The following is a 56,002-nucleotide window of genomic DNA, read 5'->3' as shown; positions in this document are numbered from 1 at the left end:
AGCTGGACCTACGGGCCTTCAGCGGCGCACACCCCGTCGAACTCATCGGCGGAGTCCGCTTCCCAGCCATCGGCGAACTCCCCTACCTCCTCACCCTCGCAGGCCACGGCTTCTACTGGTTCCGGCTGCGGAAGGACGCGCAGGACGCCGGGTAGATAGCCGGGTAGATAATGGTCTTACCTGGATGTACACGGTCGTACGTGCCGAACCCCGGCGGGCCGGTTTCTCCCGTCCCGCCCGGGGCACGCAACAGTCACACCCCGCCCCTGGGGAAAGGACGCGATGCCATGTCGGAAGCCATCACCCGCTCCGCCACGACGGGTCCCGACCTCCTCACGTCCCTGGACCCGCTGCTGCGCGAATGGCTGCCGAGACAGCGCTGGTTCGCCGGAAAGGGACGTCCGGTCACCGACTTCTCCCTGGTGGCGGCCACCGAACTACTGCCGGTCACCACCCAGCTCGGCCTGTACCACCTCCTCGTACGCGCCCATCAGCCCGCGCTGCAGGGCCTCGGAGACTGCTACCAGCTCCTCATAGGCACGCGTGAGGCGCTGCCGCCCCGGCTGGCGCCCGCGCTGATCGGACACGTGGACCGGGGCCCGCTGACCGGACTGACGGTGTATGACGCCCTGTACGACGCCCGGCCGGCCGAAGTGCTGCTTGAGGCCATGCGGACCCGGGCCCGGATCGGCGCGCTGCGCTTCGACCGCCACGGGGACGCGGACGACAAGGGCGAGGGCGGGCACGACGGCGAGAGCGAGATACCGGCGGGGCTGGTGGCCCGGGTGGTGACCGCGGAGCAGTCCAACTCGTCGATCATCTACGGCGATACGTTCATCCTGAAGCTGCTCCGCCGGGTCGTACCGGGCGTCAACCCCGACCTGGAACTGCCGCTGGCGCTGGCCCGCGAGGGCTGCCCCCGGGTACCGGCCCCGGTGGCGTGGATACACACCGACGCCACCGGGACCACCGATCCCGACGCGGAGCTGAACCCTGAGGACAGTTACGTACTCGGCGTCCTCCAGCCCTTCGTGCGGGGTGCCGCCGACGGCTGGGAGCTCGCGTTGCGCGAGCTGGCCAAGGGTGAGGACTTCAGCGCGGAGGCGCGAGCGCTCGGGCGGGCCACCGCCGAGGTGCACATGGCGCTCGCCCGTGCCCTGCCCACCGTGACGCTGGGCCACGCGCAACTTCGTCCGCTGGTCGACGGCATGATCGACCGCCTGGACGCGGCGGTCCAGGCGGTACCGGCCCTCCACCCGTACGCGTCCGGCCTGCGCTCGGCGTACGAGGCGCTGGCCGATCTCGCCGCCGAGGGCCAGACCTGGACGGCCCAGCGCATCCACGGCGATCTGCACCTCGGGCAGTGCCTGCGTTCGCCGTCCGGGGAGTGGTCGCTGATCGACTTCGAGGGCGAGCCGTCCAAGCCGCTCGCGGAACGGCGGCTGCCGCAGCCGCCGGCCCGGGACATCGCGGGCATGCTCCGCTCCTTCGACTACGCGGCCCACTCGCTCCACCCCCGGCCGCCCGGCTGGGCGGCGCTGTGCCGGGCCGCGTACTGCGCCGGATACGCGGAGACCGCCGGCCAGGACCCGCGTACCGATCCCGTACTGCTGCGGGCGTACGAGACGGACAAGGCGGTGTACGAGGTGGTGTACGAGGCCCGGCACCGCCCGGACTGGCTTCCGGTACCGATGTCGGCGGTACAGCGCCTGGCCGCACCCGGCTGACCTCACGCGTCACCCCGCCCCCTCCCATCTCCCTCGCTCTGCCTCAGCTCCGAAAGGCCACCGCCCGTGACCCCGCACTTCCCGTCCAGCGGCTCGAAGAACCCGAAGAAGAAGACGTCCGCGAAGAAGGATCCTGGGAAGAAAGCGGCAAAGCAGGCGGCGAAGGCGGCAGCGAAGGAGTTGGAGAAGGCGTTGGAGGAGAAGCCGGGGAAGAAGCGGGACAAGAAGTTGAAGCCCAGGCCGGAGACAACGCCAGAAACCACGCAGGAGAGGAAGCCCGTGACGGAGCCGGAACCCGTACCGAAGCCGCCGGCGGTGCCGGAGCCCATGCCGGAGCCGGCGTCGGTGCCGGAGTCGGAGTCAGTGCCGGTCCCGGTGGCGGAGTCGGTTGCGGAGCCGCTGTCGGTCCCGGAGTCGATGGCGGAGCCGGAGTCGGTCCCGGAGCCGGTGACGGTGGCGGAGTCGGAGTCGATGGCGGAGTCGATGGCGGAGCCGGTGACGGTCCCGGAGCCGGTGACGGTGGCGGTGGCGGAGCCGGTGACGGTGGCGGTGGCGGAGCCGCTGGCGGAGCCGGTGACGGTCCCGGAGCCGGTGACGGTGGCGGAGCCAGTGCAGGAGAAGTCCGCCCCGGAGCCGGTCGAGGTCGCTCCGCAGGAGACCGTTCTGCTTCCCTCCCCCGCGCTGGACGCAGCCGACCGCGGGCGGCTGCTGGCCGGCACGCACCACGACCCGCACTCCGTCCTGGGCGCGCACGTACTGCCGGGCGGGGTCGCTTTCCGGGTGCTGCGGCCGTACGCCCGGTCGGTGACCGTCGTAGCCGGGGATCTGCGGGCCGAGCTGCACGACGACGGCGACGGGTTCTTCTCGGGTGCGCTGCCGCTGCGGGGCGTCCCGGAATACCGGCTGGTCATCGCGTACGAGGACCAGGTGCGGGAGACCGAGGACGCGTACCGGCTGCTGCCCGCGCTGGGCGATCTGGACCTGCATCTCATCGGCGAGGGCCGGCACGAGGAGCTGTGGAAGGCGCTGGGCGCCGAGCCGATGACCCACCAGGGCGTCACCGGCACCCGCTTCGCCGTCTGGGCACCGAACGCGCGCGGCGTACGGGTGACCGGGGGCTTCAACTTCTGGGACGGTACGGCGTATCCGATGCGGTCGCTGGGCGGCACCGGGGTGTGGGAACTGTTCGTGCCGGGCGTCGGCGAGGGCGAGCTGTACAAGTTCGAGATCACGCGCCCGGACGGCTCGAAGACACAACGCGCCGACCCGATGGCCCGCCGGACCGAGATCCCGCCCAACACGTCGTCCATCGTGCACAGTTCCCACTACGAGTGGGAGGACGCGGAGTGGCTGGCGCGGCGGGCGGAGGCCCCGGCGCACGAGGCCCCGATGTCGATCTACGAGCTCCATCTGGCTTCCTGGCGACCGGGCCTGACGTACCGTCAACTCGCCGACCAACTCCCCGCCTACGTACGGGATCTGGGCTTCACGCACGTGGAGCTGATGCCCGTGGCGGAGCACCCCTTCGGTGGTTCGTGGGGCTACCAGGTCACCGGGTTCTACGCGCCCACGGCCCGGCTGGGCACTCCGGACGACTTCAAGTACCTGGTGGACGCGCTGCACCGCGCCGGCATCGGCGTACTGATGGACTGGGTCCCTGCCCACTTCCCGCGCGACGACTGGGCGTTGGCCGAGTTCGACGGCCACCCGCTGTACGAGCACGAGGATCCGCTGCGGTCCGCCCACCCCGACTGGGGCACCCTGGAGTTCGACTACGGCAGGCGGGAGGTGCGCAACTTCCTGGTGGCGAACGCCGTTTACTGGTGCGAGGAGTTCCACATAGACGGCCTGCGGGTCGACGCGGTCGCCTCGATGCTCTACCTCGACTACTCGCGTGAGCCCGGCCAGTGGGTGCCGAACGAGCACGGGGGCCGGGAGAACCTGGACGCGGTCGCCTTCCTCCAGGAGATGAACGCGACGGTGTACCGGCGGGTCCCCGGGGTCGTGACGATCGCCGAGGAGTCGACGGCGTGGGACGGCGTCACCCGGGCCACGCACCACACGGGCCCCGGCGGTTTCGGCGGGCTGGGCTTCGGGCTGAAGTGGAACATGGGCTGGATGCACGACTCGCTCGGCTACGTACAGCACGACCCGGTCCATCGCAAACACCACCACCACGAGATGACGTTCTCCATGGTGTACGCGTACAGCGAGAACTACGTCCTCCCCATCTCCCACGACGAAGTCGTCCACGGCAAGGGCTCGCTGGTGTCGAAGATGCCGGGCGACTGGTGGCAGCAACGGGCCACCGAGCGGGCGTACCTGGCGTTCATGTGGTCACACCCCGGCAAGCAACTCCTCTTCATGGGCCAGGAGTTCGCGCAGGGCGCGGAGTGGTCGGAGGCTCATGGCCCCGACTGGTGGCTGCTCGACCCCGCCTACGGGGCCGAGGCCGACCACAGGGGCGTACGGGACCTGGTCCGCGACCTGAACACGGTGTACCGGGACACCCCGGCCCTCTGGCAGCTGGACACGAACCCGTCGGGCTTCGAGTGGCTGGTCGGGGACGCGGCGGAGGACAACGTCTTCGCCTTCGTCCGCTACGACGCGGAGGGCGCCCCTCTTCTGTCGATCAGCAACTTCTCCCCGGTCGTCCGCAACGAATACCGCATCGGCGTCCCGGACACGGTCCCGGCCTGGCACGAGACCCTGAACACGGACGCGTCCCGCTACGGCGGCGCCGACATCCACAACCCGGCCCCCCTGAAACCGGACCCCCAGCCCTGGCACGGCCGCGCGGCCAGCATCCGCGTAACCCTGCCACCACTGGCAACGGTCTGGCTGCGCCCGGCGTAAGCGGCTTTTCCAGCCCGTCCGGCGTTTGAGGACAAGGCCCGTTCAGGGCCGTAGGGGGGTCTGGGGCGGCAGCCCCAGGGATGGGACGGGTAGGGGCGGCGGGGGCGAGACAACCCGCCGCCCGACCCCGTCTCACCGCCCCCCGAACATCAACCTCCGCAACGCCCCCAACAGCCCCTTCATCTGCCCGTCCCCACCAGACTCCTCCGCCGCCTCCCCGGCACTCGCATCTCCCCGCCATTCCCCGGCACCCGTGCCGACACCGCCGCCCACCCCACGCCCGCTCAACTCGTACCGAACCGGCAGCAACCGCAACCCCCGCACCACCGGCCCCGACCGCCACGGCAACTGGTCCGCCGGCAACGTCAGTTCGGCCTTTTCCAGATGGTCGAAGATCCGCCCCACCGCCGTACTCACGATCATCCCGCCCAACTCCCGCGCCGCACTGGGACACTGGTGCGGCCCGGCCCCCCACCCCAGATGCGCCCGCGTACTCACCGTCGCCCCGACCAGATGAGACGACCCGATCGCCATCAGGTCCCCGTGCGCCGCCGCGGCCGACGGCGAGACGATGTCCCCGCCCCGGATCCAGAAGTTCCCCAGCGCCACATCCCGCGCCGCGAACCGGAAGCACATGTTGGCCACCGGCGGATTCACCAGCGCCGCCCGGTTCACGGTCTCCCCGAGCTGCCCGGCCGACAGACTGCGCCGCACCGTCGCGTTCCCGCGCAACACCTCCAGCAGCGTGTTCAGCACCATGTTCCCGGTGATGTCGTTCAGGTACACCGCGTTCATGAACAGCTCACGCCCCAACTGCTCGTCCGACAGCTCCGGGTCGGCCAGCAGCATGTACGACGTCAGGTCGTCCCCGGGCCGCGCCCGCCGGTGCGCGGCCAGCCGCGTCATCGCGGCCAGCGCCCGCCCCGTCGCCGGCCCCGCGTCCGGCCCGCCGTCCAGCATCCGCCACAGGTCCATGACCAGCTCGTCCCCGAGCTCGACAGGGCACCCGAACAGCTTCGTGGTGACCATCAGCAGCAACGGCCGCGTGTACTGCGCGCCCAGGTCGGCGAACCCCGCCGTGCCCGACTCGGCCGCCAGCATCCCGATCAGCTCGTCGGCGTACCGCGCGACCGTCGCCCGCAACTCCCAGCCCTGCGGGGTCTGTCCGTCCTGGAACGGCCGCAGCGCCGCATAATGGGTGTGCCGGGCGGCGAGATGCTCCTCGTCGTCCATGAACATCGTCTGCCGCACCTCGTAGCCCGCGAGCAGCGGCCAGTCCGGTGGCAGCCGGCCCTGCGCCCGGGCCCGCCAGTAGCGCACGTCCCGCCGCCAGACACTCTCGTTCCGCAGTACCTCCAGCACCTCGCGGTAGTCGAGAACCAGCCACACCGGTACGCCCATCAGCCCCACCGGCGCGACGGGTCCGTAGGTGCGCCGAAGTCGCGCGTACACCGCGCCCGGGTCGGCGTCGAACTCCGACGTCAACAGTGGTTCCACGGGCAACGACTCGAGTGCCGGGCTGTCGGCCGGTGCGGTCGCGAACGGATGGGCTTCCATACGCACACGCATACCGCACCAGCCGCACACGTGCAGTGACCATGGCGCGAACTGTTACGTCTTGGTGACTCTTGGTGCACGCGTTACGCGTTCGGGCCGGGTGTACCGGGCCCTGCACCGGCCCCCCTCAGGTCCCGAGAGCGGACAACGCCACCGGCAACTCCCCCTGGTGCAGCACGCCCACGCGCTGAGTGGCCCGGGTCAGTGCGACGTACAGGTCGCTCGTGCCGAAGGCTCCCGGTTCCACCAGCAGCACGGAGTCGAATTCCAGCCCCTTGGCCTGCCGGGGATCGAGCAGTACGACATCCCGCGTCAGGTCGGGCTCCGCCCCCGCCTCCACGCCGTCCAGCCGTGCCGCCAACTCCCCGTGCAGCTCGCGCGGTGCGATCACGGCGAGCCGTCCCTCGACGGGCGCCAGCTCACCGACGGCCTTCTCCACGGCCCCCGCGAGATCCGCGAGATCACCGTCGACGGCCCGCACCCACGGCCGTACCCCGGTCGACCGTACGGACCTCGGCGGCTCGAAGTCCGACCGCTCCGCCCGCACCACGGCCGCCGCCACGTCCATGATCTCCGCCGGCGTACGGTAGTTGACGCCCAGCCGGGCATGCTCCCAGCGGCCCTGGACGTAGGGTGCGAGGATGTCCTCCCAGGCCCCGACGCCACCCGGCTCGGCGGTCTGCGCGGGATCGCCGACCAGGGTCATCGACCGGGTCGGGCTGCGCCGCATGAGGAGCCGCCACGCCATCGGCGACAACTCCTGTGCCTCGTCGACAATGATGTGCCCGAACGCCCAGGTCCGGTCGGCCGCCGCACGGTCGGCGGCGCTGCGCAGGTCGTCCTCCTCGTGCCGCTCCGCGAACCGCTCCGCGTCGATGATGTCGTGCGCGGACAGGATCTCGGAGTCCTCCGCGTCCAGGTCCTCGAACTCGTACGTACGGGAGGCATACGAAACGTCCAGCACGCCTTGCGCGTAGGCGACTTGGCTGCTGCGCTCGCGCTCCGCCCGCGCCCGGGCCACCCGGTCGTCCTCGCCGAGCAGCTCCGCCGCCTCGTCGAGCAGCGGTACGTCGGCTGTCGTCCAGGCCCGGGTGACGGGCCGCCGAATGGCCTCGGCGTCGGCCTCCGACACGTACCCCTCGGGTGCTGCCAGGAAGTCCGCGACCAGTCGCCGCGGGGTGACGCGGGGCCACAACTGGTCGATGGCGGCCCAGACTTCACGGTTCTCGGCGAGGTCGTCGCGGATCTGGGTGATGTCGCTGGGGTCGAGGAGATTGCTGCCGTCGTAGGGGTCGGTGCCGATCCGCTCCGCGAGCATCTCCGTCAGCGTGTTGAGGATGTGCCCCTCGAAGTGTTCGCGCGCGACGTTGTGCGGCAGCTTCGCCTCGCGTGTGCGCTCCCGCGCCATCCTCACAAGTCCGGCGTCGAGCATGAGGACGTCCCGGTCGTGCTCGATGGCGATGACGGGGTCGGGCAGCCCCTGCCGGTCGCGTACGACGGCTGCCAGCACGTCGGCCATCCCGGACCGCCCCTTGACCGTGGCGGCCTCGGCCGTGTCGGCGGCGGTGGCCTTCACGCCCGGGAAGAGCTCGCCGACGGTCGCCAGCAGTACACCGGTCTCACCGAGCGAGGGCAGCACCTCGCCGATGTAGCCGAGGAAGGCGGGGTTGGGCCCGACGATCAACACGGCCCGCTTGGCGAGGAGTTCGCGGTGTTCGTAGAGCAGGTAGGCGGCCCGGTGGAGCGCGACGGCGGTCTTGCCGGTGCCGGGCCCGCCCTCCACCACGAGCACACCCCGGTGCGGGGCGCGGATGATCTCGTCCTGTTCGGCCTGGATGGTCTGCACGATGTCGTTCATCCGGCCGGTGCGGGCGGAGTCGAGCGCGGCGAGCAGCACAGCGTCGCCGGAGGGGTCCTCGTAGCCGGTGCGCGTCGGGTCCCCGAGGTCGAGGATCTCGTCGTGCAGTCCGGTGACGTGCCGCCCGTCCGTACTGATGTGCCGACGCCGGCGCAGCCCCATCGTGGTGTGCCCGGTGGCGAGATAGAAGGGCCGGGCGACCTCGGCCCGCCAGTCGATGAGCATCGGGGTGCGCTCGGCGTCGTCGGCGCGCAGTCCGATACGGCCGATGTGGTGGGTGACACCGGAGGTGAGATCGATCCGCCCGAAGCAGAGCGACCCGTCGACGGCGTTCAGCGCGGCGAGCAGCCCGGACCGCTCGGCGACGAGCACGTCCCGTTCGAGCCGGGCCTGCATCGGCGTACTGCCCTGCGCGAGCGCATCCGTGACGGAGTGCTCGGTGTCGCCGCGCAGGGCGTCGACGCGGGTGTAGAGCCCGTCGACGAATTCCTGCTCACTCCGCAATTCATCGCGAGTTGATTCCGTGTTTGCGCCCCTGTTTGACAATTCCGCTCCCGCTCGGATATACTCTGCTCATTGAACTTGTCGCGACCCAATTTCAGCAAGTCGCGAACCATTGAATATACGCAAAGAAATCCCCCGAGCACAATCGCTCGGGGGATTTCTTTGTTCGTCTGCGGCTCGGAGTGCGTCAGAGTACGTCGGACAGCTCCTCCAGCAACCGCCTTTTCGGCCGGGCCCCCACCATCGACCGCACCGGCTCTCCGCCCCGGAACACCATGAACGTCGGCATGGACAGCACCCGGTAAGCGTTGGTCGTCAAGGGGTTGGTGTCCACGTTCAGCTGGACCACCTTCAGACGGTCGGACTCCTCCGCCGCGAGGGTGCTCAGTACCGGGGCCATCTGGCGGCACGGTGGGCACCAGTCGGCCGTGAACTCCACCAGGACCGGCAACTCCGCCCCGATCACCTCCGCCTCGAAGTCCGCGTCCGTCACCTCGGCCACGCCCGCTGCCCTGATCATCTCGCTCGTCCTCCCCATTCGCATGCCGGTTCCGGACCGCCCGGAACCGTCGCCTCGGCCGCCAGCTCGTCGCGCGCCCGCTCGGCCCGCGTCAGCTGTTCACCGACCTTCGCCCGTACCGACTGCAACTCGCCGATCAGCTCGTCGAGTTCGCCCAGCTTGCGGCGGTAGACGGCGAGTGACGCGGGGCAGGAGTCGCCCTCCGGATGGCCCGCCCGCAGGCAGTCCACGAAGGGCCGCGTCTCCTCCAGGTCGAACCCGAAGTCCTGGAGCGTCCGGATCTGCCGGAGCAGCTTCAGGTCGTCCTCGTCGTAGGCGCGGTAGCCGTTGTCCGTGCGCCGCGCGGGCAGCAGCCCCCGCGACTCGTAGTACCGCAGGGTCCGTGTGGTCGTCCCTACCCGCGCCGCAAGCTCGCCGATTCGCATGCCGATTCGCATACGTACGAACGTAGTCCTTGACGCCGACGTCAAGGCAAGCCAACCGCAGGCCGAGCGGCTCACCCCGGGGGAAGCAGCGGCTTCCCCTCAACCGGGGACGACAGGAGGATCGACGTCGTCGTCCTGCCCAGCGCCGACGCCTGTTCGAGGATGTCCTCCAGGTGGACCGTGTTCTCCACGGCCACCTTGAGGATCCAGCAGTCCTCGCCGACCACGTGGTGCGCCTCGGTGATCTCGGGGCGGGCGAGCAGTTCCAGGGTCCTGGGGTGCTTGAGGGTGTAGCCACCGTGCGGATTGACCCGGATGAAGGCCTGGATGCCGTAGCCGAGGCGCGAGGGGGCGACACGGGCGCCGTATCCGGTGATCGCACCCGCCGACTCCAGCCGGCGTACGCGCTCCGTTACCGCCGCCGGGCTCAGCCGCACCCGTCTGCCCAGCTCGCTCAGTTTGATCCGGCCGTCGGTCTGGAGGAGCTCGAGGATCCGCCGGTCCAGCGCGTCGAGGGCCGCCGACGTTTCGTTGGCGGCGACTCGCGACTGCCGTGGTTCTTTCGGTATCCCGGCCGGATGTCCCATGACTCCCCCTTCAGAACTCAACTGTGCGCCAGGAGAATTATGATCACAAGGTCCACAACGGGGAGGGGACGTCGTGCGTGACGTATTGGTCATCGGCGGTAATCGCTATTTCGGAAAACGGCTCATCGGCCGACTGATCGCCGCCGGAGACCGGGTCACCGTTCTCAACCGGGGTTCCGCTTCACCACCCGCCGGGACAATTCACCTCGTCGCCGACCGCGACGACGAGGCCACCCTGAATTCCGCTCTCGGTGGCCGTGCCTTCGACGTCGTCGTCGACCAGGTCTGCTACACGCCCCGCCAGGCGGCGATCGCCCGGCGCGTCTTCGCCCGCGGCCGTACCCAGCGCTATGTGCTGACGTCCACGGTCGAGGTGTACGAGTACGAGGACTCCCTCGTCTACGAGGACACCGTCCTCCCCGTGCGCGAGGACACCGTCGACGCTCGTACCGTCTCTGTCCGGCTCGAACTCCCCTGGCACAAGCCGGAGTTCCGCGAGACGCACTACGGGGAGGGCAAACGCCAGGCCGAGGCGGTCTTCGCGTCCGCCGACGCCGGTGACGATGCCGATGTCACCGACGGCTCCGGCGACACCGCGGCCGACGGTACGGAGTTTCCGTACACCGCCGTACGTGTGGCCCATGTCCTGGGCGGGGACGACGACTTCACCGGCCGGCTCGACCACTACGCCGAGCGCATCCGTACCGGCGCACCGATAGCCGTACCGACCGAGAACCGGCCCGCGACCTACATCCACGTCGAGGAGATCGCCGACTTCCTGCTCTGGGCGGTGGGCGAGAACTTCACCGGGCCGGTCAACGCCGCCTCCCACGGCCTGCTGACCACCGAGGAGTTGTGCGCGGCCGTGGCCCGGCACATCCCGAACGGCCGGACCGTCTTCCAGAACGTCGACGTCGGCAAGGTCTCCCCGTTCTCCTTCTCGCGCTCGTACGGCATGGACAACTCCCGGGCCACCGGGCTCGGGTTCACCTTCGGCCATGTTCAGGAGTGGCTGCCCCGAGCCGTCGCCGAGACGCTCGGGGCGGAGGCGGGGAAAGGGTGGCGGGGGAAATGACATGCGGTACGGAGCGTAATCGGCGTGCCGGGAAAGGGAGCCACCCCCTACCGTGACCCCATGACAACCCCCGAGCAGCCGCCTCACAGTCAGCCCGCGAGCCCTCCGACGCCCGAGGGTCTTCCCAGGGCCGAGTTCGCCTTTCCCGGTCCGCTGCGCGACCAGCTCGTCGCCGCGATTCTCGACGGTTCGAAGACGTCCACGACCGGGCTCGTCGTGGACTACGAGCACGAGGGCGAGGCTCTGCCGGAGGTCGGGAGCCGTTCGGTGGTCGTCGACTCCGAGGACCGGCCGGTCGGGATCATCGAGGTCACGGGCGTGCGGGTCGTTCCGCTGGCCGAGGTGGATCTCGCCCACGCGCTCGACGAGGGCGAGGGCCATCCGGACGTGGCCGCGTGGCGGGCCGGTCACGAGCGGTTCTGGCACAGCGCGGAGATGCGGGCGGCGCTGGGGGACCCCGGGTTCACCGTGGACGACTCGACGGTGGCGGTACTGGAGCGGTTCCGCCTTGTGGCCGACCTCAGGCCCTGAGCGCCTTGAGGTTCTCGCCCCCACCGCCGCCCTGAAACGCCGGACGGGCTGGGGGTGGCTGGGCCTGGGCCGGACAGCGCAGCAAGCGGGTGGGTGGTCGGGAAACAAGACCTGGGCTGCGGCGAGCGGCAGCGCAGCTCATCGGCCCGTACGTGTGAGCTCGGGCAAGTCGGCCGGGTCCGCGGGCATTTCGGTACCCCCCGTCTCCTCCACGCGCCCCTTCCCCGGCAGCAGAACAGCGACCAGTACCGTCCCCACCCCCAGGATCACCGCCCCGATCAGGCTGGTGTGGGCCACCGCGTCCGAGAAGGACGAGCCGACCGCGTCCGCCATCTGACGTGCCCCCTGGGCGAGTTGGGTCGCCTGCGCCTTCAACTCGGCCGCCTGCCCGGTCTTCCCCGCGCTCGCCGCCTGCGACGCCTGTGCCGCGAGTTGCTGGGCCTGTGCGCCGATCGCCTGGGCCACCTGGTAGCCCGCGCCAACCGAGTCCTGGGCCGAACTCAGCGCGCCCGCAGGCAGCTTGCTGCCGTTCGTCGCGTCGGTGAGGTGGGAGGCGTACGACGTGGAGAGCAGCGAGCCGAGGATCGCGATGCCGAGCGAGCCGCCCAGTTCCAGCGAGGTGTCGTTCACCGCGCCGCCGACGCCCAGCTCGGCCTCGGGGAACGCCCCCATGATCGCGTCCGTGCACGGGGAGAGCGCGAGGCCGATCGCGAGGCCGAGGACCACGAGAGGGGCGACGAAGGTCCCGTATGACGAACCGGAGTCCACCTGCGAGAGCAGCGCGAGGGCCGCCGTACCGCCGACCATGCCCGCCGTGACCGTGACCTTCATGCCGACGCGCGGGGTGAAGTAGCCGGTGAGCGCCGAGCCGACGAAGACCGCGCCGGCGAGAGGCAGCATGCGCAGGCCGGTGTCCAGGGCGTCGTAGCCGAGCACGAACTGGAGGTGCTGGGTCAGGTAGTAGAACGCACCGAAGACCGCCAGGAAGAACAGGGCGACCGCGAGGTTCGAGCCCGCGAACCTGCGCTGCGTGAAGCGGCGTACGTCGAGGACCGGGCGCGGGTGGCGCAGTTCCCATACGACGAAGAGGACGAGGCCGAGGCCCGCGGCGACCGCCGCCGTGACCGCCTTGACGCCCCAGCCGAAGTGCGGCCCTTCGATGATCATGTAGACCAGCGCGCCGATCCACACCACGGACAGCAGCCCGCCGACGTAGTCGATCCGGTCGTGGTGGCCCGCCCTGGAGGGCGGCACGAGGGCGAAGGCGCCGATGATGGCGAGCGCGGCGATCGGCACGTTGATCAGGAACGTCGAGGCCCAGCCGTGGCTCTCCAGCAGCGCGCCCGCGACCAGCGGGCCGGCCGCGATGGCGAGGCCGGCGGTGGCGGTCCACAGGGTGATCGCCTTGGCGCGTTCGGCGCGCGGGAAGGTCGCGGCGAGGAGGGAGAGCGTGGCGGGCATGATCAGCGCCGCGCCCACACCCATGACGGCACGGGCCGCGATGACCCCGGTGGCCGAGCCGACCAGCGAGCCCGCGACCGACCCGGTACCGAAGACGACCAGACCGAGGACGAGCGCTCCGCGCCGACTGTACTTGTCGCCGATCGCGCCGAGCAGCAGCATCAGCGCCGCGTACGGGACGGTGTAGCCGTCTATGACCCACTGGAGATCGGCGCTGGACAGGCCCAGGTCCTGGGTCATGTCGGGGGCGGCGACCGTGAGGGCGGTGTTGGCCATCACGATGATCAACAGGCTCAGGCAGAGCACGAGGAGCGCCCACCAGCGCCGGGCGTAGGGGCGGGTCATCCCCTCGACGGGTTCCGTCCTGACAAGTCGCATGGCCACGGGGTCGCCTTTCTTACCGGCTGGTGATCACTGACTGATACTTGATCATTTTGCACAGTGGCGTGCAGTTGCACAATAATGTGCAACATACCCCGATGCACAGTGGTGTGCAAACAGAAGGAACGGAAGGCACAATGTCAGCCATGACCACGGGTACAACCAGCCGCGCCGACGTGAATCGCCGCCGCATACTCGATGTCGCGCTCGCCGAACTGCTGCGCGACCCCGACGCCTCGATGGACCAGATCGCGCGCGCCGCAGGTGTCGTACGACGGACTGTGTACGGGCATTTCCCCAGCCGGGAGGCGCTGATCAGCACGCTGCTCGACGGCGCCGTCGAGGCGGTCGCCGCCGCACACGCCGAGGGGATCGAGGGTGCCCCCGAGGATGCAGCGGAGCGCGTGGCCCGGTCCACGCTCGCGGTCTGGCAGGTCGCCGACCGCTACCGCATCCTCGTCGGGCTCGCCCAGCGCAGCGTCACCGTGCAGGGCATCCGCGACCGGTTCACTCCGGTCCGCGAGGCGTGTGTCGAGGTGCTGCGGCGGGGCCTGGAGGAAGGCGTGTTCACCTCCCCCCTGCCCGCGCCGGCACTGGCGTACGTGCACGAGCAGATGCTGTTCGCGCTGATGGAGGCGGTGAACGACGGGCTCCTCGCAGCAGAGGAGGCGGGCCGCTCGGCCGCGGTCACCCTGCTGGCCGCGGCGGGTGTCCCGGTCTCCCGGGCCACCGCGCTGGTGGCCGAGTTGACCGACGTGTCGGCCGAGCGGCGCGTCGGCTGACCGCCGTACCGGTGAACTGCCCTACGGGTGAACTGTCGTACCGGCGAACTGTCGTACCGGGCAAGGAAACAGCCGAGCGGCCAGGCTTCAGGGGAGTGCCTGGCCGCTCGGCGTTTTTGAGGTCCTGGAGCTCCGGCGGACCTGCCGGGGTGCCCCGGGCCGGGTGGCTGGACCACTCGCCCACCTGCAACCGAAAAGCCCGTTCCGCGGGATAAAGAAGGATTGCGCAGGATTCACCGCCCTCCATGAAATCCACCCCCTACCAAAACCCTCTCTTGGTTAATTGTTGATTGCTCTCCCATGTCACCGCTGATAGCGTTCCCATCGCTCTGACCAAGCATTTTGGAACGTATGGGGGATTGAACTTCGTGAGCATACGAAGCAAGGGTATTTCCACTCTGATCGCCTTCACCATGACCGGCACGATGTGCGGCATTGGTGCGCAGACGGCATTTGCCGCTCCGGCGGAAGGCAAAGGTAAAGCCGCACAGGCGGCGACAGCAGGGCAACCTCGCGCCGGAGCTGATGAACTCTGCGCGGTCGTGGGGATAGGCAGCGGCGCGGCAGGCCTTACCAAGGCGCTGGCCAAGGGTGCGTCGTGGGTAGGCATCGGCGCCAGCATCGGGTGCTACCTGTACACGAAGGCCAAGGAGGCCACGCCTGCGGAGCGACGAGCAGCCATGATCGCGTCGTACAACAGCTACCAGGCGAAGAGTGACCTCAAGAAGCTCGAAGCCCTCGGTTGGGACTGCCGGAAAGCAAGCGGTGGCGGCGGTGGCGGCGGCGATGTCGCTCCTGCCAACACGAAGCCGAGGGTGGGGTTCCGGGACATCAAGATGAAGGGCGTCACATATAAGTGCAGCGCTATCGGGGACTGATGGGGCGCCGCGACCCCAGCTATGGAGAGCGATTCGCGCTGTCCATAGCGCTGATTGTGGTCAGCCTGCTGTGGATAACACAGGAAACAGCCCCATGGGCGACCGTTCTGTGTGGGGTCGGTGCAGCTGGAGGAGCGCTAGGGGTGCTCTACTTCGGATGGCGCTGCATTTCCTTGCGCCGGGACTCGAATTGAGTTTTTCTCGGCGAATCACTCTTCATGAAGCGGGACAAGGCCGTGTACCGGGCGGCCTGAAGAAATGAGAGGCGGGTACGCCCGCCGCGGTCGGAACCGCGGCGGGCGTACCCGCCTTCGTGGGTCTTCGAACTTGACGGAAACAGCCGAGCGGCCAGGCTTCGGGGGAGTGCCTGGCCGCTCGGCGTTTTTCGAGGTCCTGGGGCTCCGGCGGACCTGCCGGGGTGCCCCAGGCCGAGTGGCTGGACTACCGGGGAGTGTCCGGGCCACCCGGGGTTTCCGGGGTCTGACTGCTGTTCCGCGCCGCCAGGGGTGTGTGCCCGGGCGGCTGAGGGACGGGGGAGCACCTCAGCCGCCCGGAGTCGGCGGGTTCGGGCCGGCTCGGATCCAGCCGGCCCGAACCGAACCGGGCCGAACCGGGCCGGGCCTGGGATCAGGCCTTGGCGAGTTCCTTCTCGCCGCCCTGCTCGGGGACGTCCGCGGCGTCGGAGTCCGGGTGGAAGCCGTCGTTCTCGTCGATGAGCGTCTTCTCGTCGAACGGGTGCTGACCGGCGAGGACCTCCGCGACGCGCGTCTTGTCGATCTCGTTGGTCCAGGTGCCGATCAGGACCGTGGCGACCGCGTTGCCCGCGAAGTTCGTCAGGGCGCGGGCCTCGCTCATGAAGCGGTCGATGCCGACGATCAGGCCGAGGCCGTCCACCAGCGCGGGCTTGTGCGAGGAGAGACCGCCGGCCAGGGTCGCGAGACCGGCGCCGGTGACACCCGCCGCGCCCTTCGAGGCGACGAGCAGGAAGAGGAGCAGGGGGATCTGCTCACTGACCGACATCGGCGTACCCATGGCGTCGGCGATGAACAGGGACGCCATGGTCATGTAGATCATGGTGCCGTCGAGGTTGAACGAGTAGCCGGTCGGGACGGTGATGCCGACCACGGGCTTGCTGACGCCCAGGTGCTCCATCTTCGCGATGAGGCGCGGCAGCGCGGACTCGGAGGAGGAGGTCGAGAGGATCAGCAGGAACTCACGGCCCAGGTACTTGAAGAGCGAGAAGACGTTGAGGCCCGTGAAGATCTTCAGCAGCGTACCGAGCACGATGAAGACGAAGAGGAAACAGGTGAGGTAGAAGGACAGCATCAGGATGGCGAGCTGCTTGAGCGCGTCGACGCCGGCGGACCCCGTCACCGCGGCCATGGCACCGAACGCACCGACGGGCGCGGCCCACATGACCATGCCGAGGATACGGAAGACGAGGCGCTGGATGTGCTCGACGCCGCGCAGGATCGGCGCGCCGGTGGAGCCCATGCCCTGGATCGCGAACCCGGCGAGCAGGGCGACCAGCAGCGTCTGGAGGACCTCGGGCACGGTGAACGCGGAGACGAACGTCGCCGGGATGATCCCGAGCAGGAACTCGGTGGTGTCCTTGGCCTCCGCCGACACCTGCGCCTGGCCGGTCTCCTTGACGGCGTCGGTCAGCGCGAGGCCGGTGCCCGGCTCGATGATGTTGCCGACGACCAGGCCGATGCCCAGCGCGACGAACGACATGAGCACGAAGTAGCCGAGCGCGATACCGCCGACCTTGCCGACCTTCGCGGCCTTCCGTACCGAACCGATACCGAGCACGATCGTGCAGAAGATGATCGGCGAGATCATCATCTTGATCAGGTTCACGAAGCCGGTACCGATGGGCTTCAGCTCGACGGCGAAGTCCGGGGCGATCAGGCCCACGGCGATACCGGCGGCCACCGCGGCGATGACCGCGATGTAGAGGTAGTGGGTACGGTCCCGCTTGGCGGCGGGTGCGGCAGGTGCCGTTGAGGATGAGGTGGCCACGGCTGCCCTCCTTGACGTCGTCGTCGGCATCACCGGCGTGCGGCTCACGTCCGGGGGATGGGGAGAAAGTTGTGCTGGGGGTGCGATGGTGCTGGGTTGCGATGGTGCTGCTGGGTCGCGAGCGGCGGCGACCGAAAACAGGCCAAGGCCCGTGAATCGCGTCCCTGCGATGCCGTGACTATCCCTCGGCCTGTGAGGGCGGTCACCCTTCCGTTCATTTAGTTCACGCTTATAAGGAGAGGCAGACTGGCACCATGCGCTTCCCCCGCGTTCCCGGACCCCGCAGCCTGGCCGCCCAGCTGTTCGCGATGCAGGCCGTGCTGATCGCGGTCGTGGTGGCCGGATGTGCGCTGTTCACCTACCTCAGCGACCGCAGCCAGGCCGAGGACGCGGCGGGCCGCCAGGCGATGGCCGTCGCCCGCTCCGTCGCGGACGCCCCCTCGGTGCGCGAGGCGATCCTCACCGCTCCCGAGCCGACCGCGCTGCTCCAGCCGTACTCCCTCCAGGTGCAGCGGCACACGGACGTCGACTTCATCACGATCATGGACCCCGAGGGCATCCGCTGGACCCACCCCGACAAGGACCAGATCGGGCAGCGCTTCCTCGGGCACCGGGAACGCGCGCTGCGCGGCGAGTCGTTCACGGAGGTCTTCTCCGGCACGCTCGGTCCGTCCGTCCGCGCGGTCACGCCGATCCACGCCGGCGGCTCGGACGGCGAGATCATCGGGCTGGTCAGCGCGGGCATCCGGGTCGAGGAGATCACCGCCCGGGTCCAGGACCAGGTCACGGCACTGTTCGGGGTCGCGGCGGGCGCGCTGGCGCTGGGCGCGATCGGCACGTACGTCATCAACGCGCGCCTGCGCCGCCACACGCACGGGATGAACGCGGCCGAGCTGAGCCGCATGCACGACTACCACCAGGCCGCCCTGCACGCCGTACGCGAGGGGCTGCTGATGCTGGACGGGCAGTACAAGGTGGCGCTGATGAACGACGGCGGGCGGGAGCTGCTGGGCGTCCCGGACGAGGGCGCGGGCGCAGGTGAAGTCGTCGGGCGGTCCGTGGCCGAGCTGGGGCTGCCGGCGCCGCTGACGGGTGCGCTGCTGTCCGCCGAGCCGCGCGTCGACGAGGTGCATCTGACCGCCGACCGGGTCCTGGTCGTCAACACCTCCCCGGTGTCGAGCGGTGAGCGCCGGGGAACAGTGGTCACCCTCCGGGACGTGACGGAACTCCAGTCCCTGATGGGCGAGTTGGACTCGGAGCGCGGATTCACGCAGGCGCTGCGCTCACAGGCGCACGAGGCGGCGAACCGGCTCCACACGGTCGTTTCCCTGATCGAGCTGGGGCGGGCGCCGGAGGCCGTGGACTTCGCGACCGCCGAACTGGAACTGGCGCAGGCACTCACCGATCAGGTCGTCGCGGCGGTCAGTGAACCTGTCCTGGCCGCCCTGTTGCTCGGCAAGACGGCGCAGGCGAACGAGCGGGGCGTGGAGCTGGTGGTGTCGGAGGACAGCAGCCTCGACGACGGTCTCCTCCCCGACACGCTCCCCTCCCGCGACCTGGTCACCATCCTGGGCAACCTCATCGACAACGCGGTGGACGCGGCCCAGGGAAGCGTGGAGAGCGGTATGGGGGCGTCCCGGGTGACGGTGACGGCCCTGACGGAGGACTCCCTGCTGGTGCTGCGGGTGTCGGACACGGGCACCGGCGTCGACCCGGCCCACGCGGAGGCGGTCTTCCAGCGGGGCTTCACGACGAAGCCGGCGGGACCGGGCGGTCGGGGTCTCGGCCTGGCGCTCGTACGGCAGGCGGTGGCCCGGCACGAGGGGACACTGACGGTCGCCGAGGCGGCGTGCGGCGGGGCGGAGTTCGAGGTGCGGCTGCCGTTGCCCAAGGTTGCGGCGCCCGTGGCGGTTTTGTCCACGAACGCTTCCGAACGCCATGCTCCCGTCAGGTCCAGCACCGCCAAGTCCATCACTGAGCCCGCCGAGACAGCCGAGCCCGCCTTGCCAGGAGGCGACGTATGACCGACCCGAGAGACACCACGCGCAGGGATACGACGACCGACCCCATCCGCGTTCTCGTCGTGGAGGACGACCCGGTCGCCGCCGACGCGCATGTCATGTACGTCGGCCGGGTGCCCGGGTTCACGGCCGTGGGCAAGGCGCACACGGGCGCGGAGGCGCGGCGCGCGCTGGACCGTACGCCCGTCGACCTGCTCCTGCTCGACTTCCATCTCCCGGACGGACACGGGCTGCAACTGGCCCGCTCGCTGCGGGCGGCCGGCTACCACGCGGACGTGATAGCGGTGACGTCGGCGCGGGACCTCGCGGTGGTCCGGGAGGGGGTCTCGCTGGGGGTCGTGCAGTACGTGCTGAAGCCGTTCACCTTCGCGACCCTCCGGGACCGGCTGGTGCGGTACGCCGAGTACCACGCGTCGGCGGGCGAGGCGAGCGGTCAGGACGAGGTCGACCGCGCGCTGGCCACCCTGCGCGCGCCGGGCCCCGCCGCACTCCCCAAGGGACTGAGCGCCCCCACCCTGGAACGGGTCACGGTGACCCTGCGGGCCAGCGCCGAAGGGCTCACCGCGGCCGGGGTCGCCGAGGAGGTCGGCATCTCGCGCATCACGGCCCGGCGCTACCTGGAACACCTGGTGGACGCGGGCCGCGCGGCGCGGGCCCCGCAGTACGGGCAGGTGGGGCGGCCGGAGTTGCAGTACCGGTGGGTGAAGGGATAGCGGGAGAAGGGGAGTTGGTCGGGTTTCATTTGGCCCTCACCTCATCGGCCGGTCGTAGGCGATGACTTGGGAGCCGAGTCGGGCGAGACGCGGCCCCAACTCGTCCCTCGCATAAGCCCCGATCGCGGAGACCTTCTCGTCGTCGACGAGGCCCGAGGGTGACACCTGTCCCCGGTGGTTCATGCGATTCCGGTGGTTCAGGTGACTCCGGCACGGTTCGTCCTTCCGATGTCTGAACGTCTACCGAGCGTCCGCCGAGCGAATGGTCGCCGGTCGCTGCAGGGTCATTGACCTGACTAGACCACTCCTCTTACGTTCGCCGGGCAGCCATACAGGCTTCAAGCCCGTAGGAGGTCGTGCTCGTGCGCCCCACCGCCGCCCGCCCAACTGCCCCATTCCCCCTGCTCGTTGCCGCCACCCTCACCATCGCCGCCGGTTCGCTCACGGCGTGCGACGGCGGCTCCGGAAGTGATCCGGACACGGTGAAGATCTCTTTCAAACAGTCGACCGACAACTCCATCAAAGTGATGGACACCTACCTCGCGGACATCAAGAAGCAGTTCGAGAAGGCCAACCCGGGCAAGAAGGTCGAGTTGGTCCCGATCAAGGCCCCGGACTCGGAGTACTACACCAAGGTCCAGCAGATGCTCCGCTCCCCCAAGACGGCCCCCGACCTGGTCTACGAGGACACGTTCCTCATCAACTCGGACATCACCAGCGGGTACTTGAAGCCGCTGGACGCCTACCTCGCCAAGTGGCCGGACTGGAATCAGTTCGTCGACACGGCGAAGACGGCGGCCAAGGCCGAGGACGGCAAGACGTACGGCGTCCCGGACGGCACGGACACGCGGGGGCTGTGGTTCGACAAGGGCATCTTCAAGAGGGCCGGGCTTCCGGAGGCCTGGCAGCCGAAGACGTGGGAGGAGGTGTTGTCCGCGGCCCGCACGATCAAGGAGAAGGTCCCGGACGTCACACCTCTGAACGTCTACACGGGCAAGCCGGTGGGTGAAGGGGCCACCATGCAGGGCTTCGAGATGCTCCTGTACGGGACACAGGGCGCGGGAACTTCGGACCCCCTGTACGACGGCTCGTCGAAGAAGTGGATCGCGGGGAGTCAGGCCTTCAAGGACGCCCTGACATTCGTCGAAACGGTGTACAAGGAGAAGCTGGGCCCGGACGTCGAGGACGCCCTCGACCCCAACATCGGCACCCGGGTACGCGGCGAACTGCTCCCCGAGGGCAAGCTCGGCATCAACCTCGACGGCTCCTGGCTCCCCCAGGACTGGCTGCCGGGCAGCGGTCACGAATGGCCCGAGTGGTCGACGAAGTTGGGCCTGGCGGCGATGCCGACCCAGACCGGCCAGGCGCCGGGCAAGGTGAGCATGTCGGGCGGCTGGACATGGGCGATCCCGTCGAAGGCGGGCAACCCCGACCTGGCCTTCGAGTTCATCAAGACGATGCAGACGAAGGCGAACGCCCAGAAGTGGTACATCGCCAACTCGGGCATCGCGGTCCGGGAAGACGTGGCGGCAGACCCGGCATACGTGGACGCCCAGCCCGGCATCAAGTTCTTCACGGACCTGGTCGCGAGTACGCACTACCGGCCCGCGTATCCGGCGTACCCGAAGGTCTCGACGGCCATCCAGGAGGCGATGGAGGGCGTGACGACGGGCGATGCGTCGGTGGAGGAGGCGGCGAGCGCGTACGACGAGGCGCTGAAGTCGGCGACGGACAACCAGGTCGTAGAGAAGCGGTGAGTACAAGTGCGGGTACAGGTGCGGATACGGGTGTGGGTGTATCCAGGCGTTCCTCCCTGCCCCGAGTGCTGACGCGGGCGCTTCCGGTCACACCGGCGGTGATCCTGCTTCTCCTCTTCCTCGCCGGGCCGATCGTGTACTGCGCCTACATCGCCTTCACCGACCTCCAGTTGACGGGCCAGGCCGAGTCGTCGTTCATCGGCTTCGAGAACTTCCGTACGGCCTTCAAGGACGAGGCGTTCCTGAACGCCGTATGGCTGACGCTGGTGTTCACGGTCCTGTCGTCCCTCATCGGCCAGAACACGCTGGGCCTGGCGCTGGCGTCGCTGATGCAGCGCGCGTCGAAGCCGGTGCGGACGGTCGTGGGCGGGATCGTGATCACGGCGTGGGTACTGCCGGAGGTGGTGGCGGGGTTCCTGCTGTACGCCTTCTTTCGGCGCGAGGGCACCCTCAACGCCATCCTGGACTGGCTCCATCTCCCGTCCCAGAACTGGCTGTTCACGTTGCCGATCCTGGCGGTGTCGTTCGCGAACGTGTGGCGGGGTACGGCGTTCTCGATGCTGGTGTACTCGGCGGCGCTGAACGAGATCCCGAAGGAGATCACGGAGGCGGCGGAGGTGGACGGCGCGGGGGGCTGGCGGCGGATGTGGCACATCACGCTGCCGATGATCCGCCGCTCGATCGGCACGAACCTGATGCTGAACACGCTGCAGACGCTGTCGGTGTTCGGGCTGATCTGGGTGATGACGAGGGGCGGCCCGGGGAACAGGAGCCAGACGCTCCCTTTGTTCATGTACGAACAGGCCTTCCAGAAAAGCATGATCGGGTACGGGACGGCGGTGGCTCTGCTGTTGCTGGTCGTCGGCTCGCTCTTCTCCGTGGTGTACATGCGGCTGCTGCGTACGGAGGTGTGAGACGCCGTGGTCACAAGGGCGACGATGAATTCCCGGCGCACGAACCGCCGGTTGGCGGCCGATGCGGGGTTGTTGGTGGTCGCGGCGGCATTCGTTCTCCCGCTCGCGTGGGTCGTCCTGTCGGCTCTGGATCCGCGGGCCGATCTGCGGGTGCGGGTTCCGGACGGTTTGACGCTGGGGAACTTCGATGCGGTGCTGACGGATGACGTCACGTTTACGCCGCTGCTCAACAGTCTGATGCTGTGCGGGGGTGGGACGCTGCTGACGGTGGTGTGTGCGGCGCTGGCCGCGTATCCGCTGTCGCGGTTTCGGTCGCGGTTCAACAGGCCGTTTCTACTGACGGTTCTGTTCGCCACCTGCCTGCCGATCACCGCGATCATGGTGCCGGTTTACGCGCTTTTCGTGCGGGTGAACCTTATCGACACCATGCAGGGCACGATCTTCTTTTTCGCGGCTTCGCAGCTTCCGTTCGCTATTTGGCTGATGAAGAACTTCATGGACGGCGTACCGAAGGAGCTGGAGGAGGCTGCCTGGACGGACGGGGCTTCGTCGCTTCAGTCGTTGACGCGGATTGTGCTGCCACTGATGGGGCCGGGGGTGGCTGTGGTGACGGTGTTCTCGTTCGTGATGATGTGGGGGAACTTCTTCGTGCCGTTCATGTTGCTGCTTACGCCGGATCAGATGCCGGCGAGCGTGAGCATCAATGACTTCTTCGGGAATCGGGGGACGGTTGTTTATGGGCAGTTGGCCGCGTTTTCGGTTATTTATTCGACGCCGGTGATTTTGTTGTATGTGCTGGTGGCGCGGCGGGTGGGTGGGGGCTTCGCTTTGGGCGGGGCTGTCAAGGGATGACTTCCGCATGGGCACCGACACCCGGGAAACCCTCCGCACCCTCATCCACGACATCGAAGCCGGCAAAGCGGGCCACCTCCCGCAGCCCCTGGCCCCCGCCGGCCCCGCCGCCCAAAAAACTGCTCACACCTCAGGCAGCACCCCAGGCCGGAACGGCTCGACCCCCACGACCCGCCGCACCCGCGTCACCTCGATGAGCAGCATCACGCGCCGCTCCCCCGGCAGCAGCCACGGATACCGGTCCTGGTCGATGTACTTCTTGGTGAGCCGGTCCATGGAACGTTCCGCCTCCTCGCCCTCCACGAACCGCACCACGCGCCCCCGGATCTCCGCACGGTCGTACGGGTTCTCGGGGTCGTGGTGGGAGAGCGAGACATGGGGATTGAGGCGGAGGTTCTCCTCCTTCACACGGCCGATGGCCGTGTTGACCATGACATGGTCGCCCTCGATGTCGACCCACATCGGCGACACCTGTGGCACGCCGTCCGCACCGACCGTCGCGAGGTGCCAGAAGTTCGGGGCGAGCAGCCGCTCCCGTATGTGCCCCTCGATCTTCTCCGTCTTGCCACTCACAGGACCACCACTTCCCGACGCCACCCGGCGCCCTCCAAAACCCGCCAAGCCACCCACCCTGGCAACCCGGCCTCAGCCTGACCGCAACCCGCGGCCTCCGGTCACGGTACGCGCCCCAGCCCCCCAACAAGCCCAACATGCCCTGCTGAACGCGCACTTGACGGCCGAACTCCCATCGGAGACAAAGGGAGGACAGCCTCCACGGCAGCTACGGCAGTCACGGCAAACGCGGCAGCCCAGCGGCAATCCAGCGGCGCCCCATCAACAGACCGCACAATTCACGCCGCCCCTACTCGCCAGTCACCCGCCCCACGCCACCCCACCGAACCCCCCACCACACCGCACCCACCTTCGACACTCGCCCACAGAGCCGAGACCCCAACAACCTCAAGCCCTCGAACGCCCACGGGCGAACGCCCGCGCATATGCCCAACCACCTTGCCGTTCGCACGGTCGGACAGCCGCGAACCCCGTCCGCGCCGCCCTCGTCCGCCCCCACCCCACGAGCTCCGGCGGGCACCGGGCAACCGCGAATCGACCCCCGAACCCGTAGCTTCCTACAATCCGTGATTGTGGCCGAACAGAACGTAGTCACCGCCGCCCCGCGCCCCTAGCTTGTGGCGCGTGCGCCGACCCCCAGTTCCGCCTCCACCGCCCACGCCGCCGACCCCGCCCTTCGACGCCCACGCGGCCCGCAGACTCCGTGTGGCCCTCGGAATGGGCCCTGAGCACGTCGCCTACGGGATGCGGGTCTCGTACGGGCTGCCGTACATCACGCCCGACCACGTGGTCGCCTGGGAACGCAACATCATGGCCCCGGGCAGAAGCGAACTCACCGCTCTCGCCGGCGTGTTGTGGTGTTCGCCCTGCGAACTCATCGGCCGTCCCGGCACCTTGCGCGAGCACCGCGCCGCGCGTGGCCTCAGCGCGGAGGACGTGGCGCGGGCCGTAGGGCTCGAACTGCTCGTCTACGTACGGATGGAGGAGAGCGGCGAGTGGCGCGGCACCGAGCGGCAGTCCGCGATTCTCGCCGAGGTGCTCGAACTCTCGCTCGCGGACTTCATGTCCCTGACCGGCCTCGACGGCAAGCTCGCCGGATTGCTGCGCAGCGCGGTCACGACGCGCTGGCAGGCGTACGTCCGGCCCGTCAACAAGATGGTGCCGCTGAACCGGCGCCTCCTGGAGGGCACGCTCCAGGAGCTGCACCGCTACTACCAGGGGCAGTTGGCCGCCACCCTGACCTGGTCGGACGGCTCCGCGGCGAGCGAGGCGAGCCACATCGGACGCGAATTCCTCGACCGGATCGTGGAGCACTTCTGGGCGAGGGTCGACACCAGCATCCCCAACAGCCCGAACCGCCGCTGACCGCCCTTACCTCCTGGACAGCCTTGGCCGCCTTGACCTAGAACACGGACTCCGCCTCGTCCATCCGGTCCTTCGGGACCGTCTTCAACTCCATGACCGCCTCCGCCAGCGGCACCATCACCACGTCCGTCCCGCGCAGGGCTGTCATCCGCCCGAACTGGCCCTGGTGCGCGGCCTCCACCGCGTGCCAGCCGAACCGGGTCGCGAGAACGCGGTCGTACGCGGTGGGCGTGCCGCCGCGCTGGATGTGGCCGAGGATGACCGGCTTGGCCTCCTTGCCGAGCCGGCGTTCCAGCTCGTACGCGAGTGCCGTGCCGATGCCCTGGAAGCGCTCGTGGCCGAACTGGTCGATCGCGCCGTGGCCGTAGTCCATGCTGCCCTCGGCGGGGTGCGCGCCCTCGGCGACGCAGATGACGGCGAACTTCTTGCCGCGCGCGAACCGCTCCTCGACCATCTTCACGAGGTGGGCGGGGTCGAAGGGGCGCTCGGGGAGGCAGATGCCGTGCGCGCCGGCGGCCATGCCGGACTCCAGGGCGATCCAGCCCGCGTGCCGGCCCATGACCTCGACGACCATCACGCGCTGATGCGACTCGGCGGTGGTCTTCAGGCGGTCCATCGCCTCCGTCGCGACGCCCACCGCCGTGTCGAAGCCGAACGTGCGGTCGGTCGACGAGATGTCGTTGTCGATCGTCTTCGGGACGCCGACCACCGGCAGGCGCGCGTCGCTCAGCATCCGGGCCGCCGTCAGCGTGCCCTCGCCGCCGATCGGGATCAGTACGTCGATACCGAACTCGCGCGCCATGTCCTGCGCGTTCTCGCAGGCCTCGCGCAGCCGGTCGCGCGGGAGCCGGGAGGAGCCGAGGATGGTGCCGCCGCGGGCGAGGATGCCGCTGACATCGTCGAGGTCGAGGCTGCGGTAGCGGCCGTCGAGCAGCCCCGCGTAACCGTCCTCGAAGCCGATGACCTCGTCGTCGTACTGGGTGACCGCTCGGTGCACGACCGACCGGATCACTGCGTTCAGGCCCGGACAGTCGCCGCCTGCGGTGAGAACTCCGATGCGCATCGTGCTCTGTCTCCTGCTCGCTGTGATCGGTCCGACTCGGTCTGATCGCTCTGGTTGCCTGTGATGCCGGTGAGTCGCTCCAATTGTTTCACGCCCTGGCCGGGCCCTCGATCCTGGCGGGTGCCGTAGCCATCGCCGCGGGTACTGTCAAGAGGGTTCCGCTCACCTCGGTGAGCCATATTCGCGAGCGAGGAAACGGAGAGCACGCGTGACGACCCGCAGCGTGTACGTGACCGGGATCGACCGGGGCGACGGCCGCCAGGTCGTCGAGCTGGGGGTCATGGAACTCCTGACCCGGCAGGTCGACCGCGTGGGCGTCTTCCGCCCCCTGGTGCATGACAACCCGGACCGGCTCTTCGAGCTGCTGCGCGCCCGCTACCGCCTCTCGCAGGACCCGGCGACCGTGTACGGCATGGACTACCCGGAGGCGTCCGCGCTCCAGGCCGAGCAGGGCACCGACGAGCTTGTCTCGACCCTCGTCGACCGCTTCCTGCGTGTCGCCCGCGAGTACGACGTCGTCCTCGTCCTCGGCACCGACTTCGCCGACACACAGTTCCCGGACGAGCTGGCCCTCAACGCCCGCCTCGCGAACGAGTTCGGCGCGTCCGTCGTCGCGGTGGTCGGCGGACGCGACCAGACCGCCGAGTCGGTGCTCGCCGAGACGCGCAACGCGTACCGCGCGTACGAGGCGCTGGGCTGCGACGTCCTCGCCATGATCGCCAACCGTGTCGCCCGCGAGGACCGCGCAGGCATCGCCGCGGGCCTCGACTCCCGCCTCCCCGTGCCCTGTTACGTCCTCCCCGACGAGCCCGCCCTCTCCGCTCCGACGGTCGCCCAGATCACCCAGACGCTCGGCGGCACGGTGCTCCTCGGCGACGACTCGGGGCTCGCCCGTGACGCGCTCGGCTTCGTCTTCGGCGGCGCGATGCTGCCCAACTTCCTGACCGCGCTGACCCCCGGCTGCCTGGTCGTCACTCCCGGCGACCGCGCCGACCTGGTCGTCGGTGCCCTGGCCGCGCACAGCGCCGGTACGCCGCCCATCGCGGGGGTCCTGCTGACCCTGAACGAGCGCCCGAGCAACGAGGTCCTCACCCTCGCCGCCCGTCTCGCCCCCGGCACCCCGGTCGTCTCGGTCGCCGACACCAGCTTCCCCGTCGCCGCCCAACTCTTCTCCCTGGAGGGGAAGTTGAACGCGGCCACCCCGCGCAAGGCGGAGACGGCCCTCGGCCTCTTCGAACGCCACGTGGACACCACCGAGTTGCTGAAGCGGGTCTCCGCACCCAGCAGCGACCGTGTCACGCCGATGATGTTCGAGCACAAGCTCCTCGAACGCGCCCGCGCCGACAAGCGCCGGGTCGTCCTCCCCGAGGGCACCGAGGAACGCGTCCTGCACGCCGCCGAGGTACTGCTGCGCCGGGGCGTGTGCGACCTGACACTGCTCGGCCCGGTCGACGCCATCCGCAAGAAGGCCGCCGACCTGGGCATCGACCTCGGCGGCACCCAGCTGATCGACCCGCAGACCTCCGAACTGCGGGACACGTTCGCCGAGAAGTACGCCAAGTTCCGCGCCCACAAGGGCGTCACGGTGGAACTCGCCCACGACGTCGTCTCGGACGTCAACTACTTCGGCACCCTGATGGTCCAGGAGGGCCTGGCGGACGGCATGGTGTCGGGCTCGGTCCACTCGACTGCCGCGACGATCCGCCCCGCCTTCGAGATCATCAAGACCAAGCCGGACGCCGCGATCGTGTCGTCCGTCTTCTTCATGTGCCTGGCCGACAAGGTCCTCGTCTACGGCGACTGCGCGGTCAACCCCGACCCGAACGCCGAGCAGTTGGCCGACATCGCCATCCAGTCGGCGGCCACCGCCGAGCAGTTCGGCGTGGCGCCGAGGATCGCGATGCTGTCGTACTCGACGGGCACGTCGGGGTCGGGCGCCGACGTCGACAAGGTGCGGGAGGCCACGGAACTGGTGCGCTCGCGGCGCCCTGATCTCCGTATCGAAGGCCCGATCCAGTACGACGCGGCCGTCGAACCGACCGTGGCCGCCACCAAGCTCCCGGGCTCCGAAGTCGCGGGGCAGGCAAGCGTGTTGATCTTCCCGGACCTCAACACCGGCAACAACACCTACAAGGCCGTGCAGCGTTCGGCCGGCGCGATCGCCGTCGGCCCGGTCCTCCAGGGCCTGCGCAAGCCGGTCAACGACCTGTCCAGAGGCGCCCTGGTCCCGGACATCGTCACCACGGTCGCCATCACGGCGATCCAGGCCCAGACAGCCGCCGCCGACGCCACCGCCGGCTCCACCCCTACCGAAAAGGCAGCCGCGCAGTGACCGCGACCCGCGTCCTCGTCCTCAACTCCGGCTCCTCGTCGGTGAAGTACCAGCTGCTCGACATGCACGACAGCAGCCGGCTCGCCCTGGGCCTGGTGGAACGCATCGGCGAGGAGACGTCCCGCCTGAAGCACACCCCGCTGGCGACCGGCGGCGAGTCCCGAGAGCGGACGGGCCCGATCGCCGACCACGAGGCCGCCCTGAAGGCCGTTGCGGAGGAGCTCGGGAAAGACGGACTGGGCCTGGATTCCCCGGAGTTGGCGGCCATAGGGCACCGGGTCGTGCACGGCGGCCTGTCCTTCACCGAGCCGACGGTCATCGACGACACGGTCCTCGCGGAGATCGAGCGCCTGATCCCGGTGGCCCCGCTGCACAACCCGGCGAACCTCACCGGCATCCGTACGGCCCAGAGCCTGCGCCCCGACCTCCCCCAGGTCGCGGTCTTCGACACGGCCTTCCACACCACGATGCCGGAGTCGGCGGCCCGCTACGCGATCGACGTGAAGACGGCCGACGAGCACCGCATCAGGCGATACGGGTTCCACGGCACGTCCCACGCGTACGTGTCACGGGAGACGGCGCGACTCCTGGGCCGGGCGCCCGAGGACGTGAACGTGATCGTGCTGCACCTGGGCAACGGTGCGTCCGCGTCGGCCGTGCGGGGCGGCAGGTGCGTGGACACCTCGATGGGGCTGACGCCGCTGGAGGGACTGGTCATGGGAACCCGGTCCGGTGACCTGGACCCGGCCGTCATCTTCCATTTGATGCGTGTTGGCGGAATGTCCACGGACGAGATCGACACTCTTCTCAACAAGAAGAGCGGCCTGCTCGGTCTGTGCGGAGACAACGACATGCGGGAAATCCGCCGCCGTATCGACGAGGGCGGCGCGGACGCCCCGGCGGCCCGGCTGGCCTTCGACATCTACATCCACCGTCTGAAGAAGTACATCGGCGCCTATTACGCGGTACTGGGCCGGGTGGACGCCATCGCGTTCACGGCCGGGGTCGGCGAGAACGCGGCGCCGGTGCGCGAGGCGGCGGTGGCGGACCTGGAGGGCCTCGGCGTGGCCGTGGACGGCGCCCTGAACGCCGTACGGAGCCAGGAGGCCCGCCTGATCTCCCCCACCGGCTCCCGGGTCGCGGTGGCGGTCGTCCCGACGGACGAGGAGCTGGAGATCGCGACACAGACGTACGCACTGGTGGGACCGGCGGGATCAGCGGGATCAGCGGGAACGGACAACTGAAGACACTTAACGGATATTGGACGAACATTGGGAAACATTGGGCAGACATTGCCGGAAGAGCCTCACCTGAGCGCTATCCCGCCCCTTTGTGTCCAGTAGGTGCTTCTACGTCGTCCACCAGGCGGAATATTCCGAAGCGAAACAAACCGATAGGATCGCCCCATGCGCCGTTCGAAAATCGTTTGTACTCTCGGCCCCGCGGTCGACTCCCACGAAATGCTCGTGTCGCTGATCGAGGCCGGGATGAACGTGGCCCGCTTCAACTTCAGCCACGGCACGCACGCCGAGCACCAGGGCCGGTACGACCGGGTCCGTGCCGCCGCCAAGGAGACCGGCCGGGCCATCGGTGTCCTCGCCGACCTGCAGGGCCCGAAGATCCGCCTGGAGACCTTCGCGGAGGGCCCCGTCGAGCTGGTGCGGGGCGACGAGTTCGTCATCACCACCGAGGACGTCCCCGGTGACAAGACCATCTGCGGTACGACGTACAAGGGCCTCACGGGTGATGTGTCGCGCGGCGACCAGATCCTGATCAACGACGGCAACGTCGAGCTGAAGGTCGTGGACGTCGAGGGTCCGCGGGTGAAGTCGATCGTCATCGAGGGGGGCGTCATCTCGGACCACAAGGGCATCAACCTGCCCGGCGCGGCCGTGAACGTCCCGGCCCTCTCCGAGAAGGACATCGACGACCTGCGCTTCGCCCTGCGCATGGGCTGCGACCTGGTCGCCCTGTCCTTCGTCCGCGACGCCGGTGACGTGGACGACGTCCACAAGATCATGGACGAGGAGGGTCGCCGCGTCCCGGTCATCGCCAAGGTGGAGAAGCCGCAGGCGGTGGACAACATGGAGGCCGTCGTCGCGGCCTTCGACGGTGTGATGGTGGCCCGCGGCGACCTCGCCGTCGAGTACCCCCTCGAAAAGGTCCCGATGGTGCAGAAGCGCCTGGTGGAGCTGTGCCGGCGCAACGCCAAGCCGGTGATCGTCGCGACCCAGATGATGGAGTCGATGATCACCAACTCCCGCCCGACGCGCGCCGAGGCGTCCGACGTGGCGAACGCGATCCTGGACGGCGCGGACGCGGTCATGCTGTCCGCGGAGTCGTCGGTCGGCGCGTATCCGCTCGAGACGGTCCGCACGATGTCGAAGATCGTCGCGGCGGCGGAGGAGGAGCTCCTTTCCAAGGGCCTCCAGCCCCTCGTCCCCGGCAAGAAGCCGAAGACGCAGGGCGGCTCGGTCGCCCGCGCGGCCTGCGAGATCGCCGACTTCCTCGGCGGCAAGGGCCTGGTCGCCTTCACCAAGTCCGGCGACACGGCCCGCCGCCTCTCCCGCTACCGCGCGGCCCAGCCGATCGTCGCCTTCACCACCGACGAGGGCACCCGCAACCAGCTGTCCCTGAGCTGGGGCGTCGACTCGTACGTCGTCCCGTTCGTCAACAGCACGGACGAGATGGTCTCCCTGGTCGACCAGGAGATGCTGAAGCTGAACCGCTTCAACATCGGCGAGATCGTCGTCATGACAGCCGGCTCCCCGCCCGGCGTCCCGGGCACGACGAACATGGTCCGCGTCCATCACTTGGGCGAGGGCGAACACGCCTGATCGGGTGCTTGTACGACGGTGAGGGCGTCCCCGGTGAACTTGGGGACGCCCTCAGTTCGTCGCCGTTGGATCACATGGCCGGCGACGCTCCCACCGTCTCGCGCAACCACGCGTTGTCGCGCAGCCCCGGATGGGCGGTGGTGATCAGCCGGAACGCTTCGGCCTTCGCCTGGTCGGTGAGCTGCCGCAGCTCGGGCCAGGTCAGCTGAGCCACGCGCGGGGGCCACTCCGTCGTGAGGGTGATGGAGTCCCCGTCTCTGCTGAAGGCGTACACATGCTGGGTCAGGCTGGCCTCGACCGCGATGTCACTCTGGGTCTCCAGCATCGTCGTGGCGTAGTGCAACATCAGCGCGAAGTCGACCACGGGTTGTCCCGACAGGTGCACGCCGAGGTCCACACCGTGGACGACGAGTCGCAGATCCGCCTGGAAGAGCTCCAGACGGAAATCAGAGTTCGTCAGTCCCGGGCACTCTGGCCAGTCCGATTTCTCCGTCGGCCAGTCCGGGGCCCAGGAGTCGTCGTCCGCACGCGGCTCGAACGCGAAAGCAATCATCTCTTCTCACCACTCCTACCGGACACACAGCTCCGGGTCACAGGAGGTGGTCGGCTTTGCCGGCCTTGATGTCCTGGATGAGGGTGCGGAGGGCTTCTCGGGTGTCGGTGAGGTAGGTGTCCTCTTGGCCGGCGATGGCGATGTAGGCGTTGTCGTGAGGGTCGGTGCCTATGCGGAAGCAGTTGTTTCCTTCGGCGCAGTAGGGCTCTTCCCAGGTGATCTCGGGCATGGTGGCTCTCCTCAGAGTTGCTGGGCGATGGCGTGGATGAGGTCGCGCGAGTCCTGAGAGTTCAGGGTGTGGGTATGCCACCAGTCCATGTGAGCGCGGTACTTGGCGAGTTGGGATTCGGCGTGGGTGAACTCGCCGCCGTGCGCGGAGTCCAGCTGCACGGTGTCCAGTTGCGGGACGGCACCGTCGGCGTACAGAACGGCGTGCCCGGCGCCGGGGAAAGCTCCGGCCTCGACGGGGAGCACGCGTACGGCGACGTGCTTGCGCTCTGACGCTTCACACAGGTGGGTGAGCTGCTCACGGGTGGACCGACGCCCGCCGAACTGCATGCGCAGCGCCCACTCGTGCACGTACGCGACGTAGTCGACGGGGTTATCGCGGTCGAGCACCTGCTGACGTTGCAGGCGCTGTACGACACGCAGTTCCACCTCGGACTTGGGCAGCGGGGGCAGCGCCGAGTCGAAGACGGCCCGGGCGTAGCTGCCTAGTTGGAGCAGACCCGGGATGTGAACGGTCTGATAGCTGCGTAACCGGGTGGCGAACCACTCCAACTCGGAGACATCCAGCAGCCCTTGAGGGAGAGCGCCCCTGAACCTCTCCCACCAGCCGCGGTTGCGTGAGTCGGCGAGGGCCACGAGCGCGTTGACGTAGGCCTCGTCCGCGCAGTCGTAGTTGCTGGCGAGTATCCGGATCCGCTCGGGCGAGGTGGCTCGCACGCCCGACTCCATGTTGGACACCTTCGTTCGGTCCAGCCCGAGCAGCCCGGCGGCGTACTCCGTGGTCCGGCCGGCCGCGAGCCGCATCTTGCGCAGCTCGGCACCCAGGCGCTTCTGACGTTCCGTCGGCGCGGGCCGTGTCGGCATCTACACCTTCCTCCCCGGTTGGTTGGGAGTCAGTCTGCCGCGTCAGCCATGTACTGGTCCACTTCGATGGAGGCAATGCGCAAGAGAATGTGGCACACGTTCCCCATCAAGGCCTACAGTTGGTGACGAGTCGCTTACGGCCCGACACCACTCGGAAGCGCATCGCGTGAGCCTGCCCGCGTCCTCCTTCCCTGGGAGGGGCGCGCTCGCGCCAGGGAGACAGGCCACCGGTCGGGTGTACGTCGAATACGTCAAGTCCGTTGTCCAGCAAGGGAGTTCGCCATGTGTGCATCGCTCGCCGTCTCGGCCTGTCCCATCTCGACCGATCTCACGAAGGCCCCGCCGCCCTCTCCGGACACGCTCACGTACGGGTTCACACTGCCTGCCGAGGCGGTGAGTTCGCGGGTTGCACGGGCTACCACTCGGGTTGTTCTCCAGTCGCATGGGCTGGAGGAGATGACGGACGCTGCCGTACAGGTGGTGGGGGAGCTGACGGCTTGTGCTTTCCGGTTCGCTGCGGACGCGTCGGTGTACGTGTCGCTGCGCTGGTGGGAGGGGGAGTTGCAGGTGGTGCTCTACGACGGTCACCGGAGGCATGTGCATCCCCGGCTGGCTGCGGCCTGCGATGAGCGGAGGGGGGATGCGTTGCGGGTATTGGGGTGCGTGGTGGAGGGGTGTGGCGGGGAGTGGGGGTTCGGGGAGGCTCGGGAGCCGGGTGGTGGGACTCGGATGTGGGCGGTGCTGCCTTGGGCAGGGACTCGGGAGTTTGCGGGGGTGAGGGCCGGGAGGGGGTGACCTGGGGCGGGGCGGTTGCTGGCGCCGCCCCAAACCTCGCTCACTTCACCGAAACACCCACATGCCCCGCCCCGCACCAGCCACTTCGCAGCACCGTCCCGGCCGGGCCAGGCCGGCCGGGCTGCCCGGCGTCTGCCAGCAGGCCAGCTGATCAGCGGAACCGTCTGCTTCGAGTTCGAGTCGCGTTCGATGCTGGACCATAAGTGACAAGGTGAGGGCGACGAGGCGTCAGAAGACGCCCCCCGATTCCGCCGGGAAGTCCGGCGGCCAGGGCCCGGTCCACAGCGACTCCCGGCCTCCCATCAGCGCGTACTCCGCCTCGCGCCAGTTCGGATTGCCACCCACGACGAAGCTGTCGCCGTCAGGGTCCAGCATCCAGGTGTAGTCAGCATCGGCGGGCTCCAGCCCGTGCCGTTCCGCCAGCACTGCGAACTCCTGCGGATTGGCGCGGCGGATGTGCAGGCCGTTGCGGTAGTAGGGCTGCAGGAGCATCAGCCTCACGTGGCCGATGGTCACCTCGATATGCGTCGAGGTCCCGTCGACCAGCGTGGCTTCGCTCAGCAGGAACAGATACCGGTGGGACGGGTTGAACCCGGCCACCCGGAACAGCCTTCCGGTGCGGATGAAATCGGTCATGTCCGAAGCTCTTTCCTAGTTACGGCACCGGCTTCCCGTTGGCCGGCTTGAAACGCTCGGGGAAGACCCGCTTGCCTCCCAAGTGCCACTCGATCGACGTCCAAGCGCGTCGTCGGCGTTGGAGGCGCCGACGACGCCGTCCATCTAGGACCGTCAGCCGCACGTTGGGGTTGGACACCGTCCTTTCGACTCCGACCGTCCAGATAGGACGCTCGCCCATCCCCATCTCCCGTAGCAGCTCCGTGCCGTAGGCCTTGTTGTTGAAAGTCTTGGCGCCTATCTCCTTCGCCAGCTTGTCCGCGCGAGGGTTGATTCCGAGGACGACCTGGTCTCCGTCCTTCACCAGGTCCTTGAGGACGTTCTCTACGTCGTACGAGGTGAGAGATCATGTCGGTGCCGATCGACGCGTCGGTCATGATGCTCGCCGACCGCCTCGTGGAGTCACCCGGCGGTTGGAGGCAGGAGGAGCACATCTGGGGCCGATGCCCGGATCACCTGATCGATTGACTATCGGTTCAGTCGCTCCCCTCGACCAAACCGATGGCCTCCGGGAAACCGGAAGCGAACGTCTTGTGCGCGGAGTTGGTCTCTTCGCGCGCGGCCTCTCGAAAGAGGCGAACCAGCTCCTGCCGGTCCTCGTCAGGTGCCTCGTCCAGCCGCCGCAGCAGGGTTCCCGTCCACGCTTCGGTGATCTTGACGGCAGCGTCCTCGTCGACGGTGTCCTCGTCTGCCAGCTCGATACTGCCGAGCAGAGCCAGGTACGCGGCCACGAGTACCTGAGAGCGGGTCACCGGACCACCAGCTTCGGCCGGTGGTTCCTGCGTTGGGAGGCAGAGCTCGTCGGGAAGTTCCAGCAGTGACCGGTTTGCCTTCCAGAAGCCTCTGTACACCATGTCCTGGCTGTGCATCGCTCCGGCGAGCCTGCGGAAGACGCGGGCGGACTCCTGCCGATCGTCATCCGTCAGACGGTGCAGACCATCCTGCACGATCCGAATGGCCCGTGCGGTGAGCAGAACCCTGCCCTCCACGCTGATATCGGTCGGCTCACCGGAATTGTCACCGCTTGGATCGCGGGAACGGATCGTGGCGATAAGACCGAGTACACCCTCCGTGAGGATGTACTCGATGAACCACTGTCTCGGCTGTCGGCCGGCGACATGGGTTCCCGGGGCCAGGTCGTTGAGCTCGACCGCGTCACAGGTGCGGAAACCGGCAAGCGTGAGCACGCTTCTGATCGTCTCGTCCATGAGTGCACCGACTCGCACTCCGTGCTCGATCACCGGTTCCCCGAGATCCAGCCTATCCGGCTCCATGTATCCGAGGGCAGCCTCGGTCAGGGTCTCACCGGCGTTCCAGCTGACGTGGACGCCACCTGCCGGACCGTCGACGGTGTCGACGGAAACGCACGCGCCGGCCTGCATGTCGGCCAGAGTGTTGGGGTGTTGCGTGTAAGCGGGGAGACCGGCGTGCCGCAACTCTCGACATACTGTCTCCGCCAGCGAGTGCCATTCGGCGATGACTTTTTCGGGAGCATGCGGAATACCGTTTTCTTCGGCGTTTTTGCGCTTCTGGGGGTCAACGTATGTCAAGGGTTCTCCTGTAGGAGTCGCCTGCGGCGAAGGGGATTCGGGCTGTCGACTCTTCCATTTCGGCAGACCACGCCTCCTGCGGTCATGGCGCCAGCAGATGTCCGGATCCGGAAGACCCCGCCGGAACGGAAGCCCAACGGGGGAAGCAGCCGGGCCTGGATCAAGCAGCAGCATCCTCAGGTGCCGGGCCCGCCGAGGCGTCCATGGTGTGTCACACCTTGGACGCCGCCTCGACGATGCCGCTCGCCAAGGCGTCGAAGTGCTCTCGGTAGAAGGTCGTCCGCCGGTAGAACTCCTCCTGCGAGAACGCGCCGCGTTCCAGGAACATGACCGCGGTGGCAGTCAGCGCGCTGTGCAGGATGTGCAACTCCTGGAGAGGGAGCCGGAGTTCGAAGGACTGTTTGCGCTCGCCCGCGAGGCGTTCGGTGAGGGAGGCGACGGCTTTCGGATCCGTGCCGAGTTGGACGGCCCGGGCTGTGGCTCCCGGAGTCCGGTCGTACAGGAAGGACAGCGCCCGGTGGCATGCCTCGGCCTGGGCCGGGGTGAACCGGGCGAGGAAGGCCTCGCCGTCGCGGGTGAGTCCGATGCTGCTTCTCATGACGCCGTCTCGTAGAACTGGTAGAGGGCGTTGTTGATGGCGAGTGCCAAGGCATCGAAGTTCTGCCGGAAGAAGCCCAGCCGGATGTGGAAAGGTTCCTCAGAGAACAGGCCTTGGCCCGAGACGAAATGCGTCGCCGCGTTCGTCAGCGCGCTGAGCGCCACGTGCAGCTCCGTCGGTTGGAACCGAACATCGAGCGGCTTGCCCCCGTGGTCACGAAGGCGGGCCAGGAGGCCGTCGACGACATCCCGGCCGGCGCCCAGCAGCACGGTCAGATACGCGTCGGTGACATTCTCGTGGCGCGCGTAAATGAGCGCCTCGTACAGGGCACTTGCCTGCGACGGGGCGAGCCGTGCGACGAACTCCTCGCCGTCCCGGGTCAGTTCGAGGTCCGTGTCCATATGGTGCGTCGTCCTCCGTCCTCTCTACTTGGGCGAGGGCGAACAGGGCTGCCCCCACGGTTGCGTCTGTACGGCTGCGAGGGCGTTCCCCGTGAACAGGGCCCTCGCCCTCTTGCGCAGTCAGTGGCTACCGCCGAGTGTCACGCCTCGGCCGCTGCGCGGACGACGGCGCACGCCAGGGCATCGAAGTTCTCCCGGTAGAAGCCCAGCCGAATATTGAACGGCTCCTCCAGGAAAGCGCCTTCGCGCCCGGTGAACATCGTGGGCGCGGCGGTCAGTGCGCTGAGCACCATGTGGAGTTCCCCCATGGTGAACCTGAAGTCGCGTGACTCGGTGTGTCGTCCGGCCAAGCGTTTCATGAGCGCGTCGACCGCCTCCCTGCCCGTGCCGACCAACAGGGTCAGCTCCGTGTCACCGCAGCCCCGGTCGCTCAGGTAGCTCAGCGCTTCGTACATCGCCGACACCTGACGGGGCGTGAGCCGGGCGATGAACGCGTCGCCGTCGCGGGTCATCTTCATCTGGGTTCTCAAACGTCTCGCCCTCCCGCGTCAGCTTTTCTTGATGGGTTCGTAGCGAATGACGGTCCTGCGCGGCACGGACATCGAGATGGTCCCGCTGAAGGACGCGGTCACCGGGCTGAAGACGGTGCCGGTGGGCCGGATGGACGAGGCTGAATCGGTGTACTGACGTCCGCTGCGAGGGGTGGGCGGGACACGTCTCCCGCCCACCCCTCGTAACGTCAGTCCCTCTGAAGGCCCTGGTCGACTGCACCTTCCGGGTAGCCGAGACGTTCGCCGAGTGCCACCAGCGCTGCCCGGTACGGGCCGTTCAGCGGCAGCGCGTGGCGTTTGACCGCGCGCAGGAAGAGCCGGAAACCGAGGTCGGCGCACGCCCCGGTGATCACCTGCTCCAGCGCCGGTACCAGGGGGGCGGGCAGCGGCAGCGGGTTGAACACCTCCCCTTCCTCGTGCGCCCGTGTCAGCACGGCGGCCACCGGGGCCATCGCCCTGCGAGCCGCAGCGCGCAGGGACTCGTCCGTCACGGGGTCGGCCGGGGGCGGAGTGAAGCCGGGGTCACGGTGGGATTCCACCGCGAGCCAGGCCGATTCGATCCGCCCCAGCCACTCCCGCGCTCCGACCTGCTGCTTGGCCGGGTCAAACGCGTGGTCGGTTGAGCCGACCCAGGCCGTGCGGATCGTGTCGTCCGTCAGGCCGGAGTCCAGTAGCCGCCGTACGTCACGGCCCAGTTGCAGGGACGCCGGGTGGCCGAGCTCCAGGGCAGACCGTTCGGTGATCAGGAGCATGGCCGAGACCGGCCCCCGCTCGATGAGGCAGTCCATCTCCGCAGGAGGCAGGTCCGCCAACTCGTCGCACTGCTCGGAGAGCCAGGTGAGGCCGGTCTCGTAGGTCATGTCTACTCCGGGTAGGCGGTGTAGACGACCCAGGTCTTGGGCTTCATATGCCCCTTGGCGAACTTCAGCTGGATCACCACCGTGTTGCCGACGGCCTGGCCGGCAGAGCTGCCGCCGCTCACCCACTTCGTACCGAGCGAGGGGCCGTGCCCGGTGACCGGTATACGGATGGGCAGCAGGTCCTTTCTCGGGTCGAAGCCGATGCCCTTGCCGACCCGCTGGGCCTGCCTGATGCGCCAGGCCTCCAGTTTGTCCGCATTGCCGGGCAGCTTGATCCAGTCTGCCATGCCCTGGTCGACCGCCGCGACGGCGATGTCCCTGCTGGCCCACTGCGTCGCCACGCCGTCCTTGGCCAGCTTGTCGGCCAGCTTCTGGGGGCTGAGGTTCACATGGTCATTGAGGGTGTGCGCACCCTCGATGGTCTCGTCGGCGAGGATGTTGGTGCAGTTGTGCACCAGGACGTCGCGGGAACGCTGCCCGACGGTGCCGACGTAGAACGAGTGGAACCCGTCGACCGTGAGGTCGAACACCTCGCGGGGCGCCAGGCCGGCGCGGTCCCGCAGGCCCTGCACCAGGTGCAGGCTTCCGTCGGGGGTGCGCAGGCGGTCGCCCACCCGCAGGTCCGAGACCAGCGTCCAGCCGCGCTCCGCGACGTAGAACCGGTGACCGGCCGTGCTGGTCAGGACTCCGCCGCTGACGGTGATGTCCACCAGCCGCGTGGTGTCGTGGCTGAAGGTCGCGGTCACCGGCTGGGCCGCGGACTGCCCGCTCTGCGAGTCGGTGGCCAGCACCGTCTCACCGACACGCACATCGCGGATCGCCTTGCGGGAGCCGTCCGCCATGAGTACCTGGGTGCCTCCGGGGAAACTGTTCCGGGTGCAGGTGGTGACCAGGTCCTCGTATGTGTCGACCGTATTCTCGATCTTGGCGAGGGTCGCCGGGTCGATGTCGTCCAGTGCCTTCAGCGCCTTGAACGCCTCCCGCACCCCGGTGCCCGTGCGCATGGCGAGCTTCAGAGCGTTGAGCCCCTCTACGACCTTGCCCAGCGCCTTACCCGGGATGAAGTTGGACGCCGCCCAGGCGCAGCCGGACACACTGCCGTGCCAGCAGTCCACGAAGTCCTGGACCAGGATCTGCCTGCCCACCTCGAGATAGGTCTTGAGCAGGCCCTGCAGGATCTCCCACTGGGTGAATGTCTTGGTGATGTCCTTCTTCAGGCCGGTGAAGGGCTCTGAACCCAGATGCACCGTGTCCACCGACGGGCAGCCCGACTGGGTCGCCGGCACGTTGGCATTGGTGCACAGGTAGTAGTCGACCTTGACGTTGAAGGTGTAGGTGAAGGTGACCGTGCAGCTCGTGCCGATGCCGGGCGGCAGTTCGCACGGCTGCTGCTGCCTGACATCCGTGACCTCGACGCTGTCCTCGTCCACGACGAAGAACGTGCCGCCGCCGAAGCTGGTGCCGGCACCGTCGCTGACCGTCTGGTTGGCGGCCTTGCGTTCGGCGGACTCGGCTGCCTGCTGTGCTGATTCGGCGAATGCCTGGGCGTCCTTGGCGGCTTCCTCCGCCGCCGTCGCCGCGGCGTCGGCCCGCTCGGCGGCGGCCCTGGCCCGGCTGGCCGACTCCTCCGCCTGCGCGGCGGCAGCACGGGCGGCGGCAGCATCGAGGGCGGCGGCATCGGCAGAGGTGCGGGCTGCTTCGGCGTAGCCTTCGGCGCGACCCGCGGCCTTGTCGGCGGCCGCCGCGTCGGCGGTGGCCTGGGCCTGGTAGCCGATGGTGCGGGCCAGTGACTGCTGTGCCTTCGTCGCGGCGGTCGCCGCAGCGGCCGCGTAGGTCAGCGCCTCCTTCGAGTAGCCGCGGGCGTCCGAGGCGTACTTGGCGGCGTTCGCCGCGTGCTGGTAGGCGACCTTGGCGTCACCCTGTGCCTGGTCGGCGATGGCCTGGGCGGCAGCCGCTTCCTCCGCCGCGTTGGTGGCGTGGGCGTCCGCGACGGCCTTCTGCTGCTCGGCGATGGTCTTCGCCGCCTGGCCGGACAGGACCACCAGAGATGCGGCCGAGTCCTTGGTGACGTACGGCGAGCCGAACTGGATCGCGTCGTTCGCGGGCGCTGCGACCTGCGCGGCGGAGTTCCCGGCGTCCACCGCCGCCTGCGCGGTGACGTAGGCGAACCCCGCCGCCTTCGCTGCGGCGACGGTGGCCTTGTTGGCCTCGGCCTGCGCCGCGTCCGCCTCGGCCCTGGCCGTCTTCGCCTTCGCCTCGGCCTCGTTGGCCGCCTTGACCGACAGCGCGGCCTCGGCCGAGGCGTGCTCGGAGGCGTCGATGGCGTCGGCGGCTGCGCTGGTCGCGGTGCGTACCGCGGCGTCCGCACGCAGCTTCGCTGCCTGCGCCTCGTCCGCGGCTGCCCGGGAGCGTCTGGCGGCGGCCTCCGCACGAGTCGCCGCCGCGTCCGCGTCAGCTGCCGCCTGGGTGGCCGCGTCGGCCGCGATACGAGCCCGGCCGGCCGCCGCCTCGGCATCGTCCGCGTGCCGGCCGGCCTCATTGGCGGCCGCCCGCGCGGCGTCCGCCGCACCCCCCGCTACCAGAGATTCGGCGTAGGCCTCCTTGGCATCGGCCTTGGCGCGCGCCGCGTCCGCCTTCTGCTCGGCGTCCCACGCGTCGTCACGCAGGTCCTTGGCACGATCCCGGGCGGTCTCGGCGTCCTCCTTCCGGGCCACCGCAGTGGCCTCCGACGCCTCGGCTCTGCCCTTGGCGGTCTCCGCGTTGACCGCTTCGGTTTCCGCGGTCTGCCGGTGGCGGGCCGCCTCCGACTTCTTGACGTCGGCGGTCTCCTTCTCCTTCTTCGCCGTGGCCTCTTCGGCCTCGGCCTTCAGCCGCTTGGCGTGCGCGTCAGCAGCCGCCGCCTTCGCGTCCGTCTCCGCGACCAGGGACTCGGCCAGCTTCGACTCGGCCAGCTCCTTGTCCTTCTTGGCGTTGTCGCGGTGCAGCTTGGCCGCGTCCGCGGCCGCCTTGGCCTGCAGTTCGGCCCGGTAGGCAGCCTGCTTGCGGAACTCCGCCTTGGACTGCGCGGCCTGCGCCAGCGCCCGCTGGGCGATCGTGGCGCTGTCGGCGGCAGCCGCGCGAGTAGCTGCCTCGGCGGTCTCGCCGGCCTTCACCAGCGCCGCGACGGCAGCCGCCGCTCCCTGCGTGACCTGTGCCTTCTGCTGGCCCACCAGCAGACCGCGACCCCGCGGCGCCCCGTTGGCGTCCGCGATCGCGTACGCCGCCTGCTCGGCGGTGGTGCTGGCCGTCTGGGCGGCCGTCGCGGCCGTCGCCCGGCGCTTGAGCTCGGCCAGTTCGGCCTGCGCTCCGGTGCGCGCGGCGGTCAGCCGCTGCGTGGCCTTGGTGAACTCCGCCGTCGGTGGAACAGTGCCGTTGTGTGCGGAGACCTTGAACAGCACCTTCTGCGTGGCAGCGGTGCTGCAGGCGGCCGCGAGCGCGTCCTGTCCGGCTGTGTACGTGGGGAAGTTCAGGCACTTGTTCGCCCCCAGGTTCTGCAGGGTGGCGCCGGCCCGGACGCTGAACTTCCACACCTGCGTGGGCGTGCCAAGGCAGGTCGAGATCTGGATCTTCGTCTGGTTGGTGGCCAGGTCGAGGCACTTCTGCGAGTTCACGTTCTGCAGGCTGTAGCCCTCGCCGTATCCCCCGTTGACCCTCCACTGCTGGGCGGCCGCCGTGGCGCAGGCGACGACCTCGACAGCCGTGCCGTTCGCGGTGCCGGAACCCTGCACACCGAGGCACTTGCCGGCCGCACCCGGGATCTGGACGGCCATCGGGGAATCGCCGACCCAGCCGATGCCGCCCGAGGACCAGTAGTCCTGCCAGCGGGTGATGTGGTCGGCGACCCACGAGTGGCCGAGCATCTTGCCCATCGACTCGGAGGCCACGGTCAGCGCCTGGACGGCGTTCTTGTTCGCGGTCAGGATGTCGTTGCGCTTGGCGGCCTGCGAGCCGATCTCCTGCTGCCACTCCGCCCCGGCGGTCGCCGAGACCTCGCCCAGGACCTTCTCCGGGTCCATCGGGTCACGCCACCCACAGGCGGCGAACCGGGACTTGAGGTCCTCGACGGCGACCCGGTGCTCGGCGGTACCCGGCACCGGTGCCTTGTTCGGGAACCCGCCCGAGCTCAGGAAGATGCGTGCGTTGTCCGCTCCGGTCGGCTCCAGACTCCAGGCCGTCAGGTGCTTGAAGGCGTCCCGCAGTGCGAGCCGTCGGTCCCAGTCCGGCAGGGACGGATCGGGGTCGCTGCCGTACAGCGGCTGCCCCAGAGCCTTCACCGCCGCGACGGTCTCCGCGTCGGCCTTCGGGGTCGCGTCCTCGTAGAAGTCACCCTCACTCTTCCAGAACCGGTCGGCGATCCACGCCGTGAGGCCGGTCTGGGAGTGGAAGTCCTCACCGTCGTCACCGCTGGTCCCGGGCGGCCACTCGAAGTCGGCGACGGAATCGAAGCCGCCCGGCGTCTCGAGCCCGTATATCTTCCAGCTGTTGTGGAGCACGTGCAGCCGGTCCAGCTCAGCACGCGCGGCATCCCGGTCCGACTCGTACGCGATGGCGAGCGGAGTGTCCTCCCAGCGGTCCCGGTCGGCCAGCTCCCGCAGCCCCTCCGGACTCTGGTTGAGTGCTTCCTTCGCGGTGGAGGCCATGGTCGGCCCGCCCAGCCGCAGTACCTCACTCATCAGGCACTGGTCCTGCCGCAACTGCTCGGCGGCGGTGTCCTCGTACCAGTCGTAGTCGGCAGCCAATTCGGTCGGCGGTGCCTTGTACTCGTTGCTCACGCCCACCCCGGCCACCAAGGCCACGGCGAGCATCGGCGGGAGCAGACGGCCGGTCATGCGAGAGAGCCGAAGCAGGGGTTTGGGAAACCCTGGGGGTCTGGAGCGCAATGGAGTACCCGTTCTGATCAGGGAGCCGACCGAGGGATACGGCGGGGCCGGCACGACTCGGCGACCTCGCGCCGTCGAACCTGACGGTCACTCAAGCAATGGGTCCGAACATGAACAAAAGCCTGAACCTGGGGGCTGGATGACACCCAGAGAGCGGCAAGCGTGGATTGAGGATTTACCTTGCCCGGCAAGGGAGTTGAGCAGAGCAGGGGCGGCCCTGCGGTGCTGCCGAGAGCGGCGTTCTAGGCTCGTCGGAAGCTGCGGGGGCCGCGGGTACCACTACGCCGAGTACGGCGGCGGCAGCCGCAAGGCCTCGTCGCGGACGGCTCGTTGAGGTCTTCGCGGAGTTGTTCACGCATCGATACCTGCCTGGATGGTCTGGTCCGGATGATCGGTCTCGGCCAGCAGGAAGAAGGCACGACGAACACTCCGCCACGACCGACCGGTGGAGTCACCGGCGGCCTGCCGCGTAAGGAAAGTCAGGAAGTACTGAGACCCCCGTCTCCGCTGCGCGTGCGGTCAACACGCGCCCCCCGTGGCCCCCTTCCCACAGGGACCGGATCATCATGGCACTGGGAAAGCGTTTACGAAACCCTTGATTAGCCATTACGTTCGAACCCCGCTTACCTCCCGCACAGGCCTGTGGCCCGACCCCCCGCCAACAGCGGTGAGTCGGGCCACAGGCCTCGGTGCGGCTCCCGAACGGGGGATGTGAGTGCTCAGGTCGTGTACTGGTGCAGGCCCGGGACCGTCAGCGTGCCGCCGAACTGGCCTGCCTGGATGACCTTCACGTTCGTGAAGTAGATCAGCGGGATGTTCAGGGGCGGCGGGCTCTTCGGGGTGAAGGTCACCGGGACCAGGCCGAACAGGTTGCCGGAGATGCTCTCCGTGTACATGACCGTCTTGCCGTTGTTGATCGTGGACTTCGAGCCCTTGGCCGCCTGCGCGTGGTAGGTCTTGCCGGACAGGTCGTCCTTGACGATCTGGTGCAGGTCGTTGATCTCCGTGCCACCGGAGATCACATACTTCAGGACGTCCTTGACCGTGCCGTCGGCGGTGCGCACCTTGACGATGCCCTGGTAGTCCGCGCCTGTGAGCAGCAACGAACTCGCTTCCAGGGTCCACGGGTCGTCGGGCAGCCGGATGGTGTTGTCGACACCGCCCTCGTCCTCGGTGGCGACCCGGCAGTCGTCCAGGTCCGTCGTCGCGCTCGCCGAGGGGCTGGGGGACGCGGTGGCCTTGTCGGCCGCCTTCGTGGCCGCCTCCGTGGTCTTCTCGGTCGCCTTGGCCGCCGTGTCGGTGACGTCCTTGAGGACCTCGGTGACCTTCGGCTTCGCGTCCTTGACCGTGGTGGTACCGGTCGTCGTGCCCTTGTCGGCCGCTTCCGCGGTCGCGGCGGGGGACGCGGTCGGCGTCGGAGTGGCGCTGTCGGCGGCCTCGGTGGTCTCCGTCGACTCCGTGGAGGTGGTCGTCGTGGACGCCGTGTCGGTCGACGAGTCGCTGCCGCCCGTGAAGACGTCCACGATCGCGTCGCCGATGGTCTCCAGCAGGTTGCCGCTCTCCTCGGTGGCGCTCGCACTCGCCGAGGGGGTGGGTGTCGGCGTGTCGCTGCCGCCGCCGGTGCTGCCACTGGACGTCGTCTTGCTCGCGGAAGGCGTCGGGGCCGGCGTGGCCTCGTCGTCGGAACCTGAATCCGACGAAGAGGAGTCGCTCGGCTTCGAATCGTCGGCGGAGGCAGAAGGGGTCGGCGTCGCTTCGTCGGAGGCCTCGTCGGACGAACTCTCCGAGGGCGACACCGACGGGCTCGCCGACGCCGAGGCGTCGTCCGTCATGGCCGCGACGCAGGCCTTGTAGTCTTCGGCCCGCTGAGCGTTCGACGCCGGCTGCTCGTCGGCGTTGGCGAGCGTCGGCGTGAACCCCATGCCCATGAGCACCGCGGTCGGCATCGCCGCCAGGGCTATCGCCTTTCCGGCAGGCACATGGAACCTGGTGAACAGCGGTTTCCTCGGGGCCGCGTGCCTCGGCCCGGTTCGCCCGCGGGACTCTTCCACATCAGTCCCGTGGGTCACCTTGTCAGCCGGCACTGCGCCTCCCGTTCGCCCCGTTCACCGGGCTAGTTCCTGACAGATCGTTCGGCTCGTACGGCTCGTTCGACTTGCTCATGTCCAGTCCGCTCGGCTCCGCCGCAGGGTCCGCCCCGTCGGTGGCCTCGGCGGAAACAGGGGCTTCAGGGGCCTCCGGGGCAGGGGCCGCATCCGTGCCGCCGTTGCCCGCCGGTACCCCGTACTTCGTGTCCGGCTCCGGCTCACCGGGCGCCCAGGCGATGGCCAGCGCGCCGCCGACCAGGGCCAGCAGAAAGCCGATGATGAACCCGCCGAAGTTGGAGACCGGGAGAGACACCAGTCCCAGCAGGATCGCGGCGGTACCGGCGAAGGTCCGTACGTGCTTCTGGAACCAGAGGCTGATACCCAGGACGACGAGCAGGACTCCGATGATCAGCGATCCCGCGCCGGCCGTTGTGGACATGCGGACCGTGAGCTGGCCGATCGTGAGGTGCGCGTAAGGGAAGTACATGATCGGGATACCGGCGAGCATGACGAACAGACCGGCCCAGAACGGCCTCGTACCCCGCCAGGCGCGGAACTGCAGCCACAGCCGGTCGAACAGACTGGGGGCGGCAGGAGTCTCGGCGCTCATGGAAACAGCTCCCTGGTGCGGTGTTGCTGTGGTGAGGAGTCTTCCGCCAGCCCGTGAGGGCGGTGCGCGAAGACCCGGTCGGAGAGGAACGGGCGGGGGGTGCCTCACGGCCTCCCCCGCCCGTCACCGAGTGCTTAGTAGCACTCCTTGGTACCCGAGTAGAGCTTCATGCTCAGACCGGGCAACGTGAAGGTTCCGGCGGTGGTGGCCCACGCCGTCTGCTTCACCTTGTACAGATCCACCTTGTCCGCCTGCTGGCCGAAGCCGTTGGGGTTCGCCTGCTCACCGCCGCCCTTCATGGGCGGGTTCTTCAGGTCACGCCCGGCGACGCCGATGTTCATGCCGCTGAACACGGCCTTCTCGGCGGCGAGGTCCTCGACGTCGATGTACAGGTTCTTGGCAGAAACCTGCTTGTCCTCGTCGTCACTCTTGCCCGCGGTCAGCTGCAGAGTGACAGAACCCAAGAACGGGATGCCCGGCGTAACGACCGACTGGCACATGTTCTGGATACGGGCATCGGAGAACGCCGACACCGCAACCGGGTGAATGGCGTCCTTGCCGTCCAGCGTCTTGCCGGCATCGATGGCGCCGTACTGCGAGAAGCCCTCACCGTGGATGTAGTCAGCGCTGACCTTGAACGACTGGCCAGAAACGCTGAACGAAGCGGCGAGAGCACCCTGCGCGAGGGCAACACCTATACATGCCGTAGCGGCAACGCTGGGCACCATGACCACAGCGAAGCGCTTCCATCTTGTCCCGCCACGCACCTGGGACTCCATAATTCCTCCTTCTCGGACGTACATCTCCTGACCCTGACTGCCCCAATGACGGCGGCCCAGCCGGGCAGGGATGGGAGAAGTGCTACGTCCTCGGTATAGGAGAGCGCCCGCGCTCGACGGCGCGAACAGCGCCCGAGCTCACCGGCGATCACCCCCGAGCGACAACCACTGGTCGCGCCTGACGCACATCACACGCAACCTTGCCGGACAGGCTCCACCCGAAGGCGAAGACCCCCCTGTCCGAGAGCCGGCGCCACTGCCGCCGACTCTGCCCGGTGGGGACCCAACAGCTCCCGTCCGCCCGACTGGCTGCCGGTGTACGGGATAGGACCGAGCGACGCCGATCGTGGTGCATTCTCGCCGCCCGCACAAGGGGGTTCGTTACTGGCTAGTAACGGGCAGATAACCGAGCAGCGACCCGCGGGTGTCGCTCGACAACGCTGGGTGGCACTCAAAGGGGTGACAAACCGGCAGCTTCAGGGCCCAAACCCGACAGCGTGACGCCCCCGAGCTACTCCAAGTAACAGCGGCCGCAATTGCCAAGATTTGGCAAAGTGAGGCCGCATGAGCACTCGATCGACAAATTCTTCACGCTGACAACACGCGTCGTAGTGTTTAGCGACAGGTCAGACCACTGATCGAACTGTGACCTGCCGCTCACCCCGACCGACCGGTCAGTCAGACTCAGAACAACGCCCGCGCCAGCGCCCGCCGGGCCAACGCCACCCGTGGATCATCCGCGCCGACGACCTCGAACAACTCCAGCAGCCGCAGCCGTACGGCATCCCGGTCGTCGCCCGCCGTACGCCCCACCGTCTCGATGAGCCGCCCGAACGCGTCCTCGACATGGCCGCCCACCAGATCCAGGTCGGCGGCGATGATCTGCGCCGTCGGGTCTCCCGGCTTCTCGGCGGCGTCCTTGCGCACCTGCTGCGGATCGACTCCCTGCACCCGCTGGAGCAACTCGGCCTGCACGAGGCCAAGTTTGGCCTCCATGTTCCCGGGATCGTCACTCAGCACGTTCTTGTACGCCTGCACCGCGCCGGCCAAGTCACCCGCGTCCAGAGCCTGTACGGCGGCTTCGAGCAGCGCGTCGTACGGCCCGACCGGGTCCAGGGGGGCGGGGGCGGGGCGGTCGCCGGGTTCGGCGTCCGCGTCGACGACGAGGCCGGTGAGGCCGAAGCGCTGCTCGGCGACCTGCACGAGCTGATCGAGGGTCTGGCGGATCTGCTGTTCGCCGGCGGCGCCCTGGAAGAGTGGCAGGGCCTGCCCGGCGACAACAGCGAAGACGGCGGGGATCCCCTGGATGCCGAACTGCTGCATCAGCATCTGGTTGGCGTCGACGTCGACCTTGGCGAGGACGAAGCGCCCGTTGTACTCGACGGCCAGCCGCTCGAGAACGGGGCTCAGTTGCTTGCACGGCTCGCACCACTCGGCCCAGAAGTCGATGACGACGGGCACCTCGGTGGACCGCTGCAGGACGTCGAGTTCGAACCCGGCCTCATCTACGTCGATGACGAGGTCGGTCGGCGAGACGGCCCCTCCCCCGCCCTGCCGGGCGGTTTCGGCGCGAGCCTGCTCCGCCTTCGACTTGGCCTCCTGGGCCGCCTTCACCGCGGCGAGGTCGACGACCCCGCTCATGGACATGTTCCGTGGCTGCATGCGTCTATCCTCCCCCGTCCGGCACGCTCATGTGAAAGGCGTTGTGAAATGCGGTCCTGATCGATGGGCACCACCGATGGCCACCGCTTTCGCTACGAGTCGTAGCGTAACGGCAGCGGCAGCCTCCTGGGAAGCAGCCCCGGGAGCACCTCGAAGTGACCTCCCTCACGGCCTCACAGGAGGGGAATGGCCGGTTATGGTCATGCCATGCAGAGCCGCAGCCGCACCCCCGTCAGTCGTACGGGACGCCCCCGCAGCGCCACGGCGGACGCGGCGATCCTGGCGGCGACGCGGGACGCGCTGGTCGAACTGGGCTGGTCCAAGCTGACGTTGGGGGACGTGGCGACGCGTGCGGGAGTGGCGAAGACGACCCTCTACCGTCGCTGGCCAGGCAAGAACGAACTGGTCGTCGACGCGGTCGCGGCCCTCTTCGACGAACTGGAGATGCCCGACCGGGGCAGCCTCGCCGCCGACATCGAGGGCGTCGTCCTCCAGTTCGCGGCGATCCTGGTGCGCCCGGAGACCAAGAGCGGTCTGATGGCGGTGGTCGCGGAGTCGACGCACGACGACGCGCTGCGGGAACGCATCCGCGCCTCGATCGTGGACCGGCAGAAGCGCCTGGTCCTGGAAGGCCGCGCCCGCGCCCAGCGGCGCGGCGAACTCCCCCCGGAAACGGGCCCGGAGGAGGCCGCCCGCACGGTCGACCTGATCTTCGACATGGTGGCGGGCGCGGTGGTGCACCGCACGCTGGTGAGCGCGGAGCCGGTGGACGCGGAGTGGGCGGAGGCGTTCACCCGGGTGCTGGTGCTGGGACTGGGCCGCAACCACTAGCGGCTACGTGGCAGTTACGCCTTGGCGGCCACCGGCGCCGGCTCCATGATCTGCCCCGCCAGCTCGTGGCTGACCTTGCGCTCCACGAAGAACGCGGCGGTGGGGACGGTGCCGGCGAGCAGGACCCACAGCTGCTTGCGGACCGGCCACTTCGCCTTGGAGCCCAGATCGAAGGCGAAGACCAGGTACACGAGGTACAGCCAGCCGTGCGCGATACCGACGACACTCGTGAAGCCGTCCGCGCCATCGAGCTTCAGCGCGTACTTGGCGATCACTCCGAGGGTCAGCAGAACCAGCAGCACACCGGTGACGTAGGCCATGACGCGGTAGCGGGTCAACACGCTCTTCTTCATGCGTACGAGCGTAACCATCCGTTTCCGGCGATCTTCCGGCGACCCCGGCACCCCGGCCCCGCCCCCACGCACCGGGCCTGCGGCCCTACTCCGCGTCGAAGTCGCTCGCCGACACCCGCAACGGCCGCAGCATCGCGAAGATCTCCGCGCACTCCTCCGCGTCATACGCGCCGAGGCCGAAGTCCATCGCCATCAGGTCGCGGGTCGCCGCGTCGACCGTCTCCCGGCCCTTCTCGGTGATCGTGGCGAGGGTGCCGCGGCCGTCGTTCGGGTTGGGGCGCCTGGCCACCAGGCCCGACTTCACGAGGCGGTCCACGGTGTTGGTGACCGACGTCGGGTGGACCATCAGACGTTCGCCGATCTTGGACATCGGCAGCTCGCCCGCCTTGGAGAACGTGAGCAGCACCAGCGCCTCGTACCGCGCGAACGTCAGACCGTACGGCTTCACCACCGCGTCGACCTCCGCGAGCAGGATCTGCTGCGCGCGCATGATCGAGGTGATCGCGGCCATGGACGGGACGTTTCCCCAGCGCTGCTTCCACAGTTCGTCTGCGCGGGCGATGGGGTCGAACGGGAGACTGAGCGGCTTCGGCACGGCACCAGACCCTACCGGCCGGTCATATCGCGGTCAGCCCCGTCTCGCCCTTCGGTCCGGCCCGGTGGGCCTCGGGGAACCCTGTTCGGTGGCTCCCTGTATCTCTGGGCCCCTGGATCCGTGCCGTCACCGCACCTGGAGCCACTTCGCCTCCGACGGTGTCCCCTTCGCGTCCGTCACGAACAGCATGTACCAGCCGGGCGGCACGAGTGTCCGGTCCTTCGGTACGTCGACCGTCACCGAGGTGCGGTCCTTGCTGAGGGGGAGGTCGATGGAGCGCTGTTCGACGTCCGTCGTGTGGGTGACCGCGCTGGGGCGCATCAGGCGGGCCTTCGCGACGCGCTCGGGGTGGGTGGTGGCGAAGGTGGCGCGGCCGAGTTTGTCGGTCTCCTGGGGGCCGTCCCCGAGTACCGGACGGCTCTTGCCGTTCCTGTGCAGCGCGGGCGGGGTGAAGATCTCCATCCGCTGCTCGAAGTGGCCGAGCTTGGTGTTCTGCTGGTTGTCGTAGAGCGGGTCGGAGCCGAAGGTGGCGACCCGGCCGTCGGGCAGGAGCAGCGCCTCGGAGTGGTAGTTGCGGCCCACCTTCGGGGAGGCTGCCGTGCGGAACGCGTTGGCCTTGGGGTCGTAGAACTGCGCCTTGAGGATGTTGCTGCCGCTGCGGCCCCGGTAGTCGGCGGAGCCGTTGGACGTGAACACGGTGTCGTCCGGCATGAGGACGCTGTTCAGGTAGCGGGTGCCCTGAGGGAGGTCGGGGCCGGGCTCGAAGACCGGGTTGTCCTTCTTCAGGTCGACCACGGCCGTGCGACGCGTCGCCTTCTTGGACTCGCCGACGCCTCCGCCGCCGAGGATCATCACCTTCTGGTCCTGCGCGGGCGGGAGGAGGACGGAGGCGGACGTCTCGGTCTCGTCGGCGTCCGTGAGGCCCGGCACCTTCTCGAAGGTGTTCTTCTCCAGGTCCCAGAGGCCCGGCGCGCGGCCCATCGTCGCCGGTCCGTAACCGGCGTTCGAGGCCGGGTAGAACAACTTGCCGCCCTTGGTGAGGAAAAGGGCCGGGTAGGTGGGGAAGTAGCGCTTGGGGCCCGGGGTCCACTCCTTGGTCCTCGGGTCGTAGATCTCGTTGTCCCCGGGGTCGATCGCACCGACGTCGTCGAGCCCGGAGACGGCCAGGACCCGTCCGTCGTCGAGGCCGACGAGCGTCGGGTACCAGCGCGCCTTGTCCATCGGATCGACCGGGATGTACTTCTCGGCCTTCGGATCGAACTCGTAGGCCGCCCTGATCCCCTGGAAGTCCTGCTTGTCCATGGTGATCTTCTCGGAGAGGCCGTACGTGTTGTCCGCGTCCTTGCCCTTCAGGCCGACGATCTCGTACTGGGCCTGCTTGGCGGTGATCGACACGGGCCCTGCCTCGGCCGCCTCGACGAAGACGCGGGCCTCGCTCGGGACGACCTTCGTCACCCAGGGCTGCATGACCCCGGCCGCGTTGTACGTGATCTTCTGGGTGCGCCTGGCCTCGGGGACGGTGACGTCGAACCGGCTGACGTACACGACTCCGGCGGGCGAGCGGAAGCGGGTGCCCTTCTTCAGGACCACCGGTTTGTCGGGGTTCTCGTTCTTGACGCGCATCCCGCCGCCGGCCCGCTCGACCTCGCCGTCGAGGAGTTCGTAGCGGGCGGTGCCACCGGCCACCAGGAGCCGTCCGTCGGGGAGTTGGGCGTGTCCGGCGCAGAAGAAGTCGTCCGGGGTGGCGATCTTCTTGAAGGTGTCCGTCCTCGGGTCCCAGAGGATCGTGTCGAACGAACCCTTGTCGAACTTCTTCTGCTCGTTCCCCGAGCCCGCGACGATCAGGACCTTGCCGGTGCGGAGCAGCGCCGCGTGGATGGCGTTGGTGCGGAACTCCCTGGGGATGTCGATCGAGCTCCAGGAGCCGTACTTCGCCTGGTAGCCGGGCTGGGCGATCTTGTACTCGTGGTAGCGCTCACCGGCGAAGCCGAGCACGGCGGGGGCGTTGAGACCGGCGAGGAGGACGACGCCTCCGATGCCCAGGACGGTCTTCTTGGTCTTCTTCGAGGGCTGGAAGGCCATGGCCTAGTTGCCTCCTGTCGGGGTGCCGGAGACCGGGGCGACGGCGCCGGTGGTGAGCGCCGGTTCCTCGCCGCTCTCTGTGCTCTCCCTGCGGTCCTTGAGCCGGGTGGCGATCCACACCCCGACCGGGGCCAGGGAGATCGCCATGGCGAGAACGGCCCAGGTACGCATGGCCACATGGGTGTGGCCGAGGTGGACCGAGGCGACGAGTGAGGCCGCCAGGAGCGCGGCCCAGAAGAGGTGGACGCGGAAGGTGAGCAGCCGGTCGGGGCTGGCGTCGCCGCCCTTCGGCGTGACGACGAACCGGCTGGGGCGGCGGAGCAGCGCCGCGCCGAAGGACTTCAGGTAGATCGGCGCGGAGAGCGCCGACATCGCCATGCCGGCGAGCCCGCCGGAGCCCTCGGGCTCGTGGGGCGAGACGTTGTGCCGCCGGTTCCACAGGTACAGGCCGATCTGGAGGGCGGCGGCGTCGCTGTAGAGCATCAGCCAGACGGAGGCGGCGACCTGGGTGCCGGAGGCCCCGAACCAGAGGAAGAGGAAGCAGCTCAGAATGCCGAGGAACCAGTTGACGGCGGTCATCGGGTAGTAGACGAGCATCAGCGTGTACGAGAGGAGCCGGCCCGGGGGCATGGTGAAGAGCGCCTTCCAGTACTGCTTGAAGAGCGTCTCGTACGTGCCGCGCGACCACCGCGTCTGCTGGGTGAAGAAGTCGGTCCAGGAGGCCGGCCCCTCGCCGACGGCGAGCACGTCGGGCGTGTAGACGGACCGCCAGTAGTGCCCGGTGCGCGGATTGCGGCGGCGGTGCAGCTCGAACCCCGTGGCCATGTCCTCGGTGATGGAGTCGCACAGCCCGCCGATCTGTTTGACGGCGGCGATGCGTACGACGTTGTTGGTGCCGACGAACATGGGGGCGCGGTAGCGGTTGCCGGCGCGCTGGATGAGGGCGTGGAAGAGGAACTGCTGCGACTCGGCGGCCTTGGTGACGGGATGGGTGTAGTTGCCGTACACCTGGGGGCCGACGACGAAGGCGACGTCCGGGTCGCGGAAGAAGCCCGTCATCCGCTCCAGGAAGTTGGGGAGCGGGACGTGGTCGGTGTCGACGGAGGCGTAGAAGTCGTACTCGTCGCCGTGCATGGCGAGCCACGCGTTGTAGTTGCCGTGCTTGGTACGGGCCCGGTGGACGCCCTTGGCCCGGTTCCACTCGGGGACCCCGTACCGGCTGAAGTGCCGTACGCCCAGCTCGGCGCAGAGCGCCCAGGCCTGATCGTCGTCGCCCTCGTCGAGGAGCCAGACGTCCACGGGGCCGGTGTGGCGGACGCGGATCGCGCCTTCGAGGGTGGCCCGGACCATCGCGAGGGGTTCCTTGCCCGGGACGTACGTGGTGAGGAAGGCGACGCGGGTGCCCGACTCGGGTACGACGGGGACGGGGTCGCGGGCGACCATGGTGGCGTGGGCGATGGACACCACGTTGACGACCATGAACAGCTCGATCAGCCCGATGGCGACGAGCATCACGATGTCGAGATCGACCATCCACCTCTCACCGGCCTCGCGCTCCACCCAGTGGGTGGGCCAGACGAGGTAGACGAGCAGGGCGCCCGTGAGCAGCGGCGCGAGGGTCATGAGCAGGACGGCGCGTATTCGGCGTGGCTCGCGGGAGAGGAGCGAGGTGTACCGCACCTGGTACGGGGATCCGGCCGGCGCCTCGGTCAGGGGTCCGGCGAGCCGGCTGTGGGTGTCGTAGTCGTAGCCCTCCGGCCGCACAGCGCCCTCCAGTGATCGAACGAGCCGATATCCCCACCAAAGGGGAGATATGACAGCGAGTCGAACTGGGTGCGTCCGGACGGGTGAGCGTGTACGGGGGTGGTTTACCGGGTGAGCGGTGCCCCGTCACCCGGTGCGGGTCACGGGGAGAGGTGGCGCTCCACCGTCTCCACCTTGGAGGTGAGCCCGTCGGTCACGCCGGGGCGGATGTCCGCCTTGAGGACAAGGGAGACGCGCGGCGCGCGTGCCTCCACGGCGGCGACGGCACGCCTGACGACGTCCATGACCTCGTCCCAGTCGCCCTCGATGGACGTGAACATGGCGTCGGTGCGGTTGGGGAGCCCGGATTCGCGGACGACGCGGACGGCGTCGGCGACGTACTCCCCCACGTCCTCGCCGACGCCGAGGGGCGTCACGGAGAAGGCGACGATCATGACTTGTAGGCCTCTTCCTGTTCCTGGCGGGCCCGGAAGGCGATGGCCGCGTTGACCGCGCCCTCGGCCTCGCGGCGCAGCTTGCGCTCGGCGAAGAATCCGCCGGTCGGCAGGACGGAGAGGACGAAGTAGAGGGCGGCGGTCTTCAGGGACCACTTGGCGCGGCTCCACGCGTCCGCCCAGAAGATCACGTAGAGGACGAAGAGGAGTCCGTGGACCGCGCCCATGACGGGCACCGCGTTGAAGTCCGTGGTCCGCTTCAGCACCGAGCAGACCAGCAGGAGGAGGAAGGAAACGGCTTCGGGCGCCGAGACCAGCCGCAGGCGGCGGAGGGAGGAGGCGGTCTTGATGTCCACGGGTCACCTTCGGTGGGTGCGAGGGGGTCGCTTTGTGAATGGGTGCACAAACGTTTGCCCATTGTGGCATCGGCGGCTCGGGCGACCGGGACGGGGGTGCGGGGGTATGGACGGATGTTCGGGTGTTCGGCCCCTAGGGGGAGGTTCAGGGGCGATCTCCACCTTCGGGATCTGTTGCCGGGGGTGTCCGGCGGGCTACCTTCGCCCCGTGGCGATGTTTCGACTTCAAGGCAGCAAGGTGCTGGCCATCGACATGACCGGCGACGCCGTCAAGGCGAAGAACGGCTCGATGGTGGCGTACGACGGACAGATGGACTTCAAGAAGCTCAGCGGCGGCGGTGAGGGCATCCGGGGGATGGTCACCCGGCGGATCACCGGTGAGCAGATGACACTGATGGAGGTGAAGGGGCACGGGACGTGCTGGTTCGCCGACCGCGCCTCCGAGATCAACCTTGTGGCCCTCCAGGGGGACAAGCTGTACGTCGAGTCGAGCAACCTGATGGCGACGGACTCGGGCCTGCGCACGGGCACGTCGTTCACCGGGATGCGCGGCGCCTCACAGGGCAACGGCCTGTTCACGACGACCGTCGAGGGGCACGGCCAGGCGGCGATCATGTCGGACGGGCCGGCGGTGGTGCTGCGCGTCAGCCCGCAGTTCCCGCTGACCGTCGACCCGGGGGCGTACATCGCGCACCAGGGCAACGTCCGGCAGTCCTTCCAGTCCGGTGTGACGTTCCGCACACTCATGGGCGAGGGCGGGGGCGAGGCCTTCCAGATCCGCTTCGAGGGCGACGGCCTGGTGTACGTCCAGCCCAGTGAGCGCAACACGATCGCCGGGGACGTGTGACATGCCCTTCCGTGAGA

General features: G+C 68.8%; 51 protein-coding genes and 1 pseudogene (1 of these 52 cut by a window edge). 20 read left to right on the top strand and 32 right to left on the bottom strand.

Going from position 1 to position 56,002, the window contains the following annotated elements; genetic code table 11:
- Together G3I56_RS14920 and G3I56_RS14915 are read left to right on the top strand one after the other, a co-directional pair.
- Window positions 1–155, top strand: a 155-nt coding sequence (locus tag G3I56_RS14920; RefSeq protein ID WP_164409436.1) for an alpha-glucosidase C-terminal domain-containing protein, incomplete at its 5' end; no start/stop codon positions are given.
- 132 nt (window positions 156–287) lie between these two features.
- On the top strand, window positions 288–1,727 hold the full coding sequence (locus G3I56_RS14915; RefSeq protein WP_164409435.1) for a phosphotransferase: 1,440 nt from the start codon (window positions 288–290) through the stop codon (window positions 1,725–1,727).
- Window positions 1,728–1,729: 2 nt separating this feature from the next.
- On the opposite strand, the gene G3I56_RS43215 is transcribed toward G3I56_RS14915, so the two are convergent.
- Entirely contained in the window at window positions 1,730–1,990 is a 261-nt protein-coding gene (locus G3I56_RS43215) for a hypothetical protein (RefSeq protein ID WP_203689846.1), read from the bottom strand.
- A 208-nt stretch (window positions 1,991–2,198) separates the two neighbouring features.
- Between G3I56_RS43215 and glgB the strand changes: the two genes are divergently transcribed.
- Window positions 2,199–4,583 carry a 1,4-alpha-glucan branching enzyme gene (gene glgB, locus G3I56_RS14910; RefSeq protein ID WP_239134902.1) on the top strand — a complete coding sequence of 795 codons (2,385 nt, stop codon included), beginning with the start codon at window positions 2,199–2,201 and terminating at the stop codon, window positions 4,581–4,583.
- 132 nt (window positions 4,584–4,715) lie between these two features.
- On the opposite strand, the gene G3I56_RS14905 is transcribed toward glgB, so the two are convergent.
- The 5 genes from G3I56_RS14905 to G3I56_RS14885 form a co-directional block, all read right to left on the bottom strand.
- Window positions 4,716–6,140, bottom strand: coding sequence for a cytochrome P450 (locus G3I56_RS14905; protein WP_164409433.1), 1,425 nt, complete (start codon window positions 6,138–6,140; stop codon window positions 4,716–4,718).
- 127 nt (window positions 6,141–6,267) lie between these two features.
- The gene (locus tag G3I56_RS14900; RefSeq protein WP_203689842.1) at window positions 6,268–8,502 is read right to left on the bottom strand and encodes a UvrD-helicase domain-containing protein; all 2,235 of its coding nucleotides are present in this window, start codon (window positions 8,500–8,502) and stop codon (window positions 6,268–6,270) included.
- Between the two features lie 187 nt (window positions 8,503–8,689).
- Window positions 8,690–9,004 (bottom strand): thioredoxin domain-containing protein, encoded by a 315-nt coding sequence (locus G3I56_RS14895; RefSeq protein WP_343239945.1) that lies wholly within the window; start codon window positions 9,002–9,004, stop codon window positions 8,690–8,692.
- A 14-nt stretch (window positions 9,005–9,018) separates the two neighbouring features.
- On the bottom strand, window positions 9,019–9,447 hold the full coding sequence (locus tag G3I56_RS14890; RefSeq protein ID WP_164409457.1) for a MerR family transcriptional regulator: 429 nt from the start codon (window positions 9,445–9,447) through the stop codon (window positions 9,019–9,021).
- A 71-nt stretch (window positions 9,448–9,518) separates the two neighbouring features.
- Window positions 9,519–10,034 (bottom strand): Lrp/AsnC family transcriptional regulator, encoded by a 516-nt coding sequence (locus G3I56_RS14885; RefSeq protein WP_164409431.1) that lies wholly within the window; start codon window positions 10,032–10,034, stop codon window positions 9,519–9,521.
- A gap of 73 nt (window positions 10,035–10,107) precedes the next feature.
- On the opposite strand from G3I56_RS14885, the gene G3I56_RS14880 reads away from it, so the two are divergent.
- Complete coding sequence (locus tag G3I56_RS14880) at window positions 10,108–11,109, top strand: reductase (RefSeq protein WP_164409430.1); 1,002 nt, start codon at window positions 10,108–10,110, stop codon at window positions 11,107–11,109.
- 60 nt (window positions 11,110–11,169) lie between these two features.
- Window positions 11,170–11,640, top strand: a complete 471-nt coding sequence (locus G3I56_RS14875) for an ASCH domain-containing protein (RefSeq protein ID WP_164409429.1) — start codon at window positions 11,170–11,172, stop codon at window positions 11,638–11,640.
- A gap of 138 nt (window positions 11,641–11,778) precedes the next feature.
- On the opposite strand, the gene G3I56_RS14870 is transcribed toward G3I56_RS14875, so the two are convergent.
- On the bottom strand, window positions 11,779–13,479 hold the full coding sequence (locus G3I56_RS14870) for an MFS transporter (RefSeq protein WP_164409428.1): 1,701 nt from the start codon (window positions 13,477–13,479) through the stop codon (window positions 11,779–11,781).
- 140 nt (window positions 13,480–13,619) lie between these two features.
- Between G3I56_RS14870 and G3I56_RS14865 the strand changes: the two genes are divergently transcribed.
- On the top strand, window positions 13,620–14,264 hold the full coding sequence (locus tag G3I56_RS14865; RefSeq protein ID WP_164409427.1) for a TetR/AcrR family transcriptional regulator: 645 nt from the start codon (window positions 13,620–13,622) through the stop codon (window positions 14,262–14,264).
- A 368-nt stretch (window positions 14,265–14,632) separates the two neighbouring features.
- Window positions 14,633–15,142 carry a hypothetical protein gene (locus G3I56_RS14860; RefSeq protein ID WP_164409426.1) on the top strand — a complete coding sequence of 170 codons (510 nt, stop codon included), beginning with the start codon at window positions 14,633–14,635 and terminating at the stop codon, window positions 15,140–15,142.
- A gap of 627 nt (window positions 15,143–15,769) precedes the next feature.
- Here G3I56_RS14860 and G3I56_RS14855 read toward each other — a convergent pair.
- The gene (locus G3I56_RS14855; RefSeq protein ID WP_164409425.1) at window positions 15,770–17,164 is read right to left on the bottom strand and encodes a cation:dicarboxylase symporter family transporter; all 1,395 of its coding nucleotides are present in this window, start codon (window positions 17,162–17,164) and stop codon (window positions 15,770–15,772) included.
- 254 nt (window positions 17,165–17,418) lie between these two features.
- On the opposite strand from G3I56_RS14855, the gene G3I56_RS14850 reads away from it, so the two are divergent.
- Complete coding sequence (locus G3I56_RS14850) at window positions 17,419–19,188, top strand: sensor histidine kinase (protein WP_164409424.1); 1,770 nt, start codon at window positions 17,419–17,421, stop codon at window positions 19,186–19,188.
- Window positions 19,185–19,898 (top strand): response regulator, encoded by a 714-nt coding sequence (locus G3I56_RS14845; protein WP_164409423.1) that lies wholly within the window; start codon window positions 19,185–19,187, stop codon window positions 19,896–19,898. Before G3I56_RS14850 ends, G3I56_RS14845 begins: the two co-directional genes overlap by 4 nt.
- A 36-nt stretch (window positions 19,899–19,934) precedes the next feature.
- Here the strand turns inward: G3I56_RS14845 and G3I56_RS14840 are convergent, their stop codons facing one another.
- Entirely contained in the window at window positions 19,935–20,081 is a 147-nt protein-coding gene (locus G3I56_RS14840) for a hypothetical protein (RefSeq protein WP_164409179.1), read from the bottom strand.
- A 218-nt stretch (window positions 20,082–20,299) separates the two neighbouring features.
- Between G3I56_RS14840 and G3I56_RS14835 the strand changes: the two genes are divergently transcribed.
- From G3I56_RS14835 to G3I56_RS14825, 3 genes are read left to right on the top strand one after another with little or no spacing between them, the layout of a single operon-like run.
- Window positions 20,300–21,655, top strand: coding sequence for an extracellular solute-binding protein (locus tag G3I56_RS14835; protein WP_164409456.1), 1,356 nt, complete (start codon window positions 20,300–20,302; stop codon window positions 21,653–21,655).
- Window positions 21,656–21,687: 32 nt separating this feature from the next.
- A complete protein-coding gene (locus G3I56_RS14830) occupies window positions 21,688–22,569 on the top strand; it encodes a sugar ABC transporter permease (RefSeq protein ID WP_164409422.1) in 882 nt (293 codons plus the stop codon).
- 24 nt (window positions 22,570–22,593) lie between these two features.
- Window positions 22,594–23,421, top strand: coding sequence for a carbohydrate ABC transporter permease (locus tag G3I56_RS14825; RefSeq protein ID WP_164409455.1), 828 nt, complete (start codon window positions 22,594–22,596; stop codon window positions 23,419–23,421).
- Between the two features lie 123 nt (window positions 23,422–23,544).
- Here G3I56_RS14825 and G3I56_RS14820 read toward each other — a convergent pair whose 3' ends face one another.
- Window positions 23,545–23,994 (bottom strand): PPOX class F420-dependent oxidoreductase, encoded by a 450-nt coding sequence (locus G3I56_RS14820; RefSeq protein WP_164409421.1) that lies wholly within the window; start codon window positions 23,992–23,994, stop codon window positions 23,545–23,547.
- Between the two features lie 624 nt (window positions 23,995–24,618).
- On the opposite strand from G3I56_RS14820, the gene G3I56_RS14815 reads away from it, so the two are divergent.
- The gene (locus G3I56_RS14815) at window positions 24,619–25,359 is read left to right on the top strand and encodes a helix-turn-helix transcriptional regulator (RefSeq protein WP_164409420.1); all 741 of its coding nucleotides are present in this window, start codon (window positions 24,619–24,621) and stop codon (window positions 25,357–25,359) included.
- 37 nt (window positions 25,360–25,396) lie between these two features.
- On the opposite strand, the gene G3I56_RS14810 is transcribed toward G3I56_RS14815, so the two are convergent.
- Window positions 25,397–26,422, bottom strand: a complete 1,026-nt coding sequence (locus G3I56_RS14810) for an ATP-dependent 6-phosphofructokinase (protein WP_164409419.1) — start codon at window positions 26,420–26,422, stop codon at window positions 25,397–25,399.
- A 208-nt stretch (window positions 26,423–26,630) separates the two neighbouring features.
- Here G3I56_RS14810 and pta point away from each other — a divergent pair, with 208 nt between their 5' ends.
- From pta to pyk, 3 genes are all read left to right on the top strand, one after another.
- On the top strand, window positions 26,631–28,754 hold the full coding sequence (gene pta / locus G3I56_RS14805) for a phosphate acetyltransferase (protein ID WP_164409418.1): 2,124 nt from the start codon (window positions 26,631–26,633) through the stop codon (window positions 28,752–28,754).
- Window positions 28,751–29,998 carry an acetate kinase gene (locus G3I56_RS14800; RefSeq protein WP_164409417.1) on the top strand — a complete coding sequence of 416 codons (1,248 nt, stop codon included), beginning with the start codon at window positions 28,751–28,753 and terminating at the stop codon, window positions 29,996–29,998. The genes pta and G3I56_RS14800 overlap by 4 nt, the downstream gene beginning before the upstream one ends.
- Before the next feature lie 162 nt (window positions 29,999–30,160).
- Window positions 30,161–31,591, top strand: coding sequence for a pyruvate kinase (pyk, locus tag G3I56_RS14795; protein WP_164409416.1), 1,431 nt, complete (start codon window positions 30,161–30,163; stop codon window positions 31,589–31,591).
- A gap of 70 nt (window positions 31,592–31,661) precedes the next feature.
- On the opposite strand, the gene G3I56_RS14790 is transcribed toward pyk, so the two are convergent.
- The 9 genes from G3I56_RS14790 to G3I56_RS14750 form a co-directional block, all read right to left on the bottom strand.
- Window positions 31,662–32,144: a hypothetical protein gene (locus G3I56_RS14790; RefSeq protein WP_164409415.1), complete on the bottom strand. Its 483-nt coding sequence runs from the start codon at window positions 32,142–32,144 to the stop codon at window positions 31,662–31,664.
- Window positions 32,145–32,181: 37 nt separating this feature from the next.
- On the bottom strand, window positions 32,182–32,373 hold the full coding sequence (locus G3I56_RS14785) for a hypothetical protein (protein ID WP_164409414.1): 192 nt from the start codon (window positions 32,371–32,373) through the stop codon (window positions 32,182–32,184).
- A gap of 11 nt (window positions 32,374–32,384) precedes the next feature.
- Window positions 32,385–33,236 carry a helix-turn-helix transcriptional regulator gene (locus G3I56_RS14780; protein ID WP_164409413.1) on the bottom strand — a complete coding sequence of 284 codons (852 nt, stop codon included), beginning with the start codon at window positions 33,234–33,236 and terminating at the stop codon, window positions 32,385–32,387.
- A gap of 1,023 nt (window positions 33,237–34,259) precedes the next feature.
- On the bottom strand, window positions 34,260–34,667 hold the full coding sequence (locus G3I56_RS14775; RefSeq protein ID WP_164409412.1) for a hypothetical protein: 408 nt from the start codon (window positions 34,665–34,667) through the stop codon (window positions 34,260–34,262).
- A gap of 19 nt (window positions 34,668–34,686) precedes the next feature.
- The gene (locus G3I56_RS14770) at window positions 34,687–35,010 is read right to left on the bottom strand and encodes a polymorphic toxin type 27 domain-containing protein (protein ID WP_164409411.1); all 324 of its coding nucleotides are present in this window, start codon (window positions 35,008–35,010) and stop codon (window positions 34,687–34,689) included.
- Between the two features lie 172 nt (window positions 35,011–35,182).
- A complete protein-coding gene (locus G3I56_RS14765) occupies window positions 35,183–36,256 on the bottom strand; it encodes a hypothetical protein (RefSeq protein ID WP_164409410.1) in 1,074 nt (357 codons plus the stop codon).
- Between the two features lie 211 nt (window positions 36,257–36,467).
- Entirely contained in the window at window positions 36,468–36,854 is a 387-nt protein-coding gene (locus tag G3I56_RS14760) for a hypothetical protein (protein WP_164409409.1), read from the bottom strand.
- Window positions 36,851–37,255, bottom strand: coding sequence for a hypothetical protein (locus tag G3I56_RS14755; RefSeq protein ID WP_164409408.1), 405 nt, complete (start codon window positions 37,253–37,255; stop codon window positions 36,851–36,853). Before G3I56_RS14755 ends, G3I56_RS14760 begins: the two co-directional genes overlap by 4 nt.
- A gap of 140 nt (window positions 37,256–37,395) precedes the next feature.
- Window positions 37,396–37,785 (bottom strand): hypothetical protein, encoded by a 390-nt coding sequence (locus tag G3I56_RS14750; RefSeq protein ID WP_164409407.1) that lies wholly within the window; start codon window positions 37,783–37,785, stop codon window positions 37,396–37,398.
- A 43-nt stretch (window positions 37,786–37,828) separates the two neighbouring features.
- On the opposite strand from G3I56_RS14750, the pseudogene G3I56_RS14745 reads away from it, so the two are divergent.
- Window positions 37,829–37,942, top strand: a pseudogene (locus G3I56_RS14745) (6-phosphofructokinase); the annotation flags it as partial.
- Between the two features lie 52 nt (window positions 37,943–37,994).
- Here the strand turns inward: G3I56_RS14745 and G3I56_RS14740 are convergent.
- The 6 genes from G3I56_RS14740 to G3I56_RS14715 all read right to left on the bottom strand — a co-directional run bounded on the left by G3I56_RS14740 (window position 37,995) and on the right by G3I56_RS14715 (window position 48,723).
- Window positions 37,995–38,666 carry a hypothetical protein gene (locus G3I56_RS14740; RefSeq protein ID WP_164409406.1) on the bottom strand — a complete coding sequence of 224 codons (672 nt, stop codon included), beginning with the start codon at window positions 38,664–38,666 and terminating at the stop codon, window positions 37,995–37,997.
- Window positions 38,667–38,668: 2 nt separating this feature from the next.
- Window positions 38,669–43,534, bottom strand: a complete 4,866-nt coding sequence (locus G3I56_RS14735) for a polymorphic toxin-type HINT domain-containing protein (protein WP_239134886.1) — start codon at window positions 43,532–43,534, stop codon at window positions 38,669–38,671.
- Window positions 43,535–44,304: 770 nt separating this feature from the next.
- On the bottom strand, window positions 44,305–45,669 hold the full coding sequence (locus tag G3I56_RS14730) for a hypothetical protein (RefSeq protein WP_164409405.1): 1,365 nt from the start codon (window positions 45,667–45,669) through the stop codon (window positions 44,305–44,307).
- On the bottom strand, window positions 45,659–46,282 hold the full coding sequence (locus G3I56_RS14725; protein WP_164409404.1) for a DUF6114 domain-containing protein: 624 nt from the start codon (window positions 46,280–46,282) through the stop codon (window positions 45,659–45,661). The genes G3I56_RS14730 and G3I56_RS14725 overlap by 11 nt, the downstream gene beginning before the upstream one ends.
- A gap of 134 nt (window positions 46,283–46,416) precedes the next feature.
- Window positions 46,417–47,061, bottom strand: a complete 645-nt coding sequence (locus tag G3I56_RS14720; RefSeq protein ID WP_164409403.1) for a DUF6230 family protein — start codon at window positions 47,059–47,061, stop codon at window positions 46,417–46,419.
- A 684-nt stretch (window positions 47,062–47,745) separates the two neighbouring features.
- Window positions 47,746–48,723 carry a tetratricopeptide repeat protein gene (locus G3I56_RS14715; RefSeq protein ID WP_164409402.1) on the bottom strand — a complete coding sequence of 326 codons (978 nt, stop codon included), beginning with the start codon at window positions 48,721–48,723 and terminating at the stop codon, window positions 47,746–47,748.
- Window positions 48,724–48,930: 207 nt separating this feature from the next.
- On the opposite strand from G3I56_RS14715, the gene G3I56_RS14710 reads away from it, so the two are divergent.
- Complete coding sequence (locus G3I56_RS14710) at window positions 48,931–49,554, top strand: TetR/AcrR family transcriptional regulator (protein ID WP_164409401.1); 624 nt, start codon at window positions 48,931–48,933, stop codon at window positions 49,552–49,554.
- A 14-nt stretch (window positions 49,555–49,568) separates the two neighbouring features.
- On the opposite strand, the gene G3I56_RS14705 is transcribed toward G3I56_RS14710, so the two are convergent.
- From G3I56_RS14705 to G3I56_RS14680, 6 genes are all read right to left on the bottom strand, one after another.
- A complete protein-coding gene (locus tag G3I56_RS14705; RefSeq protein WP_164409400.1) occupies window positions 49,569–49,907 on the bottom strand; it encodes a DUF3817 domain-containing protein in 339 nt (112 codons plus the stop codon).
- Window positions 49,908–49,992: 85 nt separating this feature from the next.
- A complete protein-coding gene (locus tag G3I56_RS14700; protein WP_164409399.1) occupies window positions 49,993–50,502 on the bottom strand; it encodes a MarR family transcriptional regulator in 510 nt (169 codons plus the stop codon).
- A 126-nt stretch (window positions 50,503–50,628) separates the two neighbouring features.
- Entirely contained in the window at window positions 50,629–52,584 is a 1,956-nt protein-coding gene (locus G3I56_RS14695) for a kelch motif-containing protein (protein WP_164409398.1), read from the bottom strand.
- Between the two features lie 3 nt (window positions 52,585–52,587).
- Entirely contained in the window at window positions 52,588–54,348 is a 1,761-nt protein-coding gene (locus G3I56_RS14690) for a cellulose synthase catalytic subunit (protein ID WP_164409397.1), read from the bottom strand.
- Between the two features lie 140 nt (window positions 54,349–54,488).
- Window positions 54,489–54,782 carry an MTH1187 family thiamine-binding protein gene (locus tag G3I56_RS14685; protein WP_164409396.1) on the bottom strand — a complete coding sequence of 98 codons (294 nt, stop codon included), beginning with the start codon at window positions 54,780–54,782 and terminating at the stop codon, window positions 54,489–54,491.
- Window positions 54,779–55,138 (bottom strand): DUF3817 domain-containing protein, encoded by a 360-nt coding sequence (locus tag G3I56_RS14680; protein ID WP_164409395.1) that lies wholly within the window; start codon window positions 55,136–55,138, stop codon window positions 54,779–54,781. Before G3I56_RS14680 ends, G3I56_RS14685 begins: the two co-directional genes overlap by 4 nt.
- Window positions 55,139–55,352: 214 nt before the next feature.
- Between G3I56_RS14680 and G3I56_RS14675 the strand changes: the two genes are divergently transcribed.
- Together G3I56_RS14675 and G3I56_RS14670 are read left to right on the top strand one after the other, a co-directional pair.
- The gene (locus G3I56_RS14675) at window positions 55,353–55,985 is read left to right on the top strand and encodes an AIM24 family protein (protein ID WP_164409453.1); all 633 of its coding nucleotides are present in this window, start codon (window positions 55,353–55,355) and stop codon (window positions 55,983–55,985) included.
- Between the two features lies 1 nt (window position 55,986).
- On the top strand, window positions 55,987–56,002 hold the 5' end (the start) of the coding sequence (locus tag G3I56_RS14670; RefSeq protein ID WP_164409394.1) for an AIM24 family protein. Its footprint extends 635 nt past the window's final position; 16 of the gene's 651 nt are visible here — the first part of the coding sequence; the start codon lies at window positions 55,987–55,989; its stop codon lies beyond the right edge, outside the window.

It is taken from the genome of Streptomyces sp. SID12488 (genome assembly GCF_010548275.1).
Lineage (GTDB): Bacteria > Actinomycetota > Actinomycetes > Streptomycetales > Streptomycetaceae > Streptomyces.
The sequence above is the reverse complement of the archived record's forward strand: the minus strand, read 5'-3'. Positions and strand labels throughout refer to the sequence as shown.

What these genes read in the sequence shown, in the direction of transcription:
- G3I56_RS14890 (WP_164409457.1), bottom strand. Translation starts at nt 9,447, where the DNA reads ATGCGAATCGGCGAGCTTGCGGCGCGGGTAGGGACGACCACACGGACC.
- G3I56_RS14740 (WP_164409406.1), bottom strand. Translation starts at nt 38,666, where the DNA reads ATGACCTACGAGACCGGCCTCACCTGGCTCTCCGAGCAGTGCGACGAG.
- G3I56_RS14865 (WP_164409427.1), top strand. Translation starts at nt 13,620, where the DNA reads ATGTCAGCCATGACCACGGGTACAACCAGCCGCGCCGACGTGAATCGC.
- G3I56_RS14695 (WP_164409398.1), bottom strand. Translation starts at nt 52,584, where the DNA reads ATGGCCTTCCAGCCCTCGAAGAAGACCAAGAAGACCGTCCTGGGCATC.
- G3I56_RS14905 (WP_164409433.1), bottom strand. Translation starts at nt 6,140, where the DNA reads ATGGAAGCCCATCCGTTCGCGACCGCACCGGCCGACAGCCCGGCACTC.
- G3I56_RS14850 (WP_164409424.1), top strand. Translation starts at nt 17,419, where the DNA reads ATGCGCTTCCCCCGCGTTCCCGGACCCCGCAGCCTGGCCGCCCAGCTG.
- G3I56_RS14720 (WP_164409403.1), bottom strand. Translation starts at nt 47,061, where the DNA reads ATGGAGTCCCAGGTGCGTGGCGGGACAAGATGGAAGCGCTTCGCTGTG.
- G3I56_RS14845 (WP_164409423.1), top strand. Translation starts at nt 19,185, where the DNA reads ATGACCGACCCGAGAGACACCACGCGCAGGGATACGACGACCGACCCC.
- G3I56_RS14915 (WP_164409435.1), top strand. Translation starts at nt 288, where the DNA reads ATGTCGGAAGCCATCACCCGCTCCGCCACGACGGGTCCCGACCTCCTC.
- G3I56_RS14885 (WP_164409431.1), bottom strand. Translation starts at nt 10,034, where the DNA reads ATGGGACATCCGGCCGGGATACCGAAAGAACCACGGCAGTCGCGAGTC.
- G3I56_RS14840 (WP_164409179.1), bottom strand. Translation starts at nt 20,081, where the DNA reads ATGAACCACCGGGGACAGGTGTCACCCTCGGGCCTCGTCGACGACGAG.
- G3I56_RS14810 (WP_164409419.1), bottom strand. Translation starts at nt 26,422, where the DNA reads ATGCGCATCGGAGTTCTCACCGCAGGCGGCGACTGTCCGGGCCTGAAC.
- G3I56_RS14760 (WP_164409409.1), bottom strand. Translation starts at nt 36,854, where the DNA reads ATGAGAAGCAGCATCGGACTCACCCGCGACGGCGAGGCCTTCCTCGCC.
- G3I56_RS14735 (WP_239134886.1), bottom strand. Translation starts at nt 43,534, where the DNA reads ATGACCGGCCGTCTGCTCCCGCCGATGCTCGCCGTGGCCTTGGTGGCC.
- G3I56_RS14785 (WP_164409414.1), bottom strand. Translation starts at nt 32,373, where the DNA reads ATGCCCGAGATCACCTGGGAAGAGCCCTACTGCGCCGAAGGAAACAAC.
- G3I56_RS14725 (WP_164409404.1), bottom strand. Translation starts at nt 46,282, where the DNA reads ATGAGCGCCGAGACTCCTGCCGCCCCCAGTCTGTTCGACCGGCTGTGG.
- G3I56_RS14790 (WP_164409415.1), bottom strand. Translation starts at nt 32,144, where the DNA reads ATGATTGCTTTCGCGTTCGAGCCGCGTGCGGACGACGACTCCTGGGCC.
- pyk (WP_164409416.1), top strand. Translation starts at nt 30,161, where the DNA reads ATGCGCCGTTCGAAAATCGTTTGTACTCTCGGCCCCGCGGTCGACTCC.
- G3I56_RS14755 (WP_164409408.1), bottom strand. Translation starts at nt 37,255, where the DNA reads ATGGACACGGACCTCGAACTGACCCGGGACGGCGAGGAGTTCGTCGCA.
- glgB (WP_239134902.1), top strand. Translation starts at nt 2,199, where the DNA reads ATGGCGGAGTCGATGGCGGAGCCGGTGACGGTCCCGGAGCCGGTGACG.
- G3I56_RS14875 (WP_164409429.1), top strand. Translation starts at nt 11,170, where the DNA reads ATGACAACCCCCGAGCAGCCGCCTCACAGTCAGCCCGCGAGCCCTCCG.
- G3I56_RS14870 (WP_164409428.1), bottom strand. Translation starts at nt 13,479, where the DNA reads ATGCGACTTGTCAGGACGGAACCCGTCGAGGGGATGACCCGCCCCTAC.
- G3I56_RS14780 (WP_164409413.1), bottom strand. Translation starts at nt 33,236, where the DNA reads ATGCCGACACGGCCCGCGCCGACGGAACGTCAGAAGCGCCTGGGTGCC.
- G3I56_RS14705 (WP_164409400.1), bottom strand. Translation starts at nt 49,907, where the DNA reads ATGAAGAAGAGCGTGTTGACCCGCTACCGCGTCATGGCCTACGTCACC.
- G3I56_RS14715 (WP_164409402.1), bottom strand. Translation starts at nt 48,723, where the DNA reads ATGCAGCCACGGAACATGTCCATGAGCGGGGTCGTCGACCTCGCCGCG.
- G3I56_RS14675 (WP_164409453.1), top strand. Translation starts at nt 55,353, where the DNA reads ATGTTTCGACTTCAAGGCAGCAAGGTGCTGGCCATCGACATGACCGGC.
- G3I56_RS14825 (WP_164409455.1), top strand. Translation starts at nt 22,594, where the DNA reads ATGAATTCCCGGCGCACGAACCGCCGGTTGGCGGCCGATGCGGGGTTG.
- G3I56_RS14775 (WP_164409412.1), bottom strand. Translation starts at nt 34,667, where the DNA reads ATGACCGATTTCATCCGCACCGGAAGGCTGTTCCGGGTGGCCGGGTTC.
- G3I56_RS14685 (WP_164409396.1), bottom strand. Translation starts at nt 54,782, where the DNA reads ATGATCGTCGCCTTCTCCGTGACGCCCCTCGGCGTCGGCGAGGACGTG.
- G3I56_RS14710 (WP_164409401.1), top strand. Translation starts at nt 48,931, where the DNA reads ATGCAGAGCCGCAGCCGCACCCCCGTCAGTCGTACGGGACGCCCCCGC.